General features: G+C 60.7%; 44 protein-coding genes and 6 pseudogenes (2 of these 50 only partly in view). 27 read left to right on the forward strand and 23 right to left on the reverse strand.

The window, feature by feature from the left end; translation table 11 throughout:
• From J3P91_RS12260 to J3P91_RS12310, 11 genes and pseudogenes are all read right to left on the reverse strand, one after another.
• Positions 1-637 carry the 5' portion of a glycosyl transferase gene (locus J3P91_RS12260; RefSeq protein WP_434604436.1) on the reverse strand. The gene continues 491 nt to the left of window position 1, outside the view, so only the first 637 of its 1,128 coding nucleotides appear in the window; the start codon lies at positions 635-637; the stop codon falls past the left edge of the window.
• A complete protein-coding gene (wecB, locus tag J3P91_RS12265) occupies positions 634-1,737 on the reverse strand; it encodes a non-hydrolyzing UDP-N-acetylglucosamine 2-epimerase (protein ID WP_434604438.1) in 1,104 nt (367 codons plus the stop codon). Before wecB ends, J3P91_RS12260 begins: the two co-directional genes overlap by 4 nt.
• Entirely contained in the window at positions 1,734-3,320 is a 1,587-nt protein-coding gene (locus J3P91_RS12270; protein WP_434604440.1) for a GMC oxidoreductase, read from the reverse strand. Before J3P91_RS12270 ends, wecB begins: the two co-directional genes overlap by 4 nt.
• Positions 3,310-4,593: an NAD-dependent epimerase/dehydratase family protein gene (locus J3P91_RS12275; protein ID WP_434604442.1), complete on the reverse strand. Its 1,284-nt coding sequence runs from the start codon at positions 4,591-4,593 to the stop codon at positions 3,310-3,312. The genes J3P91_RS12270 and J3P91_RS12275 overlap by 11 nt, the downstream gene beginning before the upstream one ends.
• On the reverse strand, positions 4,590-5,003 hold the full coding sequence (locus tag J3P91_RS12280; RefSeq protein ID WP_434604444.1) for a GtrA family protein: 414 nt from the start codon (positions 5,001-5,003) through the stop codon (positions 4,590-4,592). Before J3P91_RS12280 ends, J3P91_RS12275 begins: the two co-directional genes overlap by 4 nt.
• Positions 5,000-5,263 carry a hypothetical protein gene (locus J3P91_RS12285; protein WP_434605259.1) on the reverse strand — a complete coding sequence of 88 codons (264 nt, stop codon included), beginning with the start codon at positions 5,261-5,263 and terminating at the stop codon, positions 5,000-5,002. Before J3P91_RS12285 ends, J3P91_RS12280 begins: the two co-directional genes overlap by 4 nt.
• A 174-nt stretch (positions 5,264-5,437) precedes the next feature.
• Positions 5,438-5,686: pseudogene (locus tag J3P91_RS12290) on the reverse strand (methyltransferase); the annotation flags it as partial.
• Between the two features lie 92 nt (positions 5,687-5,778).
• Positions 5,779-6,798: a glycosyltransferase family 2 protein gene (locus J3P91_RS12295; protein ID WP_434604446.1), complete on the reverse strand. Its 1,020-nt coding sequence runs from the start codon at positions 6,796-6,798 to the stop codon at positions 5,779-5,781.
• 11 nt (positions 6,799-6,809) lie between these two features.
• On the reverse strand, positions 6,810-9,218 hold the full coding sequence (locus J3P91_RS12300) for a phospholipid carrier-dependent glycosyltransferase (RefSeq protein ID WP_434604448.1): 2,409 nt from the start codon (positions 9,216-9,218) through the stop codon (positions 6,810-6,812).
• Positions 9,219-9,437: 219 nt separating this feature from the next.
• Complete coding sequence (locus J3P91_RS12305) at positions 9,438-11,888, reverse strand: glycosyltransferase (RefSeq protein WP_434604450.1); 2,451 nt, start codon at positions 11,886-11,888, stop codon at positions 9,438-9,440.
• 146 nt (positions 11,889-12,034) lie between these two features.
• Complete coding sequence (locus J3P91_RS12310) at positions 12,035-12,853, reverse strand: ABC transporter permease (protein WP_434568782.1); 819 nt, start codon at positions 12,851-12,853, stop codon at positions 12,035-12,037.
• Positions 12,854-13,036: 183 nt separating this feature from the next.
• On the opposite strand from J3P91_RS12310, the pseudogene J3P91_RS12315 reads away from it, so the two are divergent.
• From J3P91_RS12315 to J3P91_RS12330, 4 genes and pseudogenes are all read left to right on the forward strand, one after another.
• Positions 13,037-14,263, forward strand: a pseudogene (locus J3P91_RS12315) (ABC transporter ATP-binding protein); the annotation flags it as partial.
• A gap of 183 nt (positions 14,264-14,446) precedes the next feature.
• Positions 14,447-15,760, forward strand: a pseudogene (locus J3P91_RS12320) (polysaccharide pyruvyl transferase family protein); the annotation flags it as partial.
• A complete protein-coding gene (locus J3P91_RS12325; protein ID WP_434604452.1) occupies positions 15,754-16,440 on the forward strand; it encodes a 2OG-Fe(II) oxygenase in 687 nt (228 codons plus the stop codon). The pseudogene J3P91_RS12320 and the gene J3P91_RS12325, both read left to right, overlap by 7 nt.
• A complete protein-coding gene (locus J3P91_RS12330; protein ID WP_434605111.1) occupies positions 16,433-18,586 on the forward strand; it encodes a glycosyltransferase in 2,154 nt (717 codons plus the stop codon). Before J3P91_RS12325 ends, J3P91_RS12330 begins: the two co-directional genes overlap by 8 nt.
• Before the next feature lie 667 nt (positions 18,587-19,253).
• Here the strand turns inward: J3P91_RS12330 and J3P91_RS12335 are convergent.
• Positions 19,254-20,126 carry an NAD-dependent epimerase/dehydratase family protein gene (locus J3P91_RS12335; protein ID WP_434604455.1) on the reverse strand — a complete coding sequence of 291 codons (873 nt, stop codon included), beginning with the start codon at positions 20,124-20,126 and terminating at the stop codon, positions 19,254-19,256.
• Positions 20,123-21,070, reverse strand: a complete 948-nt coding sequence (locus tag J3P91_RS12340) for a glycosyltransferase family 2 protein (RefSeq protein WP_434604456.1) — start codon at positions 21,068-21,070, stop codon at positions 20,123-20,125. Before J3P91_RS12340 ends, J3P91_RS12335 begins: the two co-directional genes overlap by 4 nt.
• A 335-nt stretch (positions 21,071-21,405) precedes the next feature.
• On the opposite strand from J3P91_RS12340, the gene J3P91_RS12345 reads away from it, so the two are divergent.
• Together J3P91_RS12345 and aldA are read left to right on the forward strand one after the other, a co-directional pair.
• Positions 21,406-23,583, forward strand: coding sequence for a PQQ-dependent dehydrogenase, methanol/ethanol family (locus tag J3P91_RS12345; protein WP_434604459.1), 2,178 nt, complete (start codon positions 21,406-21,408; stop codon positions 23,581-23,583).
• 65 nt (positions 23,584-23,648) lie between these two features.
• Entirely contained in the window at positions 23,649-25,085 is a 1,437-nt protein-coding gene (gene aldA, locus J3P91_RS12350) for an aldehyde dehydrogenase (protein WP_434604461.1), read from the forward strand.
• A gap of 225 nt (positions 25,086-25,310) precedes the next feature.
• Here aldA and J3P91_RS12355 read toward each other — a convergent pair.
• The 5 genes and pseudogenes from J3P91_RS12355 to J3P91_RS12375 all read right to left on the reverse strand — a co-directional run.
• Positions 25,311-25,373, reverse strand: a pseudogene (locus tag J3P91_RS12355) (hypothetical protein); the annotation flags it as partial.
• Positions 25,374-25,687: 314 nt separating this feature from the next.
• A pseudogene (locus J3P91_RS12360) lies at positions 25,688-25,750 on the reverse strand (hypothetical protein); the annotation flags it as partial.
• A gap of 313 nt (positions 25,751-26,063) precedes the next feature.
• Positions 26,064-26,126 (reverse strand): annotated as a pseudogene (locus tag J3P91_RS12365) (hypothetical protein); the annotation flags it as partial.
• Between the two features lie 313 nt (positions 26,127-26,439).
• Positions 26,440-28,383 (reverse strand): sigma-54-dependent Fis family transcriptional regulator, encoded by a 1,944-nt coding sequence (locus J3P91_RS12370; RefSeq protein ID WP_434604463.1) that lies wholly within the window; start codon positions 28,381-28,383, stop codon positions 26,440-26,442.
• Positions 28,384-28,544: 161 nt separating this feature from the next.
• Positions 28,545-29,441 (reverse strand): alpha/beta fold hydrolase, encoded by an 897-nt coding sequence (locus J3P91_RS12375; RefSeq protein WP_434604466.1) that lies wholly within the window; start codon positions 29,439-29,441, stop codon positions 28,545-28,547.
• 227 nt (positions 29,442-29,668) lie between these two features.
• On the opposite strand from J3P91_RS12375, the gene J3P91_RS12380 reads away from it, so the two are divergent.
• The 7 genes from J3P91_RS12380 (at position 29,669) to J3P91_RS12410 (ending at position 35,817) form a co-directional block, all read left to right on the forward strand.
• Entirely contained in the window at positions 29,669-30,094 is a 426-nt protein-coding gene (locus tag J3P91_RS12380) for a YciI family protein (protein ID WP_434604468.1), read from the forward strand.
• 23 nt (positions 30,095-30,117) lie between these two features.
• The gene (locus J3P91_RS12385; protein WP_434604471.1) at positions 30,118-30,525 is read left to right on the forward strand and encodes a VOC family protein; all 408 of its coding nucleotides are present in this window, start codon (positions 30,118-30,120) and stop codon (positions 30,523-30,525) included.
• 170 nt (positions 30,526-30,695) lie between these two features.
• Positions 30,696-31,400 carry a heavy metal response regulator transcription factor gene (locus tag J3P91_RS12390; protein ID WP_434568772.1) on the forward strand — a complete coding sequence of 235 codons (705 nt, stop codon included), beginning with the start codon at positions 30,696-30,698 and terminating at the stop codon, positions 31,398-31,400.
• Positions 31,400-32,773, forward strand: a complete 1,374-nt coding sequence (locus J3P91_RS12395; protein WP_434568771.1) for a heavy metal sensor histidine kinase — start codon at positions 31,400-31,402, stop codon at positions 32,771-32,773. The genes J3P91_RS12390 and J3P91_RS12395 overlap by 1 nt, the downstream gene beginning before the upstream one ends.
• A 294-nt stretch (positions 32,774-33,067) precedes the next feature.
• Positions 33,068-33,328, forward strand: coding sequence for a DUF2790 domain-containing protein (locus tag J3P91_RS12400; protein ID WP_434568770.1), 261 nt, complete (start codon positions 33,068-33,070; stop codon positions 33,326-33,328).
• A 44-nt stretch (positions 33,329-33,372) separates the two neighbouring features.
• Positions 33,373-34,428: an SDR family oxidoreductase gene (locus J3P91_RS12405; protein ID WP_434568769.1), complete on the forward strand. Its 1,056-nt coding sequence runs from the start codon at positions 33,373-33,375 to the stop codon at positions 34,426-34,428.
• 69 nt (positions 34,429-34,497) lie between these two features.
• Positions 34,498-35,817 (forward strand): NTP/NDP exchange transporter, encoded by a 1,320-nt coding sequence (locus J3P91_RS12410; RefSeq protein WP_434604473.1) that lies wholly within the window; start codon positions 34,498-34,500, stop codon positions 35,815-35,817.
• Positions 35,818-35,965: 148 nt separating this feature from the next.
• On the opposite strand, the gene map is transcribed toward J3P91_RS12410, so the two are convergent.
• From map to J3P91_RS12425, 3 genes are all read right to left on the reverse strand, one after another.
• The gene (gene map / locus J3P91_RS12415) at positions 35,966-36,745 is read right to left on the reverse strand and encodes a type I methionyl aminopeptidase (RefSeq protein ID WP_434604476.1); all 780 of its coding nucleotides are present in this window, start codon (positions 36,743-36,745) and stop codon (positions 35,966-35,968) included.
• On the reverse strand, positions 36,742-36,954 hold the full coding sequence (locus tag J3P91_RS12420; protein WP_434568766.1) for a ParD-like family protein: 213 nt from the start codon (positions 36,952-36,954) through the stop codon (positions 36,742-36,744). The genes map and J3P91_RS12420 overlap by 4 nt, the downstream gene beginning before the upstream one ends.
• A gap of 79 nt (positions 36,955-37,033) precedes the next feature.
• Positions 37,034-38,590, reverse strand: coding sequence for a TerC family protein (locus J3P91_RS12425; protein WP_434604479.1), 1,557 nt, complete (start codon positions 38,588-38,590; stop codon positions 37,034-37,036).
• A gap of 312 nt (positions 38,591-38,902) precedes the next feature.
• Here J3P91_RS12425 and J3P91_RS12430 point away from each other — a divergent pair, with 312 nt between their 5' ends.
• The 3 genes from J3P91_RS12430 (at position 38,903) to J3P91_RS12440 (ending at position 41,064) form a co-directional block, all read left to right on the forward strand.
• Positions 38,903-39,196: a metal-sensing transcriptional repressor gene (locus tag J3P91_RS12430; RefSeq protein WP_434604481.1), complete on the forward strand. Its 294-nt coding sequence runs from the start codon at positions 38,903-38,905 to the stop codon at positions 39,194-39,196.
• A gap of 8 nt (positions 39,197-39,204) precedes the next feature.
• Complete coding sequence (locus tag J3P91_RS12435; protein ID WP_434604483.1) at positions 39,205-40,059, forward strand: nickel/cobalt efflux protein RcnA; 855 nt, start codon at positions 39,205-39,207, stop codon at positions 40,057-40,059.
• Between the two features lie 102 nt (positions 40,060-40,161).
• Positions 40,162-41,064: a LysR substrate-binding domain-containing protein gene (locus J3P91_RS12440; RefSeq protein WP_434605113.1), complete on the forward strand. Its 903-nt coding sequence runs from the start codon at positions 40,162-40,164 to the stop codon at positions 41,062-41,064.
• Positions 41,065-41,094: 30 nt separating this feature from the next.
• On the opposite strand, the gene J3P91_RS12445 is transcribed toward J3P91_RS12440, so the two are convergent.
• The gene (locus tag J3P91_RS12445; RefSeq protein WP_434604486.1) at positions 41,095-42,027 is read right to left on the reverse strand and encodes a helix-turn-helix domain-containing protein; all 933 of its coding nucleotides are present in this window, start codon (positions 42,025-42,027) and stop codon (positions 41,095-41,097) included.
• Between the two features lie 25 nt (positions 42,028-42,052).
• Between J3P91_RS12445 and J3P91_RS12450 the strand changes: the two genes are divergently transcribed.
• The 3 genes from J3P91_RS12450 (at position 42,053) to J3P91_RS12460 (ending at position 45,425) form a co-directional block, all read left to right on the forward strand.
• Entirely contained in the window at positions 42,053-43,642 is a 1,590-nt protein-coding gene (locus J3P91_RS12450; protein ID WP_434604487.1) for an acyclic terpene utilization AtuA family protein, read from the forward strand.
• The gene (locus tag J3P91_RS12455; RefSeq protein ID WP_434604489.1) at positions 43,639-43,947 is read left to right on the forward strand and encodes a DUF4387 domain-containing protein; all 309 of its coding nucleotides are present in this window, start codon (positions 43,639-43,641) and stop codon (positions 43,945-43,947) included. Before J3P91_RS12450 ends, J3P91_RS12455 begins: the two co-directional genes overlap by 4 nt.
• A 68-nt stretch (positions 43,948-44,015) precedes the next feature.
• The gene (locus J3P91_RS12460; RefSeq protein ID WP_434604492.1) at positions 44,016-45,425 is read left to right on the forward strand and encodes an MmgE/PrpD family protein; all 1,410 of its coding nucleotides are present in this window, start codon (positions 44,016-44,018) and stop codon (positions 45,423-45,425) included.
• A 333-nt stretch (positions 45,426-45,758) separates the two neighbouring features.
• On the opposite strand, the gene J3P91_RS12465 is transcribed toward J3P91_RS12460, so the two are convergent.
• Entirely contained in the window at positions 45,759-46,964 is a 1,206-nt protein-coding gene (locus J3P91_RS12465) for a citrate synthase (protein WP_434604494.1), read from the reverse strand.
• A gap of 257 nt (positions 46,965-47,221) precedes the next feature.
• Here J3P91_RS12465 and J3P91_RS12470 point away from each other — a divergent pair, with 257 nt between their 5' ends.
• From J3P91_RS12470 to J3P91_RS12505, 8 genes are all read left to right on the forward strand, one after another.
• Complete coding sequence (locus J3P91_RS12470) at positions 47,222-48,511, forward strand: CitMHS family transporter (RefSeq protein WP_434604496.1); 1,290 nt, start codon at positions 47,222-47,224, stop codon at positions 48,509-48,511.
• 84 nt (positions 48,512-48,595) lie between these two features.
• Positions 48,596-49,993: an OprD family outer membrane porin gene (locus J3P91_RS12475; protein ID WP_434604497.1), complete on the forward strand. Its 1,398-nt coding sequence runs from the start codon at positions 48,596-48,598 to the stop codon at positions 49,991-49,993.
• A gap of 81 nt (positions 49,994-50,074) precedes the next feature.
• Positions 50,075-51,052, forward strand: coding sequence for a phosphoglycerate dehydrogenase (locus J3P91_RS12480; protein ID WP_434604499.1), 978 nt, complete (start codon positions 50,075-50,077; stop codon positions 51,050-51,052).
• The gene (locus J3P91_RS12485) at positions 51,049-52,014 is read left to right on the forward strand and encodes an alpha/beta hydrolase (RefSeq protein WP_434604501.1); all 966 of its coding nucleotides are present in this window, start codon (positions 51,049-51,051) and stop codon (positions 52,012-52,014) included. The genes J3P91_RS12480 and J3P91_RS12485 overlap by 4 nt, the downstream gene beginning before the upstream one ends.
• Positions 52,011-53,273, forward strand: coding sequence for an alpha/beta fold hydrolase (locus tag J3P91_RS12490; RefSeq protein ID WP_434604503.1), 1,263 nt, complete (start codon positions 52,011-52,013; stop codon positions 53,271-53,273). The genes J3P91_RS12485 and J3P91_RS12490 overlap by 4 nt, the downstream gene beginning before the upstream one ends.
• A gap of 1,359 nt (positions 53,274-54,632) precedes the next feature.
• Positions 54,633-56,699: a maltose alpha-D-glucosyltransferase gene (gene treS, locus J3P91_RS12495; RefSeq protein WP_434604505.1), complete on the forward strand. Its 2,067-nt coding sequence runs from the start codon at positions 54,633-54,635 to the stop codon at positions 56,697-56,699.
• 127 nt (positions 56,700-56,826) lie between these two features.
• Positions 56,827-57,522 (forward strand): hypothetical protein, encoded by a 696-nt coding sequence (locus J3P91_RS12500; RefSeq protein ID WP_434604508.1) that lies wholly within the window; start codon positions 56,827-56,829, stop codon positions 57,520-57,522.
• Positions 57,519-57,671: the 5' portion of a hypothetical protein gene (locus J3P91_RS12505; RefSeq protein ID WP_434604510.1), read on the forward strand. 756 nt of this gene lie beyond the right edge of the window; 153 of the gene's 909 nt are visible here — the first part of the coding sequence; its start codon is at positions 57,519-57,521; the stop codon falls past the right edge of the window. Before J3P91_RS12500 ends, J3P91_RS12505 begins: the two co-directional genes overlap by 4 nt.

Genomic DNA, 57,671 nt, shown 5'->3' on the forward strand with positions numbered 1-57,671 from the left:
CGACATAACCAAGCACCTGTTGTTTGGCGGCCAGGTCCAGGCTTTCGACCGGCGCCAGTCCGCGCACGTCACAGGCATTGAGGGCCAGTTCCACCTGGTCGGTCATGCCCAGGAGTTTATTGCGCAGGTGGCTGGAGGAGGCCAGCACTCTGTCTACCCGTCGAATAAGCTGCGCCTGGCGACGCTCCATGGACCGGCGTGACAGGCCCTGATAAAAGGCCGGAAAATCATCCATCGCGTCGTAGACGGCAGGGCTTGCAGGCATGCGTGCCAGCAGTTGCAAGGCCAGTTCGGAAGGTTTTCCGACACCTATCAGGCAGGGGCCGGCGGCGGCAAACGCCGCAATCTCCTTGAACAGGTTGCGCCACAGTCGCTTGAGCAGCATTGCCGAGCCTGGGAGCGGCTCAATGGGGAGGCTCCGGGGTTTGCAAACGTGCAACCAGGGGGGAACGGTGACGCTGTGCTGATCGGCAACAGGCGGCTTGGACCTGATGTCGTTCAACGTGGGCAAGCGCGTCGGGTATGGATCGATCCAGAGCACCTGTGCGCCAGTCTGGTGGTGATACCAGTTGACGAAATGATGCGGGCGCTGGCTGAAACTGGTCCATGGCACCGGGGACAGGTAGATCATTCTCATGGCTGAAAGTGCTGGCGCAGGACGTCGGCAATACGCGTTGCGGCCCTGCCGTCGCCATAGGGGGAAACGCCCCGCGCCATGCCCTGATAGGCCTGAGGGTCATCCAGGAGATGCTGTGCCTGTTCAACGATGGTGTCTCGATTGGCGCCCACCAACTTGACTACGCCGAGGTCGACCGCTTCGGGGCGTTCGGTTTCTGTCCTGAGTACCAGCACCGGCTTACCCAGGGCAGGGGCTTCTTCCTGCACGCCCCCGGAATCGCTGATGATCAGGTATGAACGCTTGATTGCCGCGACAAACGGAGCGTAGTCCAGCGGTGCGCAGAGGATGATGTTCGGGGTTCGGCCGAGCAACTGATGCGCGACGTTCTTGACGTTCGGGTTGGGGTGGACGGGATAAAGAATCTGGATGTCCGGGTTCCGTTCGGCCAGGCGCTTGAGTGCCTGGCAGATATCCTGGAATGGTTCGCCGAAGTTTTCCCGACGATGGCAGGTCACCAGCACCATGCGTCTGTGCGCATCGAGTGGGACGGTCAAGGCTGAGTCCTGTGCCGCGGTCATCAGCAAGGCATCGATGACAGTATTGCCGGTCAGGGTGATATCACTGGCGGCAACACCTTCGTCCAGCAGGTTGGCCACGGCGCCCTGGGTCGGCGCGAAATGCCAGCGGGCCAGCTTGCCGGCGATCACCCGGTTGGCCTCTTCGGGGAACGGATTGTACAGGTCCCCGGTACGCAGGCCCGCTTCGACATGGCCGAAGGGTATTCGCAGGTAGAAACACGCCAGTGCGGCACTCATGACGGTGGTCGTGTCACCTTGAGCCAGTACCACATCCGGTTTCTCGGCTTGCAGGACGCCGTCGAGTTCACGCAGCAGGCGTGAGGTCAGCGCTGCCAGAGACTGGTTGGGACGCATGATGTCCAAATCGAGGTCGGCATCGATCGCAAAGCCCTTCAGTATCTGGTCGAGCAGGCCGCGGTGCTGGGCGGTGGCGAGCACCCGGCACTCGATGTTTTTCTCGGCCTTGAGGGCGTTGATCACCGGGGCCATCTTGATGGCTTCGGGGCGTGTACCGACGATGCAGAGTACTTTGCGGGTCATGACTGCTGATTTCCTATCATTGTTGTCAGAGAGCGTGCTATCCGGTCCGCGTTGGCCATCAGAGTCAACGTGTGCGATTTCTCGGTAAGGCTGGGCAGACAGGCGCCATCAACGACATGCACGCCGTCGAGGCCTGCGACCTGGCCAAGGCGATCGGTCTGGCCAATCTTCGGAGTCGAGTGCATGGGCAGGGTTCCCGCATAGTGGATATCTGCTCCCGGTCTGCCGACGGTGAAGCTCATGGGCATCAACAGCGCGCCCATCTTCCAATAGATCCGCCGCAGCCTGGTCTCGGCGGCTTTCATGATCCCGGGGAGCTCGGGATGCACTTGGCCGGTGATGCTCAACGAACCGTCGGGGCGCAGCAGCGCCGTATTGCTGGACAACTGCCCGGGAAGGAAGACGTTGCCAACGACGCACGCGCTGAGCAGGTTCCTCAGCAATTCGATGCTGTAGCGTTTGCTCATGGGAATCCGGCTGACGAACTCGGTCATGGGCAAGCCCGTGGTGCTGAACGTCGAACCGAAAGCTGTGGCGCCGGACTTCAACTCCAGGGTGAACGAGAGCTGGCCCAGGCCAAATACCGGCACTCTCGGGGTGCCGAGCATTCTTGGCAACCATAGTAGGAAGGCCGCCGTCGGCGATGACAGCAGCGGTACCGGTGCCGAATGGTTCAGGCACTTGAGGACGAGCCGGGTCGAGGCCAGCGTGCCCGCCGCCAGTAACAGGCGGGCACCGCGCAAGCGCCGGGCGGAGCGATGATCGGTGACGGTCCATGAGTCGTCCTGTTTCAGCAGATCCTCCACCAGGAAATTCTGGACGTGCTGGAACCCAGGGTATTGCTTGAGTTTTCGCAGCTCTTGCGAGGCGCTGTACAAGGCTTGGTGGTGGCAGCCCCACAAGCAGTTTCCAGAAAGATCGCAGGCCTTGCGCTCGTCGAGGGGCTGGCTCAAGGCGGCGACCCTTGAACGGCCAAGGCGAAACCCCAGGTCGGGAAACACCGCTCGGCGCCGGGTGTAGCGGTCGAGCAAGTGCTGATGCAGGCTGTCCAGCGGCAGGGGTGGTTGCGACCACTCATCCAGACCGAAGTAGCTGGAGAGATCGTCGTCGAGCCGGCCACTGATACCGATCCGGCGCGCGACTGTTTCGTAGGACACTTGCATCTCGGAATAATCGATGGGCAGCCCGGCGAAGTCACCGGCGCCCAGCGCTGCCACGCCGCAACCCCAGGCATTGGACAGGCCTCCGGTGGCCAGTGATCCGATGCCGATGAAGTTTTCGGTCTCGATGCGATTGCCGGCGCTGAACCCTTCGAAGACATGGGCGTGGGTCGGCGTCTTCAGCTTGGGCGACACGGCGTCCAGTTGGTCCAGGGCGTGGAAGTTTTCGCCAATTATCCATTTCCACTGATGCGCGTCGTTGGCCCTGGCACTGAGGAATGAGCGGGTTGGCGGTGCCAGTGAGTCGCTGTTGGCCTGGGCATCAACCATGAGCACTCGCAGGCCCGCCTTGACCAGCGGATAGGCCGCTGAAGTCCCGGCTGGGCCGCTGCCGACAATGATCACATCGAACTCAGGCTTCACGGTGGGCTTCACTTCCAAGCAGCAGCGGGCGGGCAAAAGCACGGCACGACAACGCCGCGATCTTCCAGACCAACGCTTTGACCGAGGTGAGTCCCAACGCAGCCAGCGTGGCGACAAGGCTGTGCGGCCATCGGGTGCCGAGAAACACCTGCGCGCCTTGGGGGCTGGCTTCGGCGATACCGAGTGCAACCTGCAGGCGCCAGGCCAGCTCCTGGCCCTCGGGCGTGCCCAGGACGCCGGGGTTGTCCAGCAGCGTCAAGAGTATCGGCCAGCCCATCAGCAGGCGTGAGTGGATGACGGGACGGGTTTTGCCCGCACGCTCCAGTGCCCTTGCATAGCGCCTTACCAGGCTTTTTTGCGGCGGGCGCTTGAGCAGGTAGCCCAAGAGCACCGCCGCTTCCTGTAGCAGGCCTCGACGTTGCCCATGGCCGGAGCGATGCATGCCGTGGGCAAGAGGGCGCAACGCGATGCCGAGTTTTTCCAGGGAACGCTCGCTGTCCATGGGCGGCAGATGAATAAGGGAAAAGATCCGCTCCAGGCCCAGCTTTCTGCTCAAGGACCGTCCGAGTATCAGCCGCAACAGCCTGAGCAATGCCACCGGCAGAGGGATTGGCATGCGCACGGCGCGGACCCGGTGCGTCGCAATGGCGCTCAGGAAGCGCCCAAAAGCAATCGGTTTTACGGCACCCAGCTTGAGGACCTCACCATGAATGTCGTCCCGCTCGGCGATGGCCAGTATCGCGGCCGCGAGGTCGTCGACATGAATGGGCTGCACGCAAGGCGCTGGCATGAGGATCGGAGTGAACGGGCTCCGGCGAACCAGCCCGGTCAACAGACCAAAAAGCCCGCATTCGGGGCCGCCGTACACTTGTCCGGGGCGGATTACGTTACCCCCGGCGGCAAGCACATGCTGTTCGATACGCCACTTGGTCCGGCCATAAACGCTCGGGGCCGTGGCCCAGGCGGTTTGGCTGGAAATGAAGATGAACCTGGCCGAGCCTTGTCGGGCGCAATCGATCAGCGCCAGGGCCGCGTTTATTTCAGCGTCCGCGTTAGTGTCAGTATGGGGCGATGTGTCGGCCGCCAGATGGATCACCGCCTGAGTGCCGGCCGGGCACTCGGGCGCCGGGCCCCGCAGGTCATAAGGAAGCCAGGCATAGGGGGCAGGGCACGGCTTGCGGGTGGCGCAAATGACTTCGTGACCGCTTGCCGCCGCGAGGGCAGTCAAGCGTCGTCCAATGTAGCCGGTCGCGCCGGTGATCAGTAGCGTCATGGTCGTGCGCCTTGGGCTCGGTCAGCGGGAGCCGGCGGGTGCGTATCGGTACGAAACACGAACCGCTTGCTGATCCAGTAGGTCAGCGCTACGCAGATCACGTCGCTGACAAATTTCACCGGGACAGGGTTATCGATGAGGTACAGCCCCGCGCTGAGCAGCACCGAAGCGAGCGGAATATTGATGGCGAGCAATGAAAAATAGCGCAGCGCTTGAGCCTTGCTGCCAACGCGTGTCGTCTGGAATGTGAAATGCCGATGCGAAAAGAACGCGAACGTCCCGGCCACGCCTTTGCCAGCGACATTGGCCAGCACGGGTTGGTTGTCGAATAGCGCGAGCAGCAACAAAAACGTCCCCATGTCCAACCCATAGGCCACGAGTTGGATGGCGCCGTATCGGATGAAGGTCAAGACGTCCTCCGGATCACCACGATGTGGTGCAAGGCCAGTATCCGGCGCAGCGGATACAGCAGTTTTTCGATGACCTTGAGCACAGGGATGAATACGTCAGGCAATAGCTGGCGAAAGTTCAGGCCGCCGGAAATCAGGTAACGAAGATAATTGCCGCAGATTTCCTGGTGGACGATCTCCAGACCCGGGTACTTGTGCTCGAACGCCTGCCGGTCGCGAACGAAAACGATGTAGCTGAGGGCCTGGTTGGCGCCGTTCATGGGGCCGGTCGACGGTGTATGCCAAGAGGGGAAGTGCGTGTCGAAGCCTTCGGACTTGAACAGGCGCTTATAGAGGAACGCGGCAAAGGGGCCATGAAAGGGCTCGATCAAAATGGCCCCGCCGCCGATCCTGAGCGTCCTTTCCAGCTCCGTGAAAAAGCGCTCGGGGTGAGGAAAATGATGAAAACAATTCTGGCCATAAAAGGCCCTGACCGAATCATCGTCCAGGCTCATTGCCTCGGCATCGAGCGCCATGTCGAGTTTCTCGCTGGCGACAACGTCCGTGGCCAATACGTGCGGGTACGAATCGCGCATCGGCGCGATGCCCGCTCCCAACTCCACCTCCAGGCCCCCGACCTGGAAATAGCGGTCTGCCAGTCGACGGAACGCGTGGTGGAACTCTACGAAGACGTCCCGAAGCATTTGCTTGCGCTCAAGCACTTTGCCGTGAAGTTCAAGGCGTTCGCAGCCATCGACATCCAGCCTCTTGAGCGACGGGTCCGATAAAAGATCTCTTAGCGCTTTAATGACTTTTCTTCCCGCAATGAAGTGGCCCTGCGCCTGGAATGCCGAGGCCTGTTGGGGACCGAGGCGATGTCGTAACCGAGAAACGCCATGATCAATTGCAGCCCCATGAGCATGGGCAATGCGCTGAGCATCACGGTGCCGGCTGGCGTCGCGACGCCATGCTGCGCCGACTCGAACCAGTGATAACTGCCGAACAGGATGCCGAACACGAACATCAGGATCCCGATCGGCAGCTCGATCGAAGCCAGGGACATGTCGCGCAAGTAGTAGTTGTAGAGCACGCGCTTGGTGAAGTTGCGCAGATGCTTGAAGAGAAATTCGCCCACGATCTTCGAGATCTCCAGGTGACTGACTTCATCGCCGTAGCGGGCTTCCATCGGAATATCCACTACCACCGCGCGCACGGTGTTCAGGCGGAACAGAATGTCGGTCTCGAAAAAATAGCGTTGGCTGACCTTGTCCAGGGGCAGCAGCCTGGCGACGTCACGGTGAATCGCGGTATAGCCGTTGGTCGGGTCGAACAGATCCCAGTAACCCGTCGACAGTTTGGCCATCAACGACAACACGGCATTGCCGAACAGACGAATTCGCGGCATCGACTGGACTTCCTCCAGGTCGAAAAACCGATTGCCCTTGGTGTAGTCGGCTTCACCCGCCAGGATCGGTTCGATGAACAGCGGAATCAGGGTCGGGTCCATCTGACCGTCGCCGTCGACCTTGACGATGATACTCGCGCCGTCAGCGAGGGCTGCTCGATAGCCGGTCATGACCGCACCCCCCACACCTTTGTTGATGTCATGGGGCAGCACCTTGACCCGAGGGTCGTTACAGGAGGCCAGGACATGCCCGCCCGAACCGTCCGGGCAGGCATCGTCAATGACATAGATGCGCCAGACTTCCGGCCCGATGGCGTCGATGACGCCGACGATATGTGCGGTGACCCGATAGCTGGGGATGACGACGGCAACGCGTAGTTCACCCGTGAAAATCGCTGTTGTTGTGTTCATCGATTTGCCAACTATTGCCTGAATGAAAGTGATTTGAACTCCAGGGGAGTGTCGGTATGCCCGGACGCATAAATGACCGCGGACGTAGCATTAGCCGGGGCAATGACACTCATCTCATGGGTCTCCCAATGCGTGGTGCAATCAAACGTTTCGATGCTGGCGCTGATGAAGTCGCCTTGGTCGTCAATCCAGTTGGCCTGGATTCTTCCGGTAGTGGCTGCCTCCGTGCAGCGTGCGGACACACTGTTGGTGTAGGTCAGCCCCGGCGTGACGTCGACGCGCTGTGTGGCGGGTGTCTTGACGTTGACGGTGAGGATCTTGCGCGAGGTGTCATAGGTCGAGGGTGACAGCAGGTTCCAGCCGTCGAGGCTGGACAGGTCCGGATTGAGCAGGAGCTCGTAGTGGGTGGCGTTGAGTTTGCGCAGGTCCAGGTTACCCAGCCTGGAATACGACGTGGACACGGCGAGCAGGCGGTCGAGCTGTGCCTGGGGAAGAGACTTGAGATCGATCACCAGCCAGTTCACCTGGCGCTGGCGCAAGCGCCGGGTAAGCTCCGCCGGCGTGGTCGCTGCGTCGAATTCGCCCTTCCACTTCAGGTTGTACCACGATGCGTAAAGGGCATCGCCATGCAAACCCGCCATCAAGGGCGACGCAAAAACCGCCACGGGTTGATAACCGCTGTTCAAGGCGTTGACGGTGTCGACCATTTTCCGGATCGGCAGGCGCTCCAGCAAAAAGGCCTCCCGACCGGCCTGGCTCAACAGTGCCGAGGGTTTGATTTCGCCATAGTAAGTCGCGGCCTGGATGAAGCGAGTGTTGGCCAGGACCAACACGGCACCGGCTGCGATGGCGAGGCTGCGGGGGAACGCCCTGGCGTCGGAAAAGGGCAGGGCGAGGATCACCGAGAACAGCGCAAAGGAGGGAAACACATAACGCAGATAGGCCGTTGACTGGAACGTCATGAACATCGCGCCGGCGCCGACCAGGAGGATGCACAGGGCTTTTTTGTTGCCACTCAACAGCACGGCGACGGCCGCTGTGGGTAGCAGCAGCCACTGGAAACCCGCCGCGCCGACCCGCCCCTCGATGAACTGCGGCGACTGGAAGACCATTCGATAGAGGGTGTCCCAGGTCATCCCGGTACCGAACGTGGCGGGCGGTTCGAAGTTCATGTCCGGCCAGAGCGGCGAATGGAAAACCCCGTTGAAAAACGGGAACACCGGATTACCGGTCAAGTACCCGGCGCAGACGTAAGGGGTAGCGCCCGCCAGCAGCAGGCCGGCGCTGCCGAGCATGAGGGTCTTGGCGATTCCTCGCACGGCCCAGGCCTTGTACTGCAGCAAGAGGACCAACAGCAGGACCGGCAGGACACTCAGGGTCACCGCCTTGGTCGCCATGGCGAAACCCAGCAGGACACCGGCCAGGACCAGTTGCGAAAGGCGTTCCCGAGGATCCGCAGTGAAGCCTGACACCTTCAGGATCGCCAGGGTCCCGGCCAGCATGAAGGCGGTCCACGCCGACTCTATGTGCAGGCTGCTGCTTTCAGCGAAGGCGAGGGGCGTCGACAGGAAGATCAGGCTTGCCCAGCGAGCGCTCGTGGCGGAGCCCCCGGCCCAGAGGGTCATGTTGCGAATCTGCCACGCCACCAGCAAGGCGAATGCGCTATTGCTCAGGCGTGACGCCGTTTCGCCCGCCAGCATATAGACGATGCTATAGATCCAGTCGGCCAGCATGGGCATTACGGCCCACACATAGGTGTTTGCATCGAACGACCATTGGTGCCGCTGGGCCAGGTGTGAAGGGACGAAGAGGTGCATGGCCAAGGCGTCGTGGCCGACCTCCGGCATGAAGGCTACCAGCACGTAGAGGCAGGCGAAGCCGCCAATCAATACATCGAGCCCGGTTTGCATGGGCGTATGTGCCGAGCGGGTGGACTGGATTTGTGCCAGCAGTTCGCGACCTATCGACAGGACCTGTTTGCGCCCCAGTACAAGCGGCAGTGCCAACATCGCGCCATACAGCCAGGGATAATTGATCGGCATATACGCAGCCAGGCCTGTCAGCGTACCGAACGTGCCGGTGCCCATCAGCAGATGGATGCTCCAGTCGGCCGGATTTTCTTGCCTGAGCAGCCACCTGCCGAGCACGGTGGCAGACAGCGCGAAGACCGCGACGACAATCACCGGCCAGATCTGCGAGCAGGCAATGGTCAGGCACGCCAGCAGGCCAAGGCAAAGAATGATCGGCGGCTTGCGAGTGAAGGCGGTAAGGGCCGCCAGGACTGCCACTGACAGCAGTATCGTGCGGCTGCTGCTGTTCATGGAGGCCAGTTCAAGCGTCGAAAAACCGTACACGCCGACCGCCGTACTCGCCAGTAAAACCAACAGCACCACTGCGTATTTCAGGCTGAATCTGGGCAAAATATCGTCTCGGCTGAAGGAACTCGCTTAAGGCTTTCTCGATTCATTGTGGCGAGGGAGCTTGCTCCCGCTGGGCGGCGCAGCAGCCCCAAAAGCTGAATGCAACCTACCTGGCACGCTGCGGTGGCCGGGTTCAGGGCCGCTTCGCAGCCCAGCGGGAGCAAGCTCCCTCGCCACGGTTGGTCAACGCTCGTAAACAGCGTTGCATCCAAGAGGGGCCTATACATCTCGGTACGTGTGCGGAACCCAGGATCCCCATTTGTTCTCGTAGATCGCCCGGTTCTTCTCGAAAAGTGCCTGTTTTTTCCTGGCACCCAAGGTGTTGAACGAGGCGGACAGGTGGTGATGGACGAAGACGTCTTCGGCGCAAGCCGCGCGCAGGCCGCGACGCTGCACGCGGCGGCAATAATCGTCATCCTCGAAGAACCCCAGGCCGTACTCCTCGCACAGGCCCCCAATCTGCTCGTAGGTCGAACGCGGGAACATCACGCAGAAAAACGCCAGGGTGTTGATTTCAAACCACTCGCCCATGCGGGCACGGGTCATTTGCGCGGCTTCGGCGGGCATGTCCTCCATCCGTCCATAACGGGTGCGGACTTTGGCTTCGTTGCCGATGTTGTTGGTGACCGGACCGATGATGCCGATTTCCTCGTGGTCCTTCAGATGACGGATCAACCCCTTGATCCAGCCGGCGGTGACAACCGTATCGTTGTTCAGGATGACCAGGTAATCGCCACTGGCTGCCGCGAGCCCTTGGTTGTTCCCTGCGGCGAATCCCTTGTTATCCGGATTGAGGATGACGATCCGTTCGGGATGTCCCTTGGCCCAGGCAGTGAGATAGGTCGGGGTCTGGTCGCTGGAGCAGTTGTCGACCACGATGATTTCAAGGTTCGGGTACTGGCTCTGGGTCAACAGACTGTCGAGGCAAGCCTTGGTCAGTTCGAGGTTGTTGTAGGTCAACACCACGACGCTGACCTTGGGCAGGGGCAATGACGCGATGGCCTTGCGCAGGCTGGCGGCCCGATGCTGCCAGGTCTGGCCCTGGGCGAACGATTGACGCGCCCTTGGCGTTGCGCCGACCTCTGGCAGAGCGTCGAGTACACCGCGTATGGCCGAGATGAACTCAGTCGGCTGTTCGACCGTCCAGACCAGTTTGCCGAACTGGCTCAACTCCGGCAGTTTCACCGACACTACCGGTTTTCCTGCGCTCAGGTATTCATAGACCTTGACCGGATTGGTGGCGAGCGTCAGGGGCATGACCTTGAACGGAAGCAGGCAAACGTCCATGGCGTAGAGGTAATAGGGCAGGGAGGCATACGGGACTTCGCCTTCCAGGACCACATTCGGGCAGGCCTTGAAATATTTTTTCGCCTGGACGACATCGCTGCCGATCAACAGGATCAGCTGCTGCGGGAAGGACTGGGCGACGCGTTTGACCAGTTCAAGGTCGAACCATTCGGCGATGACGCCGTAGTAGCCGATGATCTTTCTGTTGGCCGGGTCCCGGTAGATCTTGTCGGGGCGTTGGCTGAAAAAACCGTATTCGCAGGCGTTGCGGATCACCTCTACGTTGCGGTTTTCCCGCTTGCCGTGTTGTTCGATCCAGTCGGAAGTCGCCACCAGCAGATCGGCCCGGCGCATCAAGGCGATTTCCAGGTCGAGCAGTTCCTGGGCAACATTGCCGAAACCTTCGTGATGATCCATGCAGTCATAGACCAGCGTGGCGTTGGGGACACGTCTTGCCAGCGGGAACCAGTAGGCGTGCTGGACGATGCAGTCCACGGCGGAGACGTTCGCCGCGTCCAGCAGCATGGCCAGGCCTTGGCACAACTGGCGGATCGCGGCGGCTGACGGCGGGGCATGATAAATGGCCGGAGCCCCGCGCACCTTGAAACGGATCTGGAACAGCCGCTCGGAGCCCTCCAGGCGCTCCGCCTCGAAGCCGGGGGCATCACCGTCGATAAAGTGGTTGGAGATATAAAACGTCGTTTGTCCCGCCCGCGCCAACTCCTTGGCCAGGTTTTGTGGGCGCTGGATGCGAAAGTGCCAGTCGATTACGCCGAACATCAGGATCATCGGCTGCCCGTGACTGGATGGCACGGCAAGGTCAATCGGTGGTAGCAGGGGTTGCAGCGGCGCGAGGCTTGGGGACGCCGATGATTCGCCGGCTGTCGCCGTGGTGCGTTTCAGCCAGCTTCGAAGCCGCTGGGCCAGCCTGCTTTTCTGCTGTGCGGTGAGCGGCAACCAGGCGTAGATCCGGCGCGATAATTTATACAGCTGCTTGCGTATCGAATAACGCAGCGGTGCGCGTTCGATGGCGTTGGCCCAGTCGGAAAGCTTGAACAGCTCAGTCTGTTTCGCCGCCAGTTGTGCGCGCAAATCCACCGCCCAATCGGACAGCTCCACCGCTTGGCGTTCTTTTGCGCGAAGTAATGCCTGGGTGTCTTTGAGGCGCCGTTCGGTCACCTGCAACTGCTCGCGCAGTCGCCCGGCCTTGCCTTCCTGAAGCGACAGCCGAGTGCGAAGCGCTTGTGAGCCGAGGTTCAGTTGCTTGATCAGCCGGTCCCGATTCTCGATTTCCTTGACCAGCTGCAAGGCTTCAATGGATCTGGACTGCGTTGAGCGAGTCAGTTTGTCAATGTGATCGACAAGACGGTTGATATGATCCATGCGTTCTTCCAGTCCCTTGGACATTACGGCAACGCACCCCGGGTCTTGCAGGTGTGTTGTCGACTTCAATAACCAGGTAGGCCCAGATTCCAGCCGTGCCACCCATCAGCATAGCGGCTGCTGGACGAGGCGCCACGTCAACAAACTCAGATGACATCGGCAAAGCCTTTGCGTGTCCTCTGGAACCAGGCGAATCCGGCACAGGCAATCGACAAGGAAATTGCCGAATAAGTTGCCAGGTGCGCCCATTGTGGCGTCCTGCCCCAGAACAGTACGTCACGAACCATTTCCACCGGCAGCGTGAGGGGGTTCGCCTGCAAGGCGGCCTGATAGCTTTGTGGAAGTATCGAAAGGGGATAGAAAATCGGCGAGAGAAAGAGCATCGCCGTGATGACAATGCCAATGAACTGGCCGATATCGCGCAGGTATACGCTTATCGAGGCGAGGAACCAGGAAATACCCAGCGTCAACAACACCAACGGAAACAGCACCAACGGCAGCAGAAGGGCGGTTGCCGGAGGGGTTCCGAACAGGACGATATAGAAGAGCAGCCAGGCCAGGATGCTGATCGCCATGTGGAACAGCGCCGCGCCGAGCGACACCATCGGCAGGGTTTCCAGTGGGAAGACAATCTTCTTGACGTAGTTGGTATTGGCCAGCACCAGGCCCGGCGCGCGGTTCAGGCATTCGGAAAACAGGTTGAACACCAGCAAGCCCGCGAACAGCACCAGGGCGAATTCGCTCTTGGACTCGCCGCCACCCGACCAGCGGGCCTTGAAGACCACGCTGAACACGAACGTGTAGACCACCAGCATGAACGCCGGGGTGAAGAACGACCATAGGATACCGAGCATCGAGCCTTTATAACGACCGATGATCTCCCTGCGGATCAACACGTAGATCAGGATTCGATTGACCAGCACACTCTTGATCATGGCGGCAGGGGAAGTGCTGAACGACTGCATTGGTACTGGGGCCTCAAGACAAAAAAATCGGAACTCGGTGAATCGCATCCTCATGGAGGGTAGGCCAAGTTCAGGGCATTCGAAGTTTTTTTCCCGTTTTGTGCTTAACTCATCGGCAGTGCCCAGCGAAGGAATGATTCAGTAGTGCCGCTAATGGAAGTGACTCATGGAAGGGCTTTGCCGATGTCGTTTGAAGTGGCCATCAGCGCCGAGAACCTGAGCAAGTGTTATCAGATCTACGATGCACCCAAGGACCGCCTGTTGCAGATGCTGGCGCGCGGCAGGAAGCGTTTCTACCGCGAGTTCTGGGCCCTGGACGATGTTTCCCTGACCATCGCAAGGGGGGAGACCGTCGGCATTATCGGCCGTAACGGCAGTGGCAAATCCACCTTGTTGCAATTGATCTGCGGAACGTTGATGCCGACCCGGGGCAGCGTCCGCGGGCATGGCCGGATTGCGGCGTTGCTTGAGCTCGGGTCGGGCTTCAATCCGGAGTTCAGCGGCCGCGAGAACGTCTATGTGAACGCGGCGGTGCTGGGCTTGAGTCGCGCGGAAATCGACGCTCGTTTCGATGACATCATCGCCTTCGCCAACATTGGCGACTTCATCGACCAGCCCACCAAAATCTATTCCAGCGGGATGCTGGTACGGCTGGCTTTCGCCGTTTCGGTCTGTGTGGAACCGGAGATCCTGATCGTCGACGAGGCCCTCTCCGTCGGTGATGCATCCTTTCAATTCAAGTGCCTGAACCGCCTGGAAGAACTGGCTGCCAAAGGCACCACGCTGCTGTTCGTCTCCCACGACATGAGCATGGTCAAACGGTTTTGCCACCGGGTCATCTATCTGCGCGCAGGCCGCGTCGTTGCCAGCGGCTCGCCCGATGAAATGGCCGAGCTGCATTTGCTCGACATGCGTGACGAGCAACGTCGATGGGCCAGTGGCGGGGTCATACCGGTTACCCAAAAGTCGTTTATTGGCGGTCAGCAGGGGATGGCCTTTGGAACCGCGGAGGGACACATCAGCGCCGCCTGCTTCACCAACACTCGGCAGCTTTCTTCGAGTTACCTGTACGGCGACGACATCGAGATTCGTGTCGAAGCGTTACTGCATGAGTCGATCACTCAACCCAACATCAGCTTCACCATTCAAGAGGCGAGGCTGTTGGTGATCGGCGGGGGCAACTTCGCCCTGCAACCGGGGCCGGTCGAAAACGGCTGGCGGCGTACGGCCATCACGGTGCGCTTCCCGGCTAACCTCGCCGAGGGGCGTTACCACGTCACGCTCAAGCTGTTGCATGGCGCGACGGAAGACACCTCGCAACTGATCGAGAAGCAAGTCGCGCCCTTGGCGTTCGACATGTTGCCCAGCCACAAGCATTTCCTCGGCATGGTTGACCTGGGATTGCAGAGCGTCGACCCGCGAGCGGCCGAGTCGTTTCCCAAGACTTGCGGGATTCAAGCAGAGGAGGACCTGGCGGAACACTTGGATGAGCGCACGTGGCAGGTGGCTATCTTCGGCACCTTCGACGTAGAAAACTATGGTGACCTGCTGTTCCCCATCATCGCCGAGGCAGAGCTGGCCCGGCGCTTGGGTTCGGTCAATCTGCAGCGGTTTTCCTATCATGGGAAAACCCCATTCGAATGGCCCTATGCGGTGACCTCGCTGACAGAGCTGCCCGCTGTAGCGGCAAGCCTGGATGGCGTGTTGATCGGTGGTGGTTTCCTGATCCGTTTCGATAAAGTCGTTGCCCATGGCTATGGTCCGACCACTGCGGACATCCATCACCCTACCGGTTATTGGCTGACCCCCGCGCTCATCGCGCTGCAGCATGCGGTTCCGGTCATGTGGAATGCACCGGGGATGCATTGCAACAGTATCCCCGATTGGGCCAGGCCGTTATTGACGATGGCCCTTGAGCAGAGCCGGTACGTGCGCGTCCGTGATGCCCTGTCGCGCGATACCCTCGGCGCGCTCAGCCAGCAAATCGAGATCGAAGTGCTGCCCGACACCGCGTTCGGCTTACCGCGCCTGATCGATGAGCAACGGCCCTCGGCCGAGTTTGTTCGGCTGCGCGAGCATGCCGGGCTGACCGGGCCCTACATCGTGATCCACGCCATTCATGTGGTGGAGTCCTTTGTAAAATTGTTCGAAGACCACCCTGAGGCGTTCCTGGGCTACCAGTTCCTGGTGGTGCCGATTGGACCGGTCCTGGGCGACGATCCGTCAGTGATTGCCGGGCGGCTGCCCGGATCCATCACCTTGCCGTTCTGGCCGGAGCCGTTGCTCATGGCCGAAATTCTCAGCCAGGCCCAAGCGGTGATCGGCCATAGCTATCACCTGGCGATCACCGCCCTGGCGTTTGGCGTGCCGGTGTTTTGCTCGGCGGACCTGACCACGGGCAAGTACACGGCGCTGGCTGGGTTCGACACGCTGCATGCGTTGCCGAACGTCGCGACGGTCGATCCGCAATGGTTCCTCGCCCGCGTGGGCAAGACTCAGCCATCGCCCTTGGCGCGTGCGGCGGCGGATCAGTTGGTGGAGCATTGGGACCGGGTCGCTGAGATCATTCGCCAAGGTAAAACGGCGTCGCAGCCGGTACTGGGGGCTTTTCTGCAGCACTTGCCCAATCTGCTCGAAGCCGCGGCCGAGACGTACGACCCAGTGCCAGCTGAATCGCCGGTGAGTCCGGTCATGCCTGTGCCGCAGATCAACGAACCCGCGCAGGACCTGGCAGCACGGGAGCTTGCCCAACAGCAACGGATCATCCAGCTCCGTGAGCAACTGGCTCGCAGCGATGCCAGGATGCGTGAGCTGCAGAACTCCAATTCATTCCGAATGACCGCGCCACTGCGTTCCATCGCCCGTGGTATCAGAAACCTGACAGCGAACAAGAACCGACAATGCTAGATCTCTCTCGTCTCACCCCAGCGGCGCTAAAGGATCAGCCGTTTTCATGGGCTGAAATCGGCAACCTTTACTCGGCCGAGGATGCCGCCGCGTTGGCAGCGTCTTTTCCTCATGATCACTTCAAGACGGTGAGTGGTTATGGCGGTGAAAAAAACTATGACTACGAGGCACGAGCCTTGTTGGGCATGGGCGACGATACCATCGCTCATGCGCAGGAATTGAGCGAGGCATGGTTGCGGCTGGCTCGGGATCTTGGCTCGGCTGGTTATCGCGAAGCCATGTCGCACATGACTGGGATCGATCTGCGCAGCGTGCCGATGGAGGTCAATGTCTTTCATTATGGTCCGGGTGCGAGCCTGGGCGCCCATCCGGACCTGCCCGATAAACTGGTCACCCATATCCTCTATTTTAATGAGTCCTGGGACCGCAACGACGGCGGTTGCCTGAACATCCTGCACCGCAACGATCCCAGCGCAGTGGCGGCCGAGATCGAGCCCCTGGTAGGTAATTCGGCGATCCTGGTGCGCTCGGATAATTCCTGGCATGCCGTCACGCCCGTAGTCAGTGCTTGCCATTCTTCCCGTCGTAGCCTGACCGCAACGTTCTACCGGCCGGGCTCGCGCAGTTCCATGTGGCCGCCGGATGACAGCACGCCGCTGCATCGGTACCCGCATGCTTAAGCCCGACAGCACCTTGATCGACCGGGACGCCGCCTTGGCTCAGCGAGATGCGGCCGTCAATGAGCGCGATACCGCGCTGGCGAAAGTCGACTTCCTGCAGAACACCCGTTCGTGGCGTTTCACCCGGCCACTGCGTACGCTGTTCCGGGTGCTGCGTTATGGGTTTTCCGCGACCCGGGAATTTCCCGAAACTGCCCCGGCAATCGTCTACCCGGCAGCGCCGGAACCGTTGCCGAACGTTGAGGTACAAGCGGATTTCGCCACCAGAGGGCAGCTGGATATTCTCTGCTTCGCCAATATCGACTGGGCCGCGCGCTTCCAGCGACCGCAGCAGTTGATGAGCCAGTTCGCGAGCAATGGTTATCGGGTGTTTTATATCGTTCCATCCAGTGTGCCGGAGCAGGGACAGCTTTATCGAGTGACCTCAGTGGCGTCCAATCTTTTCGAGGTGGCGCTGCATCGCGATGTGCAAATGGCCTATTACGAAAAGATAGTGACGCCTGAGAACCATCAGGCGTTGCTGCGCGCGATTGCTGCATTGGTCACCGACATGCAGATCAGAACCGCCCTCTCGGTGGTGCATATTGCCTACTGGAGCCCCGTGGTACTCAGCCTGCGCGCGCTGCATGGCTGGCGCATTCACTATGACTGCATGGACGACTGGGATGGTTTTCCGAACATCGGCGAACAGCTGCTGAGCGAGGAAAAGACGCTAATTGCCCAGGCTGATCTGGTGACCGTTTCCGCGGCGTTGCTTTACCAGAAATGGTGCGCCCATAACCCTCGCTGCGTGCTGGTGCGAAACGCTGTGGATTTTGCTTTTTTCCACCAGCACTGTTTTACCAACGATGTGCTGAGCGGGCTGGTCGGCCCGGTGATTGGCTATTACGGCGCCTTGGCTGAATGGCTCGATTATCCACTGCTAGCGGCGTTGGCGGACCTGCGACCGACGTGGAATTTCATCCTGGTGGGGGATATTTTCGTCGAGGACCTGGCGGAGCTCGAGCACAAGCCCAATGTGCGGTTGTTGGGCCGCAAGCCGTACACCGAGATGCCGCTGTACCTGGATCATTTCGATGCGTGCCTGATTCCCTTCAGGCTTTACAACGTGACCCATGCGGTCGATCCGGTGAAGTTCTACGAGTACATCAGCGCCGGCAAACCGGTGGTTTCCACGCCGCTGGCGGAGATCGCCATCTACAAGGACCTGCTGTACTTCGCAACCGGAGTCGATGAGTTCATCGAGCAGATCGAGCGTGCCCTGGCCGAGCGCGATCTGGCCCTTTACAAGCGGCGTGTGGAGCTCGCTCGGGCCAACGATTGGAAGGATCGATTTGATAGCATGCAACTTGCCATCGTCGGGCTGTACGAGAAAGTCTCCATCGTGATCGTGACGTACAACAACCTCAATCTGACGATTCAATGTGTAAACAGTGTTCTGCGTAATACCACCTGGCCCAATTACCAGCTGATTGTCGTCGACAACGGCTCGGACGATGGCACGCAAGATTATCTTGAACGCCTGGGCCGTGAGGTACCGTTCACGAAGATCATCTTCAACCCGGACAACCGGGGCTTCGCTGCGGCGAACAACCAGGGTTTACGAGAAGCCGACGGTGACGTCCTGCTACTGCTAAATAACGACACGGTGGTGCCGGGCGGTTGGCTCGATCCGCTGGTCAGGCATTTGTGTGATCCAAGCATCGGCCTGGTCGGGCCGGTCACGAATGCGGTAGGAAACGAAGCGAAGATCGAGATTTCCTATACCGACATCCAACAGATGCAGGCGTTTGCAGACCACTACACCGAGGCCCGTAAGGGGCAGTCGTTCGATATTTCCATGCTCGCGATGTTTTGTGTCGCCTTTCGTCGAACCACCTTCGATGAGGTGGGGTATCTGGATGAAACGTTCGGTATCGGGTTGTTCGAAGATGACGACTACAGCCGTCGTGTCCAGGCTGCCGGCTACCGCACGGTCTGCGCTGAAGATGCGTTTATCCATCACTACGGGCAGGCCTCGTTCAGCAAGCTGATCGCCAGCGGCGAATACCAGGCCCTCTGGGACAAAAACCAGGCGTACTTCGAAAGCAAATGGGGGGCGTGGCAAGCCCACGTACATCGCGACGAGCCCGGCGCGGAGGGGTAGGGCGCGATAAGGTCACCCCTCGGCATCCTCGTTGACAGTAACTCCGCCTTCGCGAGCAGGCTCGCTCCCACAGTTGGATTTTTTGGCAGCCGCAAAAATGCATCTACGCAGCAGATCCCTGTGGGAGCGAGCCTGCTCGCGAAATGGCCGGCCCATCCAATATCTTCGTTGTTTGACACTCCGCCATCGCGAGCAAGCTCGCTCCCACATTGGATTTTCGGCAGCCGCAAAATCCATCTACGCAGCAGTCCCTCTGTGGGAGCGAGCTTGCTCGCGATGAGGCCAGCTCATTCAACATCTTCATCGACTGATACGCCGCCTTCGCGAGCAAGCTCGCTCCCACATTGGATTTTCAGCAGCCGCAAAATGCATCTACGCAGCAGATCCCCTGTGGGAGCGAGCTTGCTCGCGATGAGGCCAGCTCATTCAACATCTTCATCGACTGATACGCCGCCTTCGCGAGCAAGCTCGCTCCCACATTGGATTTTCAGGCAGCCGCAAAATCCATCTACGCAGCAGATCCCCTGTGGGAGCGAGCCTGGTCGCGAAATGGCCGGCCCATCCAATATCTTCGTTGTTTGACACTCCGACATCGCGAGCAAGCTCGCTCCCACATTGGATTTTCAGCAGGCAGACACAAAACATCCCACCTATCCCCAAGGCCGTTTCAGCGCCCAGGCAAATCCTCATCCATCAGCTGAAACGCCCTCGGGGCAAAGCCAAACCGCTGGCTGGCCTGCGAGTGGTCGAACACCAGGTCCTGGTTCATCCGCGCCACCAGCGCGCTGGAAAGGTGTCGATAGCGTGGCAGGCAGCGCAGGATCGAAACGCCCCAGCCCAACGCCTTGGCAGGGAGCGGCACTGTTCGCACAGGGCGTCCCATGGCCTGGAAGATGCGTCTGACCATGGTGTGATACGGCAAGATTTCTCCCCCCGACAGGTTGTAGCCACCACTGGGCAAGTCAGGCATGTTCATGGCCGACAGGCAAGCCTGGATAACATCATCACCATGCACTGGCTGGCGCAACCCGGTGCCGCCACCGATCAGTGGGAAAAATCCAAAGCGCTGGATGAAACGAGCGATTTCCGAAATATTCTTGTCGCCACCAAAGCCATAAATCAGGGTCGGTCGCAGGATCACCCATTCGATCTGCCGTTCGGTCGCCCACTGCTCAAGTTGTTCTTCTGCACGTATCAAGCGTTGCGCCACGTCTCTTTCCCGAGGGTCGGGCGATGCATGCTTGGCAAAACGGCTGGTGGAAGACAGGACGACAACGCGTTTGACCTGGGTGCTGGCAAGGCGCTCCAGATAGTCGGACAACACCCAGATGGGAGCGAAGGACAGCAGGGTGTCCAGCGTCAGTCCTTGCCAGTCGTCAGCCTCTCGCCAGGTCACTCCCGGGCAGGACGAAACCTTGGACAGGTTTCGGGTGAAGGCGCTTGTCAGGTGGCCGTTTCGTACCAGCAATGGCAGGACGCGTCGGCCCAGGAAACTGGAACCGCCCAGTATGCCTACCCGCAAATTGAAGTCTGTTGTCATAGGTTGCTTGCATTTTTAAATCGGCTCGTCGCGTGGCGAAGGACCATCAGGCTGAATCGAAACCAGACTCCGATGACCACGCTGATCCATAGGATGGCGGGGTATTTGCGGCGGAAAAATTTGCGATAGAAGCGCAGGAATCCCAAATGTTTGTGCCATTCGACGAAATACGGGCGATGCCGACTGCAGCCTCCAAACACATGCATCACCTGAGCATCAGGCACGAACAGAACGCTCCAGCCAGCTTGGTGGAAGCGCATGCACCAATCCAGGTCCTCGCAGTGCAGGAAGTACTCTTCGTCCCACAACCCGACGCTCTCGATGGCTTCGCGCTTGACCAGCATGCAGGCTCCGGAGATGGCTTCAACCACAGTGGGCGTGCTGGGTAGCGGCTCCTTGTGCAATAGGAAATCAGACAGAACCGATGGGAAAAACATCGAGAGCCGTGACAGTCCGAAAGCCCGCATGAAGGCGCGTCTGGGCGTGGGGAACACCCGGCGCCCACCGGCTTGCTCGCTGCCGTCCGGGTTGCACAGGAACCCTCCGACCATGCCGATCTCAGGCGAGCTGCGCAGTGCCAGGAGCAAACGGTCCATGGCATTGGCTTCCAGCACGGCGTCCGGGTTCAAGAAAAACAAATTGGTGGCTTCCGACAGGCGGGCACCCTGGTTGCACGCCACCGCGAAGCCGAGGTTGGCGGCATTGCGCACGATTTCAAGCTTGTCGTTGCCGGCGTGGGTACGCTCCAGCCTCGCCAGGCTGTCATCGTGGGAATTGTTATCCACCACGATCACTCTGGAAGCGCCGGCGGCAAACGCCGACGCTACACACGCCAGCAAAAGCTCACCGGCGTTGTAATTGACGACGATCACATCGCACTCGCCGCATAAGGATGATGTGGCCGATTCATCAATAGCGCGCAGATCCATTGCTTTCAATTTCATTACTCCCAGCACAACCTGAATACATATGAAATCGCAACTACACAGGTGTGTATTTCAAGATAGCAGGTCCGCGCCCTTCGACCAGTTTCTGGGCAGGTCTGCGCCTCGAGCCAGTCATATTCCACCGCGTCGAGTGTCGACTTTCGCTGTGTCAGGTCCGGCACAACTGTCGCGGCCAATGCGACAGCTGTCGCACGCCGACGCAATCGGCGGCCAGGGATGAGGGCCTCGTACTGCGGGGCTTGCAGCGATATTTATAACGGTGGCATGAGGGTTGCTCTTCTTCTGGTGCGCAGCGCAATGGCTTCGCTACTAATAAGAACCAGGAGTCTCCCATGACACAGATTGGCCTCTCCGTGCCTACTGCTTCTGCGAACGCGTCCCTGCGCGTTCCCTTCAAGGCCCTGTTTATCGTGCTGGCGCTTACCCTCAATGCCGCCCCAGGCTGGGCGCAAGACATTCCGGCGAATGTCGATGGCAAGCGCATCATTGCCGCCGACCGGGAGCCGGGTAACTGGATGAGCACCGGCCGGACCTACGACGAGCAGCGCTACAGCCCCCTGAACAAAATCAGCGACCAGAACGTTGGCCAGCTGGGCCTCGCGTGGAGCTACAAGCTCGATCTGGACCGCGGTGTCGAGGCCACGCCGATCGTGGTCGATGGCGTGATGTACACCACCGGTCCGTTCTCCGTGGTCTACGCCCTGGATGCGCGCGACGGCAAGCTGATCTGGAAGTACGACCCCAAGTCTGACCGCAACCGCGCCGGCGAGGCCTGTTGCGATGCGGTCAACCGGGGTGTCGCGGTATGGAAGGGCAAGGTCTACGTGGGCGTGCTTGACGGGCGCCTGGAGGCGATCGATGCCAAGACCGGCCAGCGCGCCTGGTCGGTGGACACCCGCGCCGACCACTCGCGCAGCTACACCATCACCGGGGCCCCGCGGGTGGTCAACGGCAAAGTGGTGATCGGCAACGGCGGCGCCGAGTTCGGCGTACGCGGTTACGTCACCGCCTACGACGCTGAAACCGGCAAGCAGGCCTGGCGTTTCTTCACGGTACCGGGTGACCCCAAGCTGCCGCCGGAAGACAAGGCAATGGCGATCGCCGCCAAGACCTGGCACGGCGATGCCTATGTGGCCCAGGGCGGGGGCGGTACGGCCTGGGACTCTTTCGCTTTCGACCCGGACTTGAACCTGCTGTACATCGGGGTGGGCAATGGCTCGCTGTGGGACCCGAAATGGCGTAGCCAGGCCAAGGGTGACAACCTGTTCCTGTCATCCATCGTCGCGGTCAATGCCGACACCGGCGAGTACGCCTGGCACTACCAGACCACGCCAGGAGACGCCTGGGACTACACCGCCACCCAGCACATGATCCTGGCGGAACTGCCGATCGATGGAAAGCCGCGCAAGGTCCTGATGCAGGCGCCGAAGAACGGTTTTTTCTACGTGATCGACCGCGCCACGGGTGAGCTGCTGTCGGCCAAGGGGATCGTGCCGCAAAGCTGGACCAAGGGCATGGACATGAAGACCGGCCGGCCAATCGTCGACGACGAGAACGCTGCGTACTGGAAGGATGGCAAGCGCAAACTGGTAACACCGGCGTTCTGGGGCGCCCACGACTGGCAGCCGATGTCCTACAACCCGAACACGGGCCTGGTGTATATCCCGGCGCACATCATGTCGGCCTACTACGAGCACATCCCCGAGGCGCCGAAGCGCAACCCGTTCAAGAGCATGTACCAGTTGGGCCTGCGCACCGGGATGATGCCGGAGGATGCCGACGGGCTGCTGGAAATGGCCAAGGGCTGGTCGGGCAAACTGATTGCCTGGGATCCGGTCAAGCAGCAACCGGCCTGGGAAGTGCCTTATGTGACGATCTTCAACGGCGGCACCTTGAGCACCGCCGGCAATCTGGTATTCGAGGGCAGCGCCGATGGCCGGGTGATCGCCTACGCCGCCGACACCGGCAAGAAGCTCTGGGAGCAGCCGGCGGCCAGTGGCGTCATGGCCGCGCCGATTACCTACAGCGTGGACGGTGAGCAATACGTCACCTTCATGGCCGGCTGGGGCGGAGCCTTCTCGACGTTTGCCGGGGCTTTGTCCCTGCGCGCCGGGGTGCGGCCGTTCTCCCAGGTGCTGACTTACAAACTGGGCGGCACCGCGAAACTCAACGAGCCGGCGCCGCTTGCCGACACGCCGAAACCGCCGCCACTGACCGCTGACATGGCGGCGGTGGACGCCGGCGGCAAGCTCTATGACGGCTACTGCTCGCAGTGCCACGGCATCCATGCCGTCAGCGGTGGCGTGCTGCCGGACCTGCGCAAGCTGACCAGCGAAAAACACCAGATGTTCCTCGGCATTCTTTATGGCGGCCGAGTACCTGACGGCATGCCGTCCTTTGCCGATGCCTTCACGCCGGAACAGGTCGAGCAGATTCATCAATACCTGATCAAGCGCGCCCACGACCTGCAGCAGGAAGGCGGCGTCTGGAAAACCTTCAGCGCCAAATGAACGCCCGCGACGCAGGGGCCGGTGCGCCTCTGCATCGCTTCGACACTGACCGCGAGAGCAGACCCATGACCGAGATCATCGATTACCAGAACTTCATCGCCAACGCCTTTGTCCCCAGCGAACCGAGCATCGACGTGCACAACCCGGCCAACGGACGCTTGCTGGCGCGGGTGCCGCAAGCCAGCGGCGAACAGGTTGAAGCGGCCGTTGCCGCGGCGCGTAAGGCGCAGAAAGGCTGGGCGGCCCGCCCGGCCATCGAACGCGCTGGTTACCTGCGCAAGATCGCCAGCAAAGTGCGCGACAACGCCGAGCGCCTGGCCCATATCATCACCGCCGAACAGGGCAAGGTGCTGGGGCTGGCGCGGGTGGAGGTCAACTTCACCGCCGACTATCTGGATTACATGGCGGAATGGGCGCGGCGCCTTGAAGGCGAGGTGCTGACCAGCGATCGCGCCGGCGAAAGCATCTTCCTGTTGCGCAAACCCCTGGGTGTTGTGGCCGGCATCCTGCCGTGGAACTTCCCGTTCTTCCTGATCGCACGCAAGATGGCGCCTGCGCTGGTGACCGGCAATACCATCGTGATCAAGCCCAGCGAAGAAACCCCGATCAACTGCTTCGAGTTCGCCCGCCTGGTCGCCGAGTCCGACTTGCCGGCAGGCGTGTTCAACGTGGTCAGCGGCACCGGCGCAACCGTGGGACATGACCTGACCAGCCATGCCGGCATCGACCTGATCAGCTTTACCGGCAGCGTCGGCACCGGCTCGCGAATCATGGCCGCAGCGGCGCCGAACATCACCAAGCTCAACCTGGAACTGGGCGGCAAGGCCCCGGCGATCGTGCTGGCGGACGCCGACCTGGCGCTGGCGGTCAAGGCGGTCACCGCGTCACGGGTGATCAACAGCGGGCAAGTCTGCAATTGCGCCGAGCGGGTGTACGTCGAACGCAAGGCTGCGGATCAATTCATCGAGCAGATCGCCGCGTCGATGGCCGCGACCCGCTACGGCGACCCGCTGGCCGAAGACAATCTGGACATGGGCCCGCTGATCAACCAGGCGGCGCTGGACAAGGTTGCACAAATGGTCCGGACCGCCACGGGGCAGGGGGCCGAAGTGGTCACCGGCGGCGCGGTGGCCGACAAGGGCCAGGGCTTTCATTACCAGCCGACGGTGCTGGCCGGGTGTGGCAGCGACATGGCGATCATGCGCCAGGAGATTTTCGGCCCGGTGTTGCCGATCCAGATTGTCGATGACCTGGACGAAGCCATCGCCCTGGCCAACGACAGTGAATACGGCCTGACCTCATCGATCTATACCCGCAGCCTGAGCGCGGCCATGCGCGCCAGCCATGAACTGGATTTCGGCGAAACCTACATCAACCGGGAGAATTTCGAAGCGATGCAGGGTTTTCATGCGGGGGCGCGCAAATCCGGTATCGGCGGCGCGGATGGCAAGCACGGTTTGTATGAGTACACCCATACTCATGTGGTTTACATCCAAATCTGATCATCACCTGTGCTTGAAAAAATACCGGCTCCCCGCCTGATGCTGTCCGAGGGAAAACGGCGATCCCGTGGCGAGGGAGCTTGCTCCCGCTGGGTTGCGAAGCGACCCCAAACCTGGCGAAACGCGGAGCATCAGATGCACCGCAGCCGCTGGTTTACGACTGCTTCGCAGCCGAGCGGGAGCAAGCTCCCTCGCCACGGGGCTGTCGAAAGCCTTCGAGTAGCGTCAGGGCTGATCGTTAGGCGCGACGACGCCGTGCTTTTTCATCTTGCGGTACAGCGTCGAGCGCGAAACGCCGAGCTCGGTGGCGGCGGCGCGGATGGCAAGCACGGTTTGTATGAGTACACCCATACTCATGTGGTTTACATCCAAATCTGATCATCACCTGTGCTTGGAAAAATGCCGGCTCCCGCCTGATGCTGTCCGAGGGAAAACGGCGATCCCGTGGCGAGGGAGCTTGCACCCGCTGGGTTGCGAAGCGACCCCAAACCTGGCGAAACGCGGAGCATCAGATGCACCGCAGCCGCTGGTTTACGACTGCTTCGCAGCCGAGCGGGAGCAAGCTCCCTCGCCACGGGGCTGTCGAAAGCCTTCGAGTAGCGTCAGGGCTGATCGTTAGGCGCGACGACGCCGTGCTTTTTCATCTTGCGGTACAGCGTCGAGCGCGAAACGCCGAGTTCGGTTGCGGCGGCGCGGATGGCAAGCACGGTTTGTATGAGTACACCCATACTCATGTGGTTTACATCCAAATCTGATCATCACCTGTGCTTGGAAAAATGCCGGCTCCCGCCTGATGCGGTCAAAGGGAAACCGGGATCCCGTGGCGAGGGAGCTTGCTCCCGCTGGGTTGCGAAGCGACCCCAAACCTGGCGAAACGCGGAGCATCAGATGCACCGCAGCCGCTGGTTTACGACTGCTTCGCAGCCGAGCGGGAGCAAGCTCCCTCGCCACGGGGCTGTCGAAAGCCTTCGAGTAGCGTCAGGGCTGATCGTTGGGCGCGACGACGCCGTGCTTTTTCATCTTGCGGTACAGCGTCGAGCGCGAAACGCCGAGTTCGGTTGCGGCGGCGCGGATGGCAAGCACGGTTTGTATGAGTACACCCATACTCATGTGGTTTACATCCAAATCTGATCATCACCTGTGCTTGGAAAAATGCCGGCTCCCGCCTGATGCGGTCAAAGGGAAACCGGGATCCCGTGGCGAGGGAGCTTGCTCCCGCTGGGTTGCGAAGCGACCCCAAACCTGGCGAAACGCGGAGCATCAGATGCACCGCAGCCGCTGGTTTACGACTGCTTCGCAGCCGAGCGGGAGCAAGCTCCCTCGCCACGGGGCTGTCGAAAGCCTTCCAGTAGCGTCAGGGCTGATCGTTAGGCGCGACGACGCCGTGCTTTTTCATCTTGCGGTACAGCGTCGAGCGCGAAACGCCGAGTTCGGTGGCGGCGGCGCTGATGTTCCAGCGCAGCCGACGCAAGGTGCCCAGCAGTTGACGGGCCTCTTCGCTCCCGAGTTGTTCACCCAGGTTGCTGGTCGACGGTTGGGTGCTGCCAGGCAATCGCAGCGCTTGCGGTGAGAGTAATTCGCCGGGCAGGCAATCCAGGTCGATCACGCCGTCTTCCGCCAGGGCCACCGCGTAGCGCAGGCTATTGAGCAACTGGCGGATGTTGCCGGGCCACGGGTAGTCGATCAGGCATTGGCGCGCATCGGCGTTCAGCCGTAACCCGCGGGCGCCAGGTTGGGCGGCGAGCAACTTGTCGATCAGCTCGGCCCGGTCACTGCGTTCGCGCAAGGCCGGCAGCGCCAGGTTCATGCCGGCGAGGCGATAAAACAGGTCTTCGCGAAAGCGCTTGTCGCCAATCATCGCCTGCAGGTCCTGGTGTGTAGCCGAAATCACCTGGACATCCAGGGTCACCGGCACCTCGGCCCCCAGAGGCGAGATTTCACGCTCCGCCAGCACCCGCAGCAAACGGGTCTGCAAATGGGCGGGCATGTCGCCGATCTCATCAAGGAACAGGGTTCCGCCGTTCGCCAGCTCCAGTTTGCCTTTCATGCCTTTGCGGTTGGCGCCGGTGAAACTGCCGGCGCGATAGCCGAACAGCTCGCTCTCGATCAACGTTTCCGGAATCGCCGCGCAGTTCAATGCCACGAAAGGCCCGGCGCGACGTTGGCTGGCCTGGTGGATGGCACGGGCAAAGGCCTCCTTGCCGGTGCCGGTCTCGCCGGTAATCAGGATCGGGATGCCCTTGTCGATCACCTTGCGCACGCGTCGCACGTTCTGTTGCAGCCGGGCGTCGAGACCAGCGAGTTGCTGCAGATCCGGATGAGCCTCAGGGGCCGGGCGGGCGACGGGCAGCGGGCGGTGCCGTTCGGAAGGGATACGCAGGCCGACTTCCAGCAATGCTTCATCCTGACGACGGCGCAAGCGCACACCCTGGGCGCCGCCATTGGTGAGCCGGAGCAGTTCGTCCACCGTAGTCGGGAGCAGGCTGTCGATGAGCGTGCCGAGCAGTGCCGGCTGATCTGCCAGCTCCAGCGCGACAAACGCGGCACGGTTGGCGCCGATGACGCGACCACTTTCATCGAGCGCGAGCAGTTGCTCGTTGGCCAGATCGGCAATTTCATCGATGGGTTTGAGGGACAGGGTCAAGCGGTCGCGATAGCGCTGGCGAAAGTCTGCGTTCTCGATCAGCCGCGCATACATGATCACCAGTTGCAGCGTGAGGTACTGGCTTTCCCGAGGGCCCTCGTTGTTCATGCAGGTCGCATTCAGGCAGCCGCGTAACAAGCCTTGGGCATCGAAGATCGGCGCCACCGAGCAACTCAGGCTGAAATTCGATGCCAGGAAGTGCTCCTCACGATGAATGATCAACGGCTGCGCCGCCGCCAGGGTGGTACCGATACCGTTGGTGCCCACCACCGACTCGTCCCACTGCGCGCCCACTACCAGCCCCGATCGGGTGTAGATGTCGTGCTGGCTGGGGAGCCGGGAATCCAGGGTGATGCCATGCTCGTCGCTCAGCAGTACGGCAAAACCGGCTGGCACCACGCGCTGGGCCAGGCCGCTGACGCCCTGGCTGGCGATGGAAAGATATTGCTGGTGCTGTTCCTGATGACGCCGTATGGCGTCGGCGCTGAGGATATTCTTGCGGCTCGGCGCGCCAGGATCGAGCCGGTGCTCCACGACGCTGCGGTACCAGGATTGCGCAATGACCCCGTCCGGCCTGAGGCCGCGCCCGGAAAAGTGGTCGTTGACGAACGCCGCGAGTTCGCCGGGGATCGTCTGCGTGTCATGCAGGGTCATGAATTGCTCCATCAGGCGTGAGGCCCGCGAAGGGCCTTCACAGCGATCTTGTTATTGGACGATGGCCGCCGTTGCAAGTATCTACCATAGACGCTGGAGCGTGAATTTTCAGCCTCTGGAAATGTTCGTAATTGATGCCGAGGAAGTTTCGCCGCGTGAAATCACCTGGCGCCGGGGACCGGTGGGAGCAGGAACCCGAGCACCTCGTCAATCAGAAGCCCTGGCGCTTCCTCTGCAATGTAATGCCCCGACGGCAGGGCTTTTCCCCGGACGTCGCCGGCAACCTTTTGCCATTCGCCAAGCGGATCGAAGCAGCGGCCCACAACGCCGTCAGCTCCCCATAGGGCGAGTAACGGCAGTGAGAGTTTCCTGCCGGCTTGCAGGTCGCTCTTGTCGTGCTCCAGATCGATACTGGCACTGGCCCGGTAGTCTTCACACAGACCATGGGCTGCCCCCGGTAGTCTCAGGCAACGCAGATACTCGGCCAATGCCGCTTCGGTGAAGGGCGCCATGCCCGCGCTGCGAGCCCCCATGACGCTGCGCAGATACAACTGCGGATCCGCTTCAATGAGCGTCTCGGGAAAAGGGGCTGGGCGAATCAGAAAGAACCAGTGCCAATAGGCGCGGGCGAAAGCTTCATTGGTCTGCTCGTACATCGCCAGCGTCGGAGCAATATCCAGAACGATCAAGCGTTTTACTGCGTCCGGGTGATCCATCGCCATCCGACAGGCCACTCGTGCGCCCCTGTCGTGAGCCAACACGTCAAACTTTATGAATCCCAGTTCGCGCATCAGCTCCACCCCGTCCAGCGCCATCTGCCGTTTGGAGTAGGCCAGGTGCTGCGCGTCGCTCGGCGGTTTTTCGCTGTCGCCGTAGCCCCGAAGATCCGCCGCCACCACGGTGAAATGTTGCGCCAGCGGCTCGGCGATCTTGTGCCACATCACGTGAGTCTGAGGGTGCCCGTGAAGCAGTAGCAAACCTTGGCCACTGCCGCCTTTGCGGTAGTTGACGGTGATACCGTTGACGTGGCATCGACCCGATTCAAATGAGGCAAACATCGCTCGAAACTCCTTTTGGTTGTTGCTCCCATTCTAGGGCGAGCGCGCTGTGGTACGAAGGTACGGCCCGTGAAAGCTTTCTTCACGAATCGTGAGTAACTGGACGCCCTACACGCGATGGTTCAAAAAAATCGCCTCGGGTTGTCGATTTGCGTCATCGCCATTCGATTAACCCGCACAGCCGCCACACGGACGGCTTGATCCATCTATTCTGAGGAGCTATGAGCATGCGATTTATGGTGATCGTCAAAGCCAGTCCCGAATCCGAAGCCGGAGAAATGCCCAGCGCGCAGCTGCTGACCGCCATGGGCGCCTACAATGAGGAACTGGTCAAGGCCGGGGTGATGCTCGCCGGTGAAGGCCTGCATCCCAGTGCCAAGGGTGTTCGCGTACAGTTTTCCGGAAACAACCGGACCGTCGTCCAGGGCCCGTTTGCCCAAACAGGGGAATTGATCGCCGGCTTCTGGATCTTCCAGGTCCAGTCGTTGCAGGAAGCTGTCGACTGGGTCAAGCGCTGCCCCAACCCTATGGTCAGCGACAGTGAGATTGAAATTCGCCAGATCTTCGAGGCTGAGGATTTCGGCGAGTCTTTTACCACCGAGTTGCGCGAGCAGGAAGAACGTTTGCGAGCGCAGATATCCGATCAATCGTGAAACCGCAGACAGGAGAGCAGAGCATGAAAATCATTCCCTACCTGACCTTCAAGGGCCGCTGCAAGGAAGCCTTCGCGTTGTACCAGGACGTGCTGGGCGGCGAGCTTTTTTCCATGTCCTTTGCCGAGGCCCCCGAGGACGTCGGCATGCCCAAGGACCCCAATCTGATCATGCACACCTGCCTGACCGTGGGCGGCTTCAGCCTGATGGCTTCCGACTGCGCGCCCGGCCAACCGTTCAGCAAGCCGCAAGGCGTGTCGGTGTCTCTCAATGTCGACAGCGCGGAGGAGGCCGAGCGGCTGTTCAATGGCCTGAGTGCCGGCGGCAGCGTGCAGATGCCCTTGGGCAAGACTTTCTGGGCGGAGCGCTTTGCAATGTTCGAAGACCGTTTCGGGGTCGCCTGGATGGTCAATTTCGAGGGGCGGCCATAAGTCGGACTGCCGGCACGGCCGCGCCAATTCTGACAGGAATGTCAGGAAGCGGTCAGGCTGCGGACACCTTCGGCCCGATACTCTGCTGGACGCTGTACCGGTCTGCCCGGGCCGCTTGAAACATGCATGAGCGCCTGTACAGCGCACCCCTTTGCTGGAGGAAATATCCGATGCGGTTGCTCATCGTCGAGGACGAAGAAAAAACGTCTTCCTATGTCCATCGTGGCTTGAGCGAGCTTGGCTACATTGTCGATGTCGCGACCAATGGTATCGATGGCCTGCATTACGCGTTGGAAATGGATTACGACGTGGTGATCCTGGATGTGATGCTGCCGGGCAAGGACGGCTACGGCGTGTTGCAGGGCTTGCGCCTGCACAAGAAGACGCCGGTGATCATGTTGTCGGCCAGGGGCACGGTGGATGATCGGGTCCGAGGGCTGCGCGAGGGTGCTGACGACTACCTGGGCAAACCGTTTTCCTTCGCCGAGCTTGTTGCGCGGGTCCAGGCATTGATCCGACGGCGTGCCGATGACGCCGCCGACCCGACGCATTTGCGCATCGACGACCTGGAGGTCGATCTGCAGGCGCGCAAGGTAACCCGGGCCGGGCTGCGCCTGGACCTGACCGCCAAGGAGTTCTGCCTGTTGAGCCTGCTGGCGCGACACCAGGGTGAGATTCTCTCCAAGTTGATGATTGCCGAGCAGGTCTGGGACATGAATTTCGATAGCGACGCCAATGTGGTCGAGGTCGCGATCAAGCGGGTGCGGGCCAAGGTGGATGCGCCGTATCCGCGCAAGTTGCTGCATACCGTGCGCGGCATGGGTTATGTGCTGGAGAGCCGTGAACTCAGTGACAGGCAAGCGGGTACAGCGTGATGAAGGGATCCATAGCCAAGCGACTGGCGTTGATGTTCGCGCTTGCAGTCACGCTGATCACCGCGGTCAGTGCGACGCTGTTGCGCTGTTCGTTGAAGCAGTCGCTCGACGAGCAGATGCAGAACGAGCTGATCCTGCGTCATTCGGTGCTCGATCCGGTGCTCGCCAAATACGATTCGCCGGCGTTCTGGGTCGGCTTGCGACAAAAGCTCGATGGCCTGACGCCCGCGGATGAGCGCGTGCGTTATTGGGTGGTGGTCGACGACCCGGCCTACAGTTATGGCGGGCCGATGCCGGACGGCCTGGACTGGTCGAAGCGCCCGGATGGTTTCGCCACCCTCGATCTGCCCGACCGGGACCGCCCGATGGTGCTGATGGTCGAGACCATTGCGGCCATGGGCAGCCGTCCGGAATTGCGTTTTATCGTGGGATTGGATTCGACGCCGTTCATGAAGACACTGGATGATTTCACGCGGATATTGATCCTGACTTCTGCGCTGGGGGTCGTGCTGGTGGCGCTGCTCGGCTATTGGATCGCGCGTTTTGGCCTGGGCCCGGTCCGGCGCCTGAGCCGGCAGGCCAACAGCCTGCCGCCGGGGGATTCGAAGCAGCGACTCGACACGCAGGCGCTGCCTGGCGAATTGCAGGAGCTGGCGGTGTCGTTCAACGGCGCCCTGGCGCGCCAGGAAGCCGCCTGGTGCCAGCTCGAAGGGTTCAACGCCAATGTGGCCCATGAGCTGCGAACGCCGCTGACCAACCTGATCGGGCAGACCCAGGTCGCATTGGCCCACGGGCGGGACGTCAATGAGCTTCAGGACCTGTTGCAGTCCAATCTCGAAGAACTGGAACGGATGGGCACCATCGTCAACGACATGCTGTTCCTGGCGGGCGCCGAAAGCGGCCAGCGGGCAACCGAGCTGAGCGATGTCTCGCTTTACGAGGAAGCGTCGAAGACCGTGGAATACCTGGAGCCGGTCCTGCACGACAAACAGTTGAGCGTGGTGATCCAGGGCGACATGCGCGTGTGCATCGATCGGCGTCTGTTCCACCGTTCCCTGGCCAATCTGCTGCAAAACGCGGCGCGCTACGCGGTGCCGACAAGCACCATCACGGTGAGTCTGGAAAACCATGGCATGCAGGCCAGGGTGAGCGTTTCCAACGCCGGCGAACCGATCGAAAGCGTGCACCTGGAGCATCTGTTCGAACGCTTCTATCGAGCTGACGTCGCCAGGGCCCGAAGTGACGCGCACCATGGCCTGGGGCTCTCCATCGTGCGGGCGGTGGCGTCGATGCACGGTGGGCGGGTGTTCGCCCACAGCAAGGACGGACTCAACACCTTCGGCTTTTCCCTGACGAGCCAGGCAGCGCGATAGGCGCTGGCTCGCGAAGCGTCAACATCGCCGTCGGCCAAGACGGCGCTTTCGCGAGCAGGCTCGCTCCCACAGTGGATCTCCAGCAGCCGAAGAACTCCAGGTAAACGCCGATTTCTTGTGGGAGCGAGCCTGCTCGCGAAGAGGCCGCACATCAATATCCCGTTGGCTGAGCCACCGCGTTTTTCCCCGCGCCGGCGTTTGACATGTTCCTGTCAGTCGCCGGTCACCTTGACGTCAGTGTCCCCCTCATAAAGTGCAACCACTATCCCGGTAAGGGCATTTGTGGAGACCACTATGAACATTCAGAACCTGTCGATCGCCAGTCTGTTGGCCGTCATCGCATTAGGCGGTGCGCCGCTCTATGCGAAAGAGCAAACCAATCCCCCGGCTTACGAATACGGCATGCCGCTGGACGTGGCCCAGGCCATTCGCATCGAGGCGCCGAGCCCGTCGGTGTGCGAGGTGGTGCGGGCCAAGATGACCTATGTCGATACCCAGGGTGAACTCCGGCACGTCAGCTTCCTGCAGCTGGCCGATGCGTGCTCCATCCAGTGAACACTGGCCATACCCCTTCATCACCCCCACCAGAGAAGCCAGTCATGTGGAATAGAACAACAATCCCCGCAATCGGACTTTCGCCCAACCTGGGCCGGATCATCACGCTGGCCCGGACGCTCGCTGCGGGCGTAGCGCTGTTCAGCGCCATCAGCGTCGAAGCATCGGCTCGCGTTGCACCCAAACCCGACTGGTCCACCAGCGACATACCGTCGCAGAAAGGCCGGATTGTCCTGATCACCGGTGGCACCAGCGGCATGGGTTATGAAGATGCGCTGGCATTGGCGCGTGCCGGTGCCGACGTCATTATCGCCGCCCGCAACCCGGAGCGCGGCGCGGAGGCCATCGCCCGTATCCGCGAGTCCGTGCCCGATGCCAAGGTGCAATTCGAGGCCGTGGACCTGGCCAATCTCTCATCGGTAAGCGCGCTGGCCCAGCGTCTCCAGAGCAAGCTGCCGCGCCTCGACGTGCTGATCAACAATGCCGCCATCATGGCGCCGCCAGAGCGCGGTACGTCTGCCGACGGTTTCGAGCTGCAACTGGCGACCAATTACCTGGGGCACTTCGCGCTGACCGGCCTGCTGGTGCCGCTCTTACGCCAGAGCCAGGACGCCCGAGTTGTGAGCCTTTCAAGTATTGCGGCGACGCGCGGCACGATGAATTTTGATGACCTGCAGTTCGAGCGCAAATACGACCCGTACGCGGCCTACGCGCAATCGAAACTGGCGGTGCTGCACTGGGCGTTTGCCTTGCAGCGGCGCAGTGATGCCGAAAACTGGGGTATTCGCAGCATGGCGGCGCACCCCGGGGTAGCGGTCACCGAGTTGGTCGCGCGCGGGCCCGGCCTCGAAAGCGAGTTCGGCCAGCGCTGGGCAAAGGATCGCGACGCGTACCACTCGGCGGCGCAAGGCGCGTTGCCCACGTTGTATGCCGCTACCGCTGTGCGAGCCGTGGGCGGTGCTTATTACGGCCCGACTGGGGACGATGAAAGGCGCGGTCCGTTGGGTTTCGCCAAGACGCCGCCTGCCGCGAACGCGCAGGCGGATGCCGAACGGCTCTGGGCCATCTCCGAGCAACTGACCGGCGTGACCTATCGCTGACGCAGCCTGGGCGCGGGCATTCGTCCCCGCGCTCGACCTCCGGCTTGTTGCCGTTTCCCAGGAGTTTCCATGAGTACCCCTTCCTATTTGCACCGGCTGAGCCTGGCCCTCAACGCCCGTGACGATGAACTGCGTCCGGCAATGTGCGGGTTCCTGTTGTTCCTCTGCCTGTTCACCGGCTACTTCATGTTGCGTCCGATCCGTGAGTCGATGGGGATCGCCGCGGGTGTGGAGAATCTGCAATGGCTGTTTACCGCGACCTTTCTCGTCATGCTGGTGGCCGTGCCGTTGTTCGCCTGGCTCAGCGCGCGAGTGCCGCGCCTGCGCCTCGTCGATTGGGTGTATGGCTTCTTCGTCTTGAACTTGCTGATGTTCGTCGAGCTGTTCCAGTTCGATTCGGACAACGTCTGGCTGGCGCGTATTTTTTACGTATGGATTTCGGTCTATAACCTGTTCGTCGTCTCAGTGGCCTGGAGCCTGATGGCCGATGTATTCGACAGCGAGCAGGCCAAGCGCCTGTTCGCCTTCATCGCGGCCGGCGCCAGCACCGGCGGCCTACTCGGGCCGGCCTTGAGTGCACTGCTGATCGACAGCCTCGGTGCCTCGGGGTTGATGTTCGTGGCTGCCGTGTTGCTGGGGGCCACGCTGGGATTGAAACGAACCTTGATGCGTTGGCGTGAAACCGGTGGGGCCGGGCGTCCCGGCGCGGCACCCACGCAAAGCCCGCAGCGGCCCCTGACTGGCAATCCGTTCAGCGGCATGACGGCGGTGTTCCGTTCGCCGTACCTGCTGGGGATCGCCGGTTTCGTCGTGCTGCTGGCAACGGTCAGCACCTTTCTCTACTTCGAGCAGGCACGTCTGGTGGCCGAGCTGTTTCCGGACCGCCAGGCCCAGGTACGCGTCTTCGGCACTATCGATTTTATTGTGCAGGCGGGCGCGCTACTGTCCCAGCTGTTCATCACCGGGCGCATCGCCCCGAAGCTCGGCATCGGTGCGTTATTGGCGATCGTCCCGCTGATCATGTGTATCGGCTTCGTCGGTCTGGCACTGGCGCCAAGCTTTGCGATCCTCGCGACATTGATGATTGTGCGAAGGATCGGCGAGTACGCGTTCGTGAGGCCGGGCCGGGAAATGCTGTTCACGCCGTTGGACGCGGAAAATAAATACAAAGCCAAGAACTTTATCGACACGGTGGTCTATCGCGGCGGTGATGCGGTCAGCGGTTGGATCAAGACGGCGCTCGATATGCTGGGGCAGGGCGCCGGCCTGGTCGCGTTGATCGGCGCAGGGTGTGCGTTGCTGTGGGCCGGCCTTGGATGGCGACTGGGACGGCAGGCTGACCATCGCCGTGATGAACTGGAGCTGGAAGCTGGCGTTGCCGAAACCTAGGCATCCATCGAGCTGTTCGCCCGGCGGATTCGAAAGACCCTGTGGGAGCGAGCCTGCTCGCGAAGAGATCGGCACATCCAGCATATTCATCGGCTGTGGTAGCGCATTCGCGAGCAGGCTCGCTCCCACAGGATGAATAAACAGTCGTTCAAAGCGTGCCCGTGATCTTGTCCGATTCGTCCGGCCGCAACGTCAGCACCGAAAAACCGGACGCCGTGACGGCCACGGTATGCTCGAACTGCGCGGAGAGCGCGCCGTCCCGGGTCACCACGGTCCAGCCGTCGGCTTCGGTCCTGACGTCCGATCTGCCCTGGTTGAGCATCGGTTCGATGGTGAAGACCATGCCCTCGCGCAGGACCAGGCCCGTTCCCGCTTTGCCGAAGTGCAACACCTGGGGTTCCTCGTGCATTTGCCGGCCGATGCCGTGGCCGCAATATTCACGGACCACCGAATAACCGTTGCGTGTCGCATGGCCTTGGATGGCCGAGCCGATGTCTCCCAGGCGAGCGCCCGGGCGGACGGCGCGGATGCCCTTCCACATGGCTTCATAAGTGACCTGGACCAGCTTCCTGGCGGCTGGGTCGACGTTGCCGATCAGGTACGTCTTGCTCGAATCCGCGATATAGCCGTTCTTTTCCAGGGTGATGTCCAGATTGACGATGTCACCGTCTTGAAGCACTCGCGAGCGCGAGGGCACACCATGGCAGACCACTTCGTTGATCGAGCAGTTGAGTACAAAACCGTACCCGTACTGTCCCTTGCTGGCGGGGCGCGCATGGAGATCGCGGACGATGAAATCCTCGACCATTGCATCGATCTGCAACGTTGACAGCCCCATCAAATTGGTTTGATCCAGCCGTTCGAACACCAAGGCGAGCAGTCGGCCGGACTCGGCCATCAGGGCCAGTTCTTCGGGTCGCTTGATCATTGCCAGTTCGCCTCCAACGGTTGCGCCGTAACGCCGGCGTCGCTGAGTTCGCGCTGGATGATCTCGTTGAAACTGAGGGTAGGGTTGGTCTCGCACAGCATGCCGACCTTGATCCAGAAGGCCGCCTGCGCGTTGATCGAACGGCAGGAGACCTTGGTGGCCTTGCGTAGCTGGTCGTGAAGTTCGTCGTCGATGTTGACAATGCCCATGTGTGGCTCCATATGTTTCGTATATCGAGGATATACGTTTCATATGCTGTGGCGCCAGCACCATTTGGCAGCTAACAGGTCATGCCTGTTCCTCGATACGCAGCAAGACCCTGGTTACCCGACGCTCTTCAACCTCCATGACGGTCATGCTCCATCCCTGCCAATTCAGGGTATCGCCAATCATCGGCAAGCGATCCAGCAAGCTCATCACCAGACCGGCAAGGGTCTGGTAATCCTCCGTCGCGTACGCCTGAAAACCGATGTGTTCGCGAACCTGGCTGAGGTTCAGGGCCCCGCTGACGAGGAAACCGTACTCTTGCGCAACAATATTCGGCCCGTCGATTTCACTGGCGTCGGGCAATTCGCCCGCAATGGACTCAAGGATGTCGGTCATCGTGAGCAGGCCGACGAAGTCACCGAATTCGTTGACCACGAAGGCGATGTGGGTCGACTCCTTGCGCATTTGCTCCAGCGCGTTGAGGATCGTGAAACTGTCGAGCAGGTTGATGGCTTTGCGCGCCATGGCTTCCAGATTCGGTTGATCGCCCGCCAGTATTTCCTTGAGCAGCTCCTTCTTGTGGACGAAACCCAACGGCTCATCCACGCGTCCGTCGCGAATCAACGGCAAGCGAGAATACGACGAGTGCATCAGCGTCGTACGGATGTCTTCCGGCGTGTTCGCCAGGTCGAGGTGGTCGATTTGCGCGCGAGGGGTCATCACACTGCGTATCGGGCGCTCCGCCAATTGCAGCACGCCGCTGATCATCACCCGTTCGCGTCGATGGAAAACCTGTTCGGTTTTTTCGCCTTCCAGCAGGTCGGCGATGTCTTCACCGACCTCATCGGCCCCCAGCTTTTGACCGCCCAGCAGGCGCAACACCGCGTGAGCGGTACGCTCGCGCATCGGCCGAAGACCTTGCAGGTTTTTCTTGCGCCGCGAGCGCGCCAACTGGTTGAACAGCTCGATCAGGATCGAGAAGCCAATCGCGGCGTACAGGTAACCTTTTGGAATGTGGAAACCCAGGCCCTCGGCGGTGAGGCTGAAGCCGATCATCATCAAAAAGCCCAGGCACAGCATGATGACGGTAGGGTGGCCATTGACGAATTTCGTCAACGGCTTGCTCGCGATCATCATCAGGCCGATGGAGAAGATCACCGCGATCATCATCACTGACAGATGTTCAACCATGCCCACGGCGGTGATCACCGCATCCAGGGAAAAGACCGCATCCAGCACCACGATCTGCGCAACGATCGGCCAGAACAGCGCATAGGCGGCGTTGCCGGAACGTTGCGCCACGTGGCCCTCGAGCCGCTCATGCAACTCCATGGTTGCCTTGAACAACAGGAACACGCCGCCAAACAGCATGATCAAGTCGCGGCCCGAGAACGTCTTGCCGAACACTTCGAACAGCGGGTTGGTCAGGGTCACCATCCAGGAGATGCTCGCCAGCAGGCCCAGGCGCATCAGCAGGGCCAGGGACAGGCCGATGACTCGGGCACGGTCGCGCTGCGCGGGGGGGAGCTTGTCCGCCAGGATGGCGATGAATACGAGGTTATCGATGCCGAGCACCAGCTCCAGCACGATCAGGGTCAGCAGGCCGAGCCATGCCGTGGGGTCAACGATCCATTCCATGGGTTATTCGCTCCCTCGGGCGTTCAATGCGAGGGAAGAGGGCTGCAACCGCGATGTGCGCGGCGCTGAGGCGGGGGAGACCGTGTTTCTTGAAAAGCGACTGGGAGGTTCCTGGAGGGTGTTCATACGGGCCTGGCAATAATTCGGGAAGAAATCCTACAACGGTTCCCGGTACTTCATGTGAAGCGATTTATTACAGGATCTGACGAAGCCGCAATGATGCGCGGTGCATCATACGGGGAGCGCTTGTTTGTCTTATCCCCCTGGGGGGGATATGATCCGGCGCATTCCATAGCGATCCGAGCCTCGTCCATGAGTGAACTCAACCACGATCATCCCCATGTCCACCAAAGCCATCAAGCGATCATCAAGCGCCTCAAGCGGGCGGACGGTCACCTGCGCAGCATCATCCTCATGATCGAGGAGGGTCGTGATTGCGTGGACATCGCCCAGCAGTTGCATGCGGTGGAGAAAGCCGTGTGCCAGGCCAAGCGCACACTGATTCAGGATCACATCGATCATTGCCTCGAAGACACCGTTTCGGCACTGGACAGGGGCGAGCGCGCGCCGCTGGAAGCCTTCAAACAAATCACCAAGTACCTCTAGGCCTCGACATGCCGAATTTTGCTGAACTGCTGCAACAGGGGGGCGCTCACGCCTGGCTGTATTTCCCCAGTGCGATCTTGCTGGGCGCCTTGCACGGGCTGGAACCTGGTCATTCGAAAACCATGATGGCGGCGTTCATCGTGGCCATTCGCGGCTCGGTCAAGCAGGCGGTGTTGCTGGGGTTGGCCGCGACGCTTTCGCACACCGCCGTGGTGTGGCTGGTGGCGATTGGCGGGATGTACCTGGGCCAGGGGCTGGACGCCGAGACTACAGAACCGTACTTCCAACTCGCCTCTGCGGTGCTGATCATTGCGATCGCGTTGTGGATGCTCTGGCGTACCTGGCGTGGCGAACAGATGTTCAAGCTTGAGAGCGGTGACGGGCATCGCCATGCTCATCACGATCACGATCACGATCACGATCACGATCACGATCACGATCACGATCATGCGCATCCGGAACTGGCGCTGTCATCGGAGGGTTACCAGGACGCTCATGAACGGGCGCATGCCAACGACATCCGCAAGCGTTTCAGCAATCGAGACGTCACCACGGGCCAGATCATTGTGTTCGGCCTGACGGGTGGGCTGATCCCGTGTCCCGCGGCGATAACCGTCCTGCTGCTCTGTCTGCAGGTCAAGGAAGTTGCGCTCGGCGGCATGCTTGTCTTGTGTTTCAGCATCGGCCTGGCAATTACCCTGGTTACGGTGGGAGCGGCCGCGGCCCTTGGCGCTCGGCAGGCCTCCAATCGCTGGCCGTGGCTGGGCACTGTTGCCCGGCGCGCGCCTTATCTGTCGAGCGTGTTGATAATTGCAGTCGGCATGTATGTGGGTATCCACGGCTGGATCGGTTTGAGCGCATGAGAACCTTGATCGGCTGTGCCTCGGCTGCCCTGTGCAATGAGCGCTTTTCCCATTACGCTGAAAAGCTCCTGTCCAGGTAAAGAATCGCGCAGCGTGAAGAAGATAGTTCGAGTCGATGATCTACAGGTGTTCGTGACGACCACTGACGCCGGGAGTTTTTCCGCGGCGGCGCGCTTGCTGGATATTTCTCCGGCGCTGGCCAGCGTCGCGGTACAGCGACTCGAGGCAAGCCTGGGGGTGAGGCTGTTCGTGCGCTCTACGCGGCGGCTGCGTTTGTCGGATGATGGTGAGCGCTATCTGGCCCATGCCCGGCGGGCATTGGAGGTGCTGGCGGATGGCGAGCTCGCCCTGGCCGAGGGACGTGACGAAGTGGCCGGGACGCTGCGCTTGTCGGTGCCCTCGGACATCGGGCGAAACCTGCTGCTGCCGTGGCTGGACGAGTTCCAGCAGATGCACCCCAAGGTACTGTTGCAGCTGCGGGTCAGCGACCAGGTCGCCGACCTGTTCGGGGAGCATCTCGATGCGAGCATTCGTTATGGTCAGTTGGCCGATTCGAGCCTCGTCTCCCTGATGCTGGCTCCATCCAACCGAAGGACCGTGTGTGCCTCACCCGACTACATCGCGCGGCACGGCCTGCCAAAGACGCCGGGTGAGCTGAGCGGGCACAATTGCCTGCGTTACGTGATGGGTGAGCAAACCTACGAGCGTTGGATCTTCCAGACAGCGAATGGGCTGGAAACGGTTCAGGTCGCTGGCGATCGCATCAGTGATGACGCTGATATTGCCAGGCGTTGGGCCGTGGCGGGCCAGGGGATCGTCTACAAATCGAAGCTCGATGTAATGGACGACCTTCGCAGCGGTCGCCTGGTGGAGATTTTTCCAGCGGAGTATGGCCAGCCAGCGCCGCTGCAACTGGTGTGCGCCCATCGAACCTCGCTGACGCCGTCGGTCCAGGTGCTCAGGGCCTTCCTGTCTGCGCGCTGTGAACGTTACATCAACGAGTGAGCAGGGCGCTGGCGAGTGGGTGAACGGTCCTCACGCCTGGCGATAATCGCTGGGCGTCACGCCTATCTCCCGACGAAAGACCTGGGAGAAATGGCTCGGGCTTGAGTAACCCACTTCCAATCCGATGTCGATGACGCTGCGGTCCGTTTCGAGCAGCAGTTGCCGGGCCCGGCTCATGCGCAGGCGTATGAAATACTGCGAAGGCGACAGGCCTGTGGCGCGCTTGAACATTCGGCTGAAGTGATACTCGCTCAGCTCCGCGACCTGGGCCAGGTGGGCAAGGCTGAAATCATCGACGAGGCGCTGGTTCATCGTCTCGAGGACCCGACGCAATTTGTACGCCTGCAGCGCGTTGCTGCGCGAGGCTCCGCTGTGGGGCGCGAGGTAGGTACGCACCAGGTGCACCGCCAGTGCCTGGGCCAGGCTCTGTGCAAACAGTGGGCTGGGCTGGCGTTCGTCGACCAGCTCGTTGCGCAACTGATCCAGCATGAAGCTCACCCGCAGGTCCCGGGCTCCGGAGATATCGCGAAAGGTGACAGGACCGGCCCGTCCCCCGAGCACGTCGCGCGCGGCGCGCTCGATCAACGGCAAACCGAGATACAGGTGCATGACTTCGAAGGTGTCGCAACCTTGCGTTTGCCAGCGCATCTCGTAAGGCTCGTTCGTGCTGGTGAGGTAGAAATCACCGGCCTGAACATCGACGGCTTCCCATTCGCCGCCCAGCGAACGTTCCTCGATCCGGGCGCCCCCGGTCAGCACCAGGACGAGCAGAGGCTCGACCACCGCGGGCACCAGAATCGGCTCGACTACCGTAGGGTGGCTGAACAGCTGCATCACCATTTCCTGAACCTGCGCACGCGTCGGCACGACTTGCGGCGTGCCCGGCATGAAATGCGCCATCGACTCGGCGCTGATGCGCTGGGGAGCGTTCTGCGGCGGTTCATCCGGTCCGGTCTGGCGCATGTGTTGCTCCATCAATGAAGTCCTTTTGCCTGCTGAATCCACTTCGAAAACAGTTTTGATATCGCTCAACTCGCTGCGAATTTTTCACAGCGGCGAAGTTAGCGTTGGCGTAGTTATATGGACAAAATCTGTCCACTTGTCAACACCGTTGCAAGCCTTATCATCGCCTCAAAGAAGAAGTAAAAAAGAAGAGGGATTTATGCGAACGGTATTTGAAAATTGTATAAAAGTCATTGTTCCCTGCGGTTCTTTGGGAGCGGGCGTGCGGGAAGAGGAAATAGCCTATGGATTGGCCGCCGGTGCACAAGTTATCGCCACCGATGCCGGTTCAACCGACAGTGGCGCGGCTTATCTTGCACTGGGTAAATCGAAGAACAACCGAGGCGCGGTCAAGCGTGACTTGATGATATTAATGAAAGCCCAGGCGCAATCCGGAGTGCCGATCATTGTCGGTACCGCCGGTCAGGCCGGAGGCGATCTTAATTTGAACTGGACGCGTGATATCGTCTTGGAAATAGCCGAAGAGTTGGGCGTGGCGCCAAAGATTGCGCTCATTTATTGCGAGCAGGGCAAGGACACGATAAAGAACTTGAACGCCGAGGGGCGTATAAAACCCTTGTCGCCACATACTGCGTTGGACGACGCAACGGTGGACGCTTGCGAACATATTGTCGCCGCGCTGGGGGTGGAGCCCTTTCTCGCTGCGCTGGAGGCCGGTGCCGATATCATATTGGCCGGCCGCTCCACCGATACCGCGGTCATCGCCTGTTATCCGATCTGGAAAGGCGCGCCTTGGGGGCCTTCGTGGCACGCTGGCAAGACCGGCGAATGCGGCGTGCAGTGTGCCGTCAATCCCACGCTAGGCTCGGGAATTCTGCTGAGTATCGATGCGAACGGCTTCGAAGTCGAGCCGTTGAGCCAGGACAACCGGTGCACGCCCCATAGCGTTTCGGCCCACATGCTCTACGAAAACAGCGACCCGTTCCGGTTGGTCGAGCCCGGTGGCATCTTGAATGTAGCCGAGGCACGTTACACCGATCTCAATGGCCGTGCTGTCCGGGTCGAAGGTTCGCGCTGGGAGGAAATGCCGTACACCATGAAGTTGGAAGGCGCCGCGGCCGGTTTATATCAAACGATCATGCTGGTGGGCATTCAAGACCCCGATGTACTCAAGGATATCGACGGTTTTCATGATCGGTTACTTGAAGCGCTTTATACAAGAACCCGCCAATCCATTCCCGCCGAGGAACTGGGCGAGTTTCATATTTCCCTTCGGATGTATGGATGGAACGGCGTCACCGGCGTAACGCCGCCTGCGGGAACATTACCGCCGCCGGAAGTAGGCATGTTGTTTGTGGCAACTGCCGCAACCCAGGAAATGGCCAATACCATTGCCCACGCGTGTAATCCCTATTTTTTCCATTACCCGAGTGTCATGGGCAAGGAACTGCCGTCGTATGGATTTGTTTTTACCCCGGCCGATATACCGCGTGGGCAGATTTTCGAGTTCAAGTTGAATCACGTGGTGGAACTTGAGGATCCCATGGAGTTGGTTCGTCTGGAGTGGATTGATTTATCGGCTACCTCGGTGGCCAGGAAGGAGCTTGCACAATGACCAAGTTGCGTGATGTATGTCGGCATGTCCGATCCAAGCAAGCGGGGCCGTTCTGGATCACCTTTGATATCTTTTTCAACGGGCGGGAGAATTTCGAGCGTTATTCCGGTTGCGCGGCACTTTCCCCGGCGCAATTCGCGAAGCTCTACGGCACTGATCCCGAGCGGGTCAAGCACATCCCGGTGGCGGACCTGGAAATGGTCAAGATTTCCTTTCCCCGCCCAACGCCCCAGGGCGGAATGGTCGAGCGCGACATGCATGCCGGCCAGCAATACGTCCGGCTGCTAGATGTGACCATCGACTGAGGCCCGTTCACGCCTTGCTCTGTTCGCCTCATGGACGAGGACTGACCACCCATTTACCCGAGGTAAACATGACGGATTCCACCGTTGCGATGCGGCTGGCACGCTATGCCCACGCATTCAGGAAACAGCGCCTGCCCGACGAAATAATCCACCTGGTGCGCCAGCGCTTCATCGACAGCCTGGCCTGCGTGCTGGGCGCCTATGGGGCGGCCCCGGTAAAGGCTGCGCTGGGTTATGCGGCTGCCAACCCCGCGACTACCGCCGGCATATTCGGCTCGAACCTGCAAACGACAGCGGAAATCGCTGCCTTCGCCAATGGCCTGATGGTTCGTTTCCTCGATTACAACGATGGCTACATGGGCTTGGAGCCGGGCCATCCGAGTGACAACATCCCGGCCTGCCTCGCCGTGGCGCAAGCCGAGAGCGCCACCGGCGCCGAACTGATTTCGGCCATCGTCCTGGCCTATGAGATCCAGATGCGCTTGCAGGATGCGGCAAGCTTGAACAGGCGTGGCTGGGACCACGTCAATTACATCAACGTCGCGATGGCAGCGGCGGCTTCCAACCTGATGAAGCTGGACGTCGCGCAGACCGAGCAAGCCATCAACATCGCCTTGAGCGGGCACTTGGCAATGCGCCAGGTGCGCAGTGGAACCTTGTCCGACTGGAAGGGCTGTTCCGCCGCCAATGCCGCGCGCAACGCGGTTGTTGCGGCCCAGCTGGCGCGCCATGGCATGACCGGGCCGTCGCCGGTCTTCGAGGGCGAGATGGGGTTCTTCAAGCTGGTTTCAGGGCCGTTCGAGCTGGACACTGATCGTTTTGCTACGCCCGACAATGGCGACTATGCGATACGACGCTCGCTGACCAAGACATTCCCCACCAACGGCGAGCTGCACACCGCCGTCTGGGCCGCGCTGGATATCCGCAAGCGCATCGACAACGTGAATGACATCGCTGCCATTAGCATCGAAACGTCCGAATTCAACCGTCGTGTCCTCGCGGACACCGCGGAGAAATGGTTGCCGAAAACCCGCGAGACTGCGGACCACAGCCTGCCCTATAACGTGGCTCGGGCGTTGCTCGACGGGGATATCACCATCGCTTCGTATTCCGCGGAAAAAATCGCCGACCCTGCGGCGATTACCTTGATGGACAAGGTCAGCGTCACGGAGGATCCGGCGTTGACGGCGCTGTTTCCACGGCACCTTGCCAATCGTGTCAGTGTGACGCTGGTCTGCGGCGAGCAGGTGGTGAGCGAGATGATCACCGGCCCCGGGTCAGTCGAAACGCCGATGACGGATGGGGATTTCGAGCGGAAATTCCGGCGCATGGCGATGCCGCATATCGACGCGTCGGCACAAGACCTGGTGCTTGGGTTCGTCGCCGGGCTTGAGCGGCAGACGCAGTTCAATTCGTTGTTTGCGGCGATGGCTGTCGCACCCATTGCGGACCAGAAACCGGCTGCATTGTGCCTTTGAGAAGCTTCGCGAGCAGGCTCGCTCCCACAGGGTTATCTGCCGTGCATGGATGTTCTGCATGGCGCAGACCTACTGTGGGAGCGAGCCTGCTCGCGAAGAGGCCAGTCCATTCAACATCCTCATCGCCTGTAACGCCGCCATCGCGAGCAAGCTCGCTCCCACAGGGTGATGTGCCGTGCATGGATGTTCTGGGTGGCGCAGATTACTGTGGGAGCGAGCCTGCTCGCGAAGAGGCCAGTCCATTCACATCCTCATCGCCTGAAACGCCGCCATCGCGAGCAGGCCTCACAGGCAGGGAATATCTTTCGTCCGCAGGCGCGCCCGGCGCGGACTTCAACGGCTCCCAATATCGGTCGCCGTTGGCAACGTCCCGGTATAACGAGCGCGAGGCCGGCCCTCGTGGTGCTGGTTGTATTGCTCGCTGGCATGGGCGATCCAGCCGATCGAGCGACCGACGCCGGCCAATGAAATTTCCTGTCCGTGCAGTCCCATTTTCCTGCCGATGAAACTCACCAGGAGAATGAATTCAGGCGGGTATGCAACGAGTTCCGAGGCCACCGAAAAGGCTTTCTGCAACCTGATGAATTCACTGTCGCCATCAAATACTGCAGTCAACGCGGCCATGAGGTTGCTGGCTCGCGGGTCGTTGATCGAATGCACATTGGGGCCGAACCCGACGATGTGTCCGTCCTGGCTGTAGCGCTGCAGGATCGGTCGAGTAGGGTCCGCGGCCGTACAGATTTCCTCGATCATCCGGCTGGCGGCTTCATTTCGTCCATAGGCGATCTTGTGGCCTCGCGCGGCGGCGAGCGCTGCAATGACCGCGTAATAGGGGGTAGCGCCGGTGGTGGCGGCGACGCGGACACTGTGGGTGGTGTGGTCCAGCTCATGATCGATGCTGAGAATCAGCAGGCGCCGGATCAGATCGGCATGTGCTGGCGGGGCGCCGCAGGCCTGGGTGATGAACTCATGCAAGGGCTGGTTGCTCGGTTCGGTCGCCCCCACGACCAACGCGGCAAACCAGCGCACGACATCGGCGCCGGTACGGGCGTAACTGTCAGGGGAAAGGTCGAAGGCCTTGGGATTTTCTCGCTGCACCAGGGGGAACAGGGCGATGGCTTTTTCCTGGGCGGACGTGTGTTCATAGATCTTCAACAGCTTGGCAGTGTCCTTCGGGGTGCGAGGCAGCGACGTGCCGAACGCCGAAGGCACCTGCCAGATCAACTCGGCGACTTCTTCGACGGTTGAACGATCAGCCAGCTCGACGACATTGTGGCCGCGATAAAACAGGCCATCGTCCGTTATCAGCGTAATCGCGCTGTCCGACGGCGTCGTACGCTTGGCAATGGGCTTGTCTTGCGCCGGTACTTTCACCAGTCGTTGGATGTCTTCTGCCCAGTAACGCCGCTTGGGCGAGCCGGCAATCTTGATGGAGCGGATATTTTTGCGGCTGACATAGGCGTACAGCGTCGGCAGGCTGACCCGGAGTATGGCTGCCGCCTCTTCTGCCGAGAGGTAAAGGCCTTCTTGTTCTGGCATGACCGGTCCAATCGAATTGATGGAGAGGTATACATGTTTATTGGATTTACCGTCCTGTAGTCAATGTGTATCGGCGCCGGGTTTCAACTTTGTTTTTTCTACCCAGGCTGCGTCTGACGAGTCTTATCCAACAGGGATGTTGACGGAAAAAATCAAGATTTACAGAGTTTCAGCCCCTATGTAGATTTCGGCTGCGCAAGAGTTGTTCACATTGATTTTCGAAGATCGATAACAATAAAAACGAAAAGGTGAAACGCATGGCTTGGTTAGGTTTCGCAATGGTCGTCACGTTTATGGCATTGATCATAAGCAAACGACTTTCCGCTGTGACGGCACTCATTCTTGTCCCGGTCGCGTTTGGCCTGGCCAGTGGAGCAGGACCGGAACTGGGCGCGATGGTGATGAACGGCGTCAAGCAAGTAGCGCCCACCGCTCTGATGTTGATGTTTGCAATCCTCTATTTCGCAATCATGTTTGACGCCGGGCTCTTTGAACCCGCTGTACGAAAGATTCTGCGTTACGTGGGCAACGATCCTCTGCGCGTGGTTCTGGGCACGGCATTGCTGGCCACGGTCATTTCCTTCGATGGTGATGGCGCAACGACGGTCTTGATTGTAACCACTGCGTTCCTGCCGCTTTACCTTCGCCTCGGCATGAACCCGCTGATCCTGGCGTTGATGCTGTTGTTGACCAATACCGTGGTCAATCTGATTCCCTGGGGAGGGCCGATGGCCCGCGCCGCCAGTGCGCTTCACCTGGATGTGGCCGAGTTGTTCCTGGGGTTGGTGCCGGCCATGTTCGCGGGCCTTGCCTATGCGTTTGTCGTGGCGTTCTGGATCGGTCGCAGAGAGCGCCGCCGCTTGGGCTGGACGCCCGCTGCCAAGGACGCCGCGCCGGAAGATGTCGTCTTGCCCACCGCGCATTCCGAGACGCATCGGCCGAAGCTTTTCTGGGTCAATCTCGCGCTCACCGCTGGGCTCATGTATGCGATGGCCACAGGGCTGGCGCCTTTGCCGATGTTGATGATGGTGGGGCTTTCCCTGGCGCTGCTGATCAACTATCCACGCCTGGCGGAACAGAAGGCCAGAGTCGCGGCGCACTCCGAAAGTGTCCTGATGGTCATCGCCCTGATATTTGCATCAGGTGCGTTTACCGGGATCTTGTCAGGTACCGGCATGGTTGATGGGATGTCCGAAAAGATTGTGCAATTGATTCCCGACGACCACGGCCAATATTTCAGCATCATTACCGCGCTCGTCGCCTTGCCACTCAACTTCCTGTTATCCAATGACGCGTTTTTCTTTGGCATCTTGCCGGTACTGGGCGCGGCGGGCGTCGAATACGGTATTGACCCGATGCACATAGCGCGGGCCTCGGTGCTGGGCCAACCGGTTCACGCACTAAGCCCCTTGGTGGCGGCGGTTTATCTGATCAGCGGAATCATCAAGCGGGACATGGGCGACATGCAACGCTATTGCCTGCTCTGGGCGATCGGCAGCAGCCTTGTCCTGATTGTAACCGCGGTCATTACCCGGGCGATTATCTGATTCATTAACGCGTAGCGCCGAAGTTTGAAGGACGCCGAGTTGCGTCCGCTCACGTCAAAATAAAAATAATAGATGAGGTGGTCGATGAAATCGATTAACGCCGTCGCTATGACGTTGCTGTCGACAATGTTTGTGTCTGAAGTGGCTCTTTCAGCAACAATCAGTTATCCGGACCGGTTCCAGCATGAAGGAAAGTTGAATGCTTATCTGCGCTCGGTTTATATCAATACTCGAATATCCAACGACTTGATCGAAGACCGTTTTGGCGGTTTTCCGGACGGCAACAAACTGGGCGGTACCGGAATCGGCGCCATTCTGGATTACAACTCAAGTTATTGGGCCGGCGTCGTAGGGTTTGACGCCTCGCTGTATGGCGTGGCAATGATCGACTCCAAAGATAACGGCCGGGACTTGTTCGACGATACCGATGGGACCAATGGCGGTTTTGCGAAAGTCGGGCAGAGTTATTTCAAGCTGCGTTATGAGGGCGATGGCTGGAACGTCGATTCCCAGATGGGGCGGGGTCGGTTCGATGCGGGAACATTGGTCACGCTCGACACGCGGATTGTCCCTGGGTCCTACCAGGGAGGTCGGGCTCATTTGAATTTCACCGAGATGGGCATTGGTCCGCTTCCCGGCACGCTGGGGTTCGAAACGGCCTATATCAACCGTACGTCGCCTCGGGACAGAGAAGAGTTCGAGCACTTGTCGAGTCAGTCGGGCGAGGAAATAAAAGACCTGTACACCTACGGCGTCAAATACGACCTGAAGGCCATCGAACTTGGCTACGACCATGGCGTATCGCGGGACTTCAATGAAAACACTCGATACGGACTCACGTTGAAAGCGCCTCTCGGCGATAAAGCCGGGATCGTACTGGACACTCAATATTATGAGTTCGAAAAGGCCGGGCGAATCTGGGAACGTGATTGGCAGGCCGGCCAGGCCGCTTATGACGATGAGGCGAGCTGGTTGAATATCAACGTTGGTTTGTTGCTCGACAAACTTCGCCTGGGTGTTTCGTTTTCCGAGACTAAAGCCGAGTTGAGCAATGGGCAGCTCGGTTATGCCTACTTTGATCATGCGGACAATGTCGACGGCAGGATGGATGCCTGGACACGCTCCGGCAACGACTTCAATAACGATGGCGAGCGAACCTGGCAAATCGGCGCCGAATATGACTTGAGCGGACATTCTTTATTGGGGGCTTCGCTGGACGGTTTCAAAGTCATGACTATTTATAAACAAGGTCAGTTTGACGCCACCGATCCATTCAACGGACGCCGCACCGATGTGACCGAGCGACAGAATGAATACCGTCTCTATTATCGCTTCGATGAAAAGGAATACGCCGGGCTCTCAGTCGGCTTGATTTATATCGATTACCGCATTGACCAGGATTTTGTCGCATTGATATCCGCACAACCCGACAACGTGGTCAGCGGCTCGGAGGCCAGGGTGTATCTGGATTACGCATTTTGAATGCTGGACGTTTCTATCAAGAGGTCCGTGATGCTTGATCATCGCCATAAAATAGTGGTTACACAGCGGTTTTTCGACTCCATGGCCAGCGACTTTCTGCAGAACCATGGCTGTGAGGTGGTTGTCGCGGAGCTGGCGCCCGGACAAGCCGATGGCGATCTGAGTGAACGGCAACTGATCGACCTGCTGGCAGACGCCGACGGTTGGATCGTCGGGCACGCGAATGTCACGTCCAGCCTGCTGAATGCACTGCCGCGCCTGCAAGTCATCGCCCGTCGCGGCGTCGGTTATGAGCGGGTCGATACGGCAGCGGTGGCAGCGGCAGGGAAGGTGGCGACCATTGCTACTGGCGGCAACGATGCCAGCGTCGCCGACCACACCGTTGCGCTGATGCTCGCCGTCTGCCGTCAACTCAAGCGCTGCCAGATGGGCTTGTCGGGCAATGACTGGTCGATTCCCCTGGGCGGTGATCTGTACCGCAAGACGGTTGGCATCGTCGGGTTGGGCCGGATTGGCCGGGGTGTCCTGCAGCGCTTGTCCGGGTTTGAAGTCAGGCCGCTGATCTATACGCCTCATCCAGGCGGCGCCGAGGCCGACGGTGATTTTGTTGACCTGGATACGCTGCTCAGGCAAAGCGACTTCATCACCCTTCACGCGCCGCTCAATCCGCAAACCCAAGGACTGATCGATGAGCGCGCACTGAACCTGATGAAGCGTTCCGCGGTGCTCATCAACACCGCGCGGGGCGGGTTGGTGCGCGATGCCGATCTGCTGCGGGCCCTGCGCGAAAAGCGAATCGCAGGGGCAGGGCTCGACGTCTTTGAAAGCGAGTCGGACCCCTCGCTCTTGCCGGTGACCGAACAACTGATCCAGCTACCGAACGTGATCGTGACGCCCCATGTCGGCGCGTCCACGGTGGAGGGGCTCAATCGCACCAATCTGATCGCCGCCCAATGCGCGGTGGCCGTCTTGGAAGGACGCAGCCCGCCCAGCCATTGCGTCATTGCGGACGGACGTCGAGCTGTCGGCTGCGAGAGCCGCGTGGATAACCGGCCATGAGTCGCGACGAAAATCCGCCGGTGCATCCCGACCTGGCGGCCGTGGTCGACGCAATCCGGGAGCAGGGATTGCTGCCCGTCGTTCATGGGGACGTGCGCAGCGTCCGGGCGCATCTGGAACGAATCAATGCCTGGGCGGCGCAACGCAGCGTGCCGCTGTCCTACGAGCGCACCCTGGGCTTTGCCGTTGATGGGCGAACGGTGCCCTGCAAACTCTATTGGCCGGAGGGCGATGAGACGCCTTGCCTGATGTTCTACTGCCATGGCGGCGGATTCCGCCACGGTTCGCTCGCCGGCTGGGACGCACCTTTGCGCCAGTTGGTGCGCGACAGTGGCCTGGCGGTGCTCTCCATCGACTATGCGCTGGCGCCGGAACATCGCTTTCCGGTGGCGTTCAACGAGGTGGCGGCGATCGTCAGCCGGGTCATCAAGCTCGGCGCTATCACCGACTGCCCGGTACGCGGCTTTGCCCTGGGCGGCGATTCGGCAGGCGCCAATCTCGCCTTGGGCGTCGCCATTGCACTACGCGACGCGGGAATCGATGCGTTGCGGCAGTTATTGCTGTTCTACGGCAGCTACTCGCGGGACCTGACCTCCGATTCCTGGCAGCGACTTGGCGGCTACGGCGGCCAGAATCTGTCGGTCGAGACCATGGGCGCTTACTGGGCCTGCTACTTGGCCAATGACGAGGACGACTGGAGGGTGCAGCCGATCATTGGTGAATTTGCGGGCCTGCCGCCGGTGCGATTGGTGGTCGGTGAACTGGATCCGCTGGTGGACGAAAACCGTGAGCTGGCGAGTCGATTGCAAAGCGCGGGCGTGGCAACAGATCTGCAAGTACTCGCGAACATGCCTCACGGGTTCATTCGCTTCAATGAGGTGGCTCCTGTCGCACGCAACGTCATCGCTGCGCAGGGCAACGCCTTGCGCAAGGCATTTTCCGGTCGGGGAAACTTTCCATGAGTATCCGCCAAGCCTTCAGAGGAATTTGCGTGGGGGCGGTCATCGTCGTGGCAGCCAACGCGATGGCGGCCGGCACGCTTCCCGTCGGTCCCGCTGCCGGAGACATGCAGCTGTCGCCGTTTTATCGCTGGTCTGACGCGATGCCTGCGCAGCCTGGCGTGCTGCTGCGCAGCGAGGCCATGGCGGTTCAGGCTCAAATGCCTGCCGCCGCGCGGGCGTTGCGTCTGCTCTACAGCTCCATCGATCAGCGCTGGCGGTCCGGCCTCGTTCCGGTCAGCGGGGCGTTGTATCTGCCGGCAGGAAATCCTCCGGCCGGAGGCTGGCCGCTGCTGGCCTGGGCTCACGGCACGCTGGGCATCGCCGATGCCTGTGCGCCTTCCTGGGCGGGATTGCGTGAGCGTGACGCGGCGTATATCAATCGCTGGCTCGCGCGCGGCTTCGCCGTGGTGGCCAGCGATTATCAAGGCCTGGGAGGGCCGGGACCTCATCCCTATACGTTCTGGCAGGCCGAGGGACGCTCGGTCCTGGACTCGATTCTTGCTGCTCAAGCCTTCGAGCCAGGCCTGATCGCCAATCGCGTGGTCCTGGCCGGACAATCCCAGGGCGGTGGGGCGGCGCTGGGCGCGGCGATCCTTGCTGGTACCTATGCACCGGAACTGCCCATTCTGGGCGCGGTGCTCACGGCACCGAACAGCACATTCCCCGAAGGCCCCATCAAGCTGGCGCCGCGCCAGTCCAATACGGTGTTCCTGGCACTGGCGTCAGGCGCGTTGCGTGAGGACGGGCCACCGATCGAAGGCATCCTGACGGCCAAGGGGCTCGAACTGCTGAGCGTCGCCCGGCAAGGCTGTACCCGTGATATTGGGCAAAAGTCCAAGGCGTTGCAGATTGGTTCGTTTGCCGAGCTGTTCACGATCACCCCAGAGGCGTTGAACGCTGCGCGCATTCCAACGACCGATATGCCCCAGGCGTCGATAGCCTTCCCGTTGTTCATTGCCACGGGCCAGGCGGACCATACCATTACGCCGGAGCGGCAATACGCGGTCGCGGCGGCGTTGTGTGCCGCTGGCAATCCGGTGACGTGGCGTACGTATGAAGGCCTGGGGCATGACGGGGTGTTGCATGGTTCGCTGGATGACGTGTTTGCCTTTGTCGACGCGTGGTTCGATGGACAGAATTACGCTTCCAATTGCTCCAACCTGCGGAAACCCGGTGCGCCAGGCGAAAGAGACGTGGCAGCACCGTTCAACGACGACTGAGTCTATGGGAGCGAGCCTGCTGGCGAAGGCGGTAACGCAGGCTGTGGAACACGAACCACCACGTCAGAGCAAATCCCCGTGGCGAGGGAGCTTGCTCCCGCTGGCCTGCGAAGCGGGCCCCGGCAGTCCTTCAGACAGACCGCATCCACCGGTTTTGCGACTGCTGCGCAGCCGAGCGGGAGCAAGCTCCCTCACCACGGGATTTTGAGGCGTCTGGGCTGGCGCCTTCGCGAGCAGGCTCGCTCCCACAGGGTTGGATCAGTCCGATTTGCGGCGGGACATCGGCCTGAACACGAACCGCCACGCCAGAGCAGGTCCCCCGTGGCGAGGGAGCTTGCTCCCGCTGGCCTGCGAAGCGGGCCCCGGCAGTCTTTCAGGCAGACCGCATCCACCGATTTTGCGACTGCTGCGCAGCCGAGCGGGAGCAAGCTCCCCCGCCACGAGTTTTGAGGCGTCTGGGCTGGCGCCTTCGCGAGCAGGCTCGCTCCCACAGGGTTGGATCAGTCCGATTTGCGGCGGGACATCGGCCTGAACACGAACCGCCACGCCAGAGCAGGTCCCCCGTGGCGAGGGAGCTTGCTCCCGCTGGCCTGCGAAGCGGGCCCCGGCAGTCTTTCAGGCAGACCGCATCCACCAGTTTTGCGACTGCTGCGCAGCCGAGCGGGAGCAAGCTCCCTCGCCACGGGATTTGTGGCGTCTGGGCTGGCGCCTTCGCGAGCAGGCTCGCTCCCACAGGGTTGGATCAGTCCGATTTGCGGCGGGACATCGGCCTGAACACGAACCGCCACGCCAGAGCAGGTCCCCCGTGGCGAGGGAGCTTGCTCCCGCTGGCCTGCGAAGCGGGCCCCGGCAGTCTTTCAGGCAGACCGCATCCACCGGTTTTGCGACTGCTGCGCAGCCGAGCGGGAGCAAGCTCCCTCACCACGGGATTTTGAGGCGTCTGGGCTGGCGCCTTCGCGAGCAGGCTCGCTCCCACAGGGTTGGATCAGTCCGATTTGCGGCGGGACATCGGCCTGAACACGAACCGCCACGCCAGAGCAGGTCCCCCGTGGCGAGGGAGCTTGCTCCCGCTGGCCTGCGAAGCGGGCCCCGGCAGTCTTTCAGGCAGACCGCATCCACCGGTTTTGCGACTGCTGCGCAGCCGAGCGGGAGCAAGCTCCCTCGCCACGAGTTTTGAGGCGTCTGGGCTGGCGCCTTCGCGAGCAGGCTCGCTCCCGCCTTGGTTCGGGTTCACCCATCGAATACCCACCGCTTCGTGCCTCAATGCAACGAATACCGGGCCAGAGCCTCATATGACTAATAAGCGGCGCCGCTGATGTTGGCAGCCGGTCCGGTTTTTTCTTCACGACAGGGATTTTTATGACGATGGCTGAGAAAAATCATGTCGACTGGCTGGTCGAACAATCGATGCTCCACGCGGCGCGGCAGCGGGCCAAGCTCTATTCGGGGCAAGGACGCTTGTGGCAGCAGCCCTATGCGCACACCCGGCCCCGTGATGCTTCAGCGCTTTCCTCAGTGTGGTTTACCGCATACCCAGCCTCCATCATCACCCGGGAAAATGGCACGGTGCTCGAGGCGTTGGGCGACGAAACCTTGTGGCACGCCTTGTCGAAAATCGGCATCCAGGGCATCCACAATGGTCCGCTGAAAAGATCCGGCGGCCTGCGCGGCACTGACTACACGCCAACCATCGATGGCAATTTCGACCGCATCAGCTTTGACATCGACCCTGAGCTGGGCACCGACGCTCAACTCCAGGCACTGACCCGCATGGCCGCTGCGCACAACGCGGTGGTCATCGACGACGTCATCCCGTCCCACACCGGCAAGGGCGCTGATTTCCGCCTGGCGGAGATGGCTTACGAAGACTATCCGGGCCTCTACCACATGGTGGAAATCCGCGAGGAAGACTGGCCGCTGCTGCCCGAGGTCGGGGAGGGGCGTGATGCCCAGAACCTCACCGCGCAGCAGGTGGATGCCCTGCGGGACAAGCACTACATCGTCGGTCAGTTGCAGCGAGTGATTTTCTTCGAGCCTGGCGTCAAGGAAACCGACTGGAGCGCGACGCCGATCATCATGGGCGTCGACGGCAAGCCACGGCGTTGGGTTTATCTGCACTATTTCAAGGAAGGGCAGCCGTCGCTGAACTGGCTGGACCCGACATTTGCCGCGCAGCAAATGATCATTGGCGATGCGCTGCACGCCATCGATGTCATGGGCGCGAAGATCCTCCGGCTGGACGCCAACGGATTTCTCGGCGTGGAGCGCAAGCTCGATGGCACCGCCTGGTCCGAAAGCCATCCGCTGTCGATCACCGGCAACCAGTTGCTCGGCGGGGCGATTCGCAAGGCGGGCGGTTTCAGCTTCCAGGAATTGAACCTGACCCTCGACGACATTGCCGCCATGTCCCACGGCGGGGCGGACCTGTCTTACGACTTCATCACTCGACCGGCCTACCAGCACGCCCTGCTGATGGGCGACACCGAATTCCTGCGCTTGATGCTGCGCCAGATGCACAGCTTCGGCATCGACCCGGGCTCGCTGATCCACGCCTTGCAGAATCACGATGAACTGACCCTGGAGCTGGTGCATTTCTGGACGCTGCATGCCCACGACACCTACCTGTATCAAGGCCAGACGTTTCCCGGCAGTATCCTGCGCGAGCACATCCGCGAGCAGATGTATGAACGCTTGTCCGGCGAGCATGCGCCTTACAACCTGAAATTCGTCACCAACGGCGTGTCTTGCACCACGGCGAGCATCATCACCGCCGCCCTGGGCATTCGCGACCTCGACGCGATCACAGCGGCCGATATCCAGCAGATTCGCCAGGTGCATCTGCTACTGGTGATGTTCAACGCCATGCAACCGGGCGTGTTCGCCTTGTCTGGCTGGGATCTGGTGGGAGCGTTGCCGTTGCCGGCGGAACAGGTCGAGCACCTGATGCGCGACGGCGACACGCGCTGGATTCATCGCGGTGCCTACGACCTGGTCGACCTCAACCCGGAAGCGCCGCTGTCAGCCGGGCAGATGCCACGTCCAAAGACTTTGTACGGCAGCCTGCCGAGCCAGTTGAAGGATCCGGATTCGTTCGCCTCGCAACTGCGCAGGATCCTGGCCGCGCGCCGCGCCTACGACATCGCGGCGAGCCGCCAGATCCTCATCCCGGACGTCGAGCATCCGGGGCTGCTGATCATGGTTCACGAACTGCCGGCCGGCAAAGGCACGCAGATCACCGCGCTGAACTTCGGTTCGACGCCGATCACCGAAACCCTGCACCTGCCCGGTATCGCACCGGGGCCAGTGGTGGACATCATCAACGAGCGGGTCGAAGGGGATCTCACGCCCGAGGGTGAGTTCACCATTACTCTGGATGCGTTCGAGGGGTTGGCGCTGCGGGTGGTGAGCAGTTCGCCGATGATCTAGGAAGCAGCAAGCGAAGAAGCGTATGGAAGATCAAAGGATTGAAAAAATAAATATCAATGTGCCACTATTGTTACTGCCGTCGCTGCCGACATAAGCAGCATCGTTTTTAATCATAGGGACTTGATACATGTCTTTTCATACGCTTCGCACCCTGGCAGCACTGACCGTTGTTGCTTGCCTGACACTCACCGGCTGCGCTCATGTCCAGCCTCCGGTACCGCTGGACCATCAATTCTGGGATGCCAAGGAGACCACCGTTGGCGTGGCGATCAACCTGGTGCCGGAACCCGTCCTGGCGCTGACTGGCAACCAGGGTCTGCTGGACCTGGCCATCAACAAAGGCGTCAACAGCAAGCTCAGCGATAATGTTGAAAAATGGCAAGTGCGCGATCTCAACACATTGCCGGATGCCATTGTCGCCAAGTTGCAAGCCAAGGGTTACAAGGCCAAGCGCATCAACGAGCCGGTGGATTTGAACAAGTTCAAGGAGACGAGTTTCCGTGAAGGCTACACCGTCCGCGACCTGACATCGATCAAGGCCACCTACGGTGTCGATCGCCTGCTGCTGGTCAACGTGACAGGGACCGGAGCCACCCGCAGTTATTACAGTATCGTGCCGACCAGCGTACCCATGGCGCAGGTATTCGGACAGGGCATGCTGATCGATCTGGCCGATAACAGATTGTTGTGGTTCAAACCCTTTTCCGTCGTGCAGGCCGCCCAGGGCGAGTGGGACGAGCCGAACTATACCAATCTGACTAATGCCTTCTACCAGGCGATGGATACGAGCCGTCAGCAAATGATCACGCCGTTCGAACAATGAAGCGTGAATTGATCGCGGTCACCTCAGTGGCCCTGTTGATGCTGATGGGATGCGCGCAGAAACCGGCACCTGAGGCCGGTTTCAAATCGCAGGACGCGGTGTCCTACGTCAAGGCCCATGGAGTCAAGGTGGACCTGCAATTGCCGCAG

The sequence above is a fragment of the Pseudomonas sp. Z4-7 genome (genome assembly GCF_051131965.1).
Classification (GTDB): Bacteria; Pseudomonadota; Gammaproteobacteria; order Pseudomonadales; family Pseudomonadaceae; genus Aquipseudomonas.

Coding starts and splice junctions, on each gene's coding strand:
- wecB (WP_434604438.1), bottom strand. CDS start 1,737: ATGACCCGCAAAGTACTCTGCATCGTCGGTACACGCCCCGAAGCCATC.
- J3P91_RS12475 (WP_434604497.1), top strand. CDS start 48,596: ATGAAATCGATTAACGCCGTCGCTATGACGTTGCTGTCGACAATGTTT.
- J3P91_RS12445 (WP_434604486.1), bottom strand. CDS start 42,027: ATGCGCCAGACCGGACCGGATGAACCGCCGCAGAACGCTCCCCAGCGC.
- J3P91_RS12500 (WP_434604508.1), top strand. CDS start 56,827: ATGTCTTTTCATACGCTTCGCACCCTGGCAGCACTGACCGTTGTTGCT.
- J3P91_RS12490 (WP_434604503.1), top strand. CDS start 52,011: ATGAGTATCCGCCAAGCCTTCAGAGGAATTTGCGTGGGGGCGGTCATC.
- treS (WP_434604505.1), top strand. CDS start 54,633: ATGACGATGGCTGAGAAAAATCATGTCGACTGGCTGGTCGAACAATCG.
- J3P91_RS12340 (WP_434604456.1), bottom strand. CDS start 21,070: ATGAAATTGAAAGCAATGGATCTGCGCGCTATTGATGAATCGGCCACA.
- J3P91_RS12275 (WP_434604442.1), bottom strand. CDS start 4,593: ATGACGCTACTGATCACCGGCGCGACCGGCTACATTGGACGACGCTTG.
- J3P91_RS12325 (WP_434604452.1), top strand. CDS start 15,754: ATGCTAGATCTCTCTCGTCTCACCCCAGCGGCGCTAAAGGATCAGCCG.
- J3P91_RS12465 (WP_434604494.1), bottom strand. CDS start 46,964: ATGCCAGAACAAGAAGGCCTTTACCTCTCGGCAGAAGAGGCGGCAGCC.
- J3P91_RS12295 (WP_434604446.1), bottom strand. CDS start 6,798: ATGAACACAACAACAGCGATTTTCACGGGTGAACTACGCGTTGCCGTC.
- J3P91_RS12345 (WP_434604459.1), top strand. CDS start 21,406: ATGACACAGATTGGCCTCTCCGTGCCTACTGCTTCTGCGAACGCGTCC.
- J3P91_RS12335 (WP_434604455.1), bottom strand. CDS start 20,126: ATGACAACAGACTTCAATTTGCGGGTAGGCATACTGGGCGGTTCCAGT.
- aldA (WP_434604461.1), top strand. CDS start 23,649: ATGACCGAGATCATCGATTACCAGAACTTCATCGCCAACGCCTTTGTC.
- J3P91_RS12420 (WP_434568766.1), bottom strand. CDS start 36,954: ATGGGCATTGTCAACATCGACGACGAACTTCACGACCAGCTACGCAAG.
- J3P91_RS12470 (WP_434604496.1), top strand. CDS start 47,222: ATGGCTTGGTTAGGTTTCGCAATGGTCGTCACGTTTATGGCATTGATC.
- J3P91_RS12410 (WP_434604473.1), top strand. CDS start 34,498: ATGAGTACCCCTTCCTATTTGCACCGGCTGAGCCTGGCCCTCAACGCC.
- J3P91_RS12285 (WP_434605259.1), bottom strand. CDS start 5,263: ATGAACGGCGCCAACCAGGCCCTCAGCTACATCGTTTTCGTTCGCGAC.
- J3P91_RS12370 (WP_434604463.1), bottom strand. CDS start 28,383: ATGACCCTGCATGACACGCAGACGATCCCCGGCGAACTCGCGGCGTTC.
- J3P91_RS12330 (WP_434605111.1), top strand. CDS start 16,433: ATGCTTAAGCCCGACAGCACCTTGATCGACCGGGACGCCGCCTTGGCT.
- J3P91_RS12395 (WP_434568771.1), top strand. CDS start 31,400: ATGAAGGGATCCATAGCCAAGCGACTGGCGTTGATGTTCGCGCTTGCA.
- J3P91_RS12390 (WP_434568772.1), top strand. CDS start 30,696: ATGCGGTTGCTCATCGTCGAGGACGAAGAAAAAACGTCTTCCTATGTC.
- J3P91_RS12375 (WP_434604466.1), bottom strand. CDS start 29,441: ATGTTTGCCTCATTTGAATCGGGTCGATGCCACGTCAACGGTATCACC.
- J3P91_RS12310 (WP_434568782.1), bottom strand. CDS start 12,853: ATGCAGTCGTTCAGCACTTCCCCTGCCGCCATGATCAAGAGTGTGCTG.
- J3P91_RS12405 (WP_434568769.1), top strand. CDS start 33,373: ATGTGGAATAGAACAACAATCCCCGCAATCGGACTTTCGCCCAACCTG.
- J3P91_RS12305 (WP_434604450.1), bottom strand. CDS start 11,888: ATGGATCATATCAACCGTCTTGTCGATCACATTGACAAACTGACTCGC.
- J3P91_RS12460 (WP_434604492.1), top strand. CDS start 44,016: ATGACGGATTCCACCGTTGCGATGCGGCTGGCACGCTATGCCCACGCA.
- J3P91_RS12400 (WP_434568770.1), top strand. CDS start 33,068: ATGAACATTCAGAACCTGTCGATCGCCAGTCTGTTGGCCGTCATCGCA.
- J3P91_RS12425 (WP_434604479.1), bottom strand. CDS start 38,590: ATGGAATGGATCGTTGACCCCACGGCATGGCTCGGCCTGCTGACCCTG.
- J3P91_RS12430 (WP_434604481.1), top strand. CDS start 38,903: ATGAGTGAACTCAACCACGATCATCCCCATGTCCACCAAAGCCATCAA.
- J3P91_RS12380 (WP_434604468.1), top strand. CDS start 29,669: ATGCGATTTATGGTGATCGTCAAAGCCAGTCCCGAATCCGAAGCCGGA.
- J3P91_RS12480 (WP_434604499.1), top strand. CDS start 50,075: ATGGCCAGCGACTTTCTGCAGAACCATGGCTGTGAGGTGGTTGTCGCG.
- map (WP_434604476.1), bottom strand. CDS start 36,745: ATGATCAAGCGACCCGAAGAACTGGCCCTGATGGCCGAGTCCGGCCGA.
- J3P91_RS12455 (WP_434604489.1), top strand. CDS start 43,639: ATGACCAAGTTGCGTGATGTATGTCGGCATGTCCGATCCAAGCAAGCG.
- J3P91_RS12435 (WP_434604483.1), top strand. CDS start 39,205: ATGCCGAATTTTGCTGAACTGCTGCAACAGGGGGGCGCTCACGCCTGG.
- J3P91_RS12485 (WP_434604501.1), top strand. CDS start 51,049: ATGAGTCGCGACGAAAATCCGCCGGTGCATCCCGACCTGGCGGCCGTG.
- J3P91_RS12385 (WP_434604471.1), top strand. CDS start 30,118: ATGAAAATCATTCCCTACCTGACCTTCAAGGGCCGCTGCAAGGAAGCC.